57 protein-coding genes, 11 tRNA genes, 6 rRNA genes and 2 other annotated features (2 of these 76 only partly in view) are annotated in these 57,671 nt (G+C 39.4%); all 74 genes read right to left on the reverse strand.

Annotation, left to right across the window (positions count from 1 at the left end):
* Positions 1–256 carry the 5' portion of a 30S ribosomal protein S13 gene (rpsM, locus tag AB1282_RS05125; protein WP_056467478.1) on the reverse strand. The gene continues 110 nt to the left of window position 1, outside the view, so only the first 256 of its 366 coding nucleotides appear in the window; its start codon is at positions 254–256; the stop codon falls past the left edge of the window.
* A gap of 21 nt (positions 257–277) precedes the next feature.
* Positions 278–391, reverse strand: coding sequence for a 50S ribosomal protein L36 (gene rpmJ, locus AB1282_RS05130; RefSeq protein WP_000868344.1), 114 nt, complete (start codon positions 389–391; stop codon positions 278–280).
* A gap of 38 nt (positions 392–429) precedes the next feature.
* The gene (infA, locus tag AB1282_RS05135; protein WP_056467475.1) at positions 430–648 is read right to left on the reverse strand and encodes a translation initiation factor IF-1; all 219 of its coding nucleotides are present in this window, start codon (positions 646–648) and stop codon (positions 430–432) included.
* Between the two features lie 227 nt (positions 649–875).
* On the reverse strand, positions 876–1,526 hold the full coding sequence (locus AB1282_RS05140; RefSeq protein WP_056467472.1) for an adenylate kinase: 651 nt from the start codon (positions 1,524–1,526) through the stop codon (positions 876–878).
* A 49-nt stretch (positions 1,527–1,575) separates the two neighbouring features.
* Positions 1,576–2,880, reverse strand: coding sequence for a preprotein translocase subunit SecY (secY, locus tag AB1282_RS05145; protein WP_056467470.1), 1,305 nt, complete (start codon positions 2,878–2,880; stop codon positions 1,576–1,578).
* Between the two features lies 1 nt (position 2,881).
* A complete protein-coding gene (rplO, locus tag AB1282_RS05150; protein WP_056467467.1) occupies positions 2,882–3,322 on the reverse strand; it encodes a 50S ribosomal protein L15 in 441 nt (146 codons plus the stop codon).
* Positions 3,323–3,352: 30 nt separating this feature from the next.
* Positions 3,353–3,535 carry a 50S ribosomal protein L30 gene (gene rpmD / locus AB1282_RS05155; RefSeq protein ID WP_056467464.1) on the reverse strand — a complete coding sequence of 61 codons (183 nt, stop codon included), beginning with the start codon at positions 3,533–3,535 and terminating at the stop codon, positions 3,353–3,355.
* Between the two features lie 15 nt (positions 3,536–3,550).
* A complete protein-coding gene (rpsE, locus tag AB1282_RS05160) occupies positions 3,551–4,051 on the reverse strand; it encodes a 30S ribosomal protein S5 (RefSeq protein WP_056467462.1) in 501 nt (166 codons plus the stop codon).
* A gap of 20 nt (positions 4,052–4,071) precedes the next feature.
* A complete protein-coding gene (gene rplR, locus AB1282_RS05165) occupies positions 4,072–4,434 on the reverse strand; it encodes a 50S ribosomal protein L18 (RefSeq protein ID WP_056467459.1) in 363 nt (120 codons plus the stop codon).
* 33 nt (positions 4,435–4,467) lie between these two features.
* Positions 4,468–5,004 (reverse strand): 50S ribosomal protein L6, encoded by a 537-nt coding sequence (gene rplF / locus AB1282_RS05170; RefSeq protein WP_056467456.1) that lies wholly within the window; start codon positions 5,002–5,004, stop codon positions 4,468–4,470.
* A 30-nt stretch (positions 5,005–5,034) separates the two neighbouring features.
* Positions 5,035–5,433: a 30S ribosomal protein S8 gene (rpsH, locus tag AB1282_RS05175; RefSeq protein ID WP_056467453.1), complete on the reverse strand. Its 399-nt coding sequence runs from the start codon at positions 5,431–5,433 to the stop codon at positions 5,035–5,037.
* A 33-nt stretch (positions 5,434–5,466) separates the two neighbouring features.
* A complete protein-coding gene (locus AB1282_RS05180) occupies positions 5,467–5,652 on the reverse strand; it encodes a type Z 30S ribosomal protein S14 (RefSeq protein ID WP_056467450.1) in 186 nt (61 codons plus the stop codon).
* 34 nt (positions 5,653–5,686) lie between these two features.
* A complete protein-coding gene (gene rplE, locus AB1282_RS05185; RefSeq protein ID WP_056467447.1) occupies positions 5,687–6,226 on the reverse strand; it encodes a 50S ribosomal protein L5 in 540 nt (179 codons plus the stop codon).
* A 28-nt stretch (positions 6,227–6,254) separates the two neighbouring features.
* Positions 6,255–6,566 (reverse strand): 50S ribosomal protein L24, encoded by a 312-nt coding sequence (rplX, locus tag AB1282_RS05190; protein WP_056467443.1) that lies wholly within the window; start codon positions 6,564–6,566, stop codon positions 6,255–6,257.
* Between the two features lie 56 nt (positions 6,567–6,622).
* On the reverse strand, positions 6,623–6,991 hold the full coding sequence (gene rplN, locus AB1282_RS05195; RefSeq protein WP_056467440.1) for a 50S ribosomal protein L14: 369 nt from the start codon (positions 6,989–6,991) through the stop codon (positions 6,623–6,625).
* 46 nt (positions 6,992–7,037) lie between these two features.
* On the reverse strand, positions 7,038–7,301 hold the full coding sequence (rpsQ, locus tag AB1282_RS05200; RefSeq protein ID WP_056467437.1) for a 30S ribosomal protein S17: 264 nt from the start codon (positions 7,299–7,301) through the stop codon (positions 7,038–7,040).
* Positions 7,302–7,322: 21 nt separating this feature from the next.
* The gene (gene rpmC / locus AB1282_RS05205; protein ID WP_056467434.1) at positions 7,323–7,523 is read right to left on the reverse strand and encodes a 50S ribosomal protein L29; all 201 of its coding nucleotides are present in this window, start codon (positions 7,521–7,523) and stop codon (positions 7,323–7,325) included.
* Positions 7,513–7,947, reverse strand: a complete 435-nt coding sequence (gene rplP, locus AB1282_RS05210) for a 50S ribosomal protein L16 (RefSeq protein WP_056467431.1) — start codon at positions 7,945–7,947, stop codon at positions 7,513–7,515. Before rplP ends, rpmC begins: the two co-directional genes overlap by 11 nt.
* 2 nt (positions 7,948–7,949) lie before the next feature.
* On the reverse strand, positions 7,950–8,609 hold the full coding sequence (gene rpsC, locus AB1282_RS05215) for a 30S ribosomal protein S3 (RefSeq protein WP_056467428.1): 660 nt from the start codon (positions 8,607–8,609) through the stop codon (positions 7,950–7,952).
* 3 nt (positions 8,610–8,612) lie between these two features.
* Entirely contained in the window at positions 8,613–8,954 is a 342-nt protein-coding gene (gene rplV / locus AB1282_RS05220) for a 50S ribosomal protein L22 (protein ID WP_056467425.1), read from the reverse strand.
* A 17-nt stretch (positions 8,955–8,971) separates the two neighbouring features.
* Positions 8,972–9,250, reverse strand: coding sequence for a 30S ribosomal protein S19 (rpsS, locus tag AB1282_RS05225; protein WP_056467422.1), 279 nt, complete (start codon positions 9,248–9,250; stop codon positions 8,972–8,974).
* Between the two features lie 57 nt (positions 9,251–9,307).
* On the reverse strand, positions 9,308–10,138 hold the full coding sequence (rplB, locus tag AB1282_RS05230; RefSeq protein WP_056467419.1) for a 50S ribosomal protein L2: 831 nt from the start codon (positions 10,136–10,138) through the stop codon (positions 9,308–9,310).
* A gap of 31 nt (positions 10,139–10,169) precedes the next feature.
* Complete coding sequence (rplW, locus tag AB1282_RS05235) at positions 10,170–10,460, reverse strand: 50S ribosomal protein L23 (RefSeq protein WP_056467416.1); 291 nt, start codon at positions 10,458–10,460, stop codon at positions 10,170–10,172.
* Positions 10,460–11,083: a 50S ribosomal protein L4 gene (gene rplD, locus AB1282_RS05240; protein WP_056467413.1), complete on the reverse strand. Its 624-nt coding sequence runs from the start codon at positions 11,081–11,083 to the stop codon at positions 10,460–10,462. The genes rplW and rplD overlap by 1 nt, the downstream gene beginning before the upstream one ends.
* Before the next feature lie 27 nt (positions 11,084–11,110).
* A complete protein-coding gene (gene rplC, locus AB1282_RS05245) occupies positions 11,111–11,740 on the reverse strand; it encodes a 50S ribosomal protein L3 (RefSeq protein ID WP_056467410.1) in 630 nt (209 codons plus the stop codon).
* A gap of 34 nt (positions 11,741–11,774) precedes the next feature.
* The gene (rpsJ, locus tag AB1282_RS05250; protein ID WP_056467407.1) at positions 11,775–12,083 is read right to left on the reverse strand and encodes a 30S ribosomal protein S10; all 309 of its coding nucleotides are present in this window, start codon (positions 12,081–12,083) and stop codon (positions 11,775–11,777) included.
* A gap of 337 nt (positions 12,084–12,420) precedes the next feature.
* Positions 12,421–13,608 carry an elongation factor Tu gene (tuf, locus tag AB1282_RS05255; protein WP_056467401.1) on the reverse strand — a complete coding sequence of 396 codons (1,188 nt, stop codon included), beginning with the start codon at positions 13,606–13,608 and terminating at the stop codon, positions 12,421–12,423.
* Positions 13,609–13,739: 131 nt separating this feature from the next.
* On the reverse strand, positions 13,740–15,818 hold the full coding sequence (gene fusA, locus AB1282_RS05260) for an elongation factor G (protein ID WP_056467398.1): 2,079 nt from the start codon (positions 15,816–15,818) through the stop codon (positions 13,740–13,742).
* Between the two features lie 235 nt (positions 15,819–16,053).
* The gene (gene rpsG, locus AB1282_RS05265) at positions 16,054–16,524 is read right to left on the reverse strand and encodes a 30S ribosomal protein S7 (RefSeq protein WP_056467395.1); all 471 of its coding nucleotides are present in this window, start codon (positions 16,522–16,524) and stop codon (positions 16,054–16,056) included.
* Positions 16,525–16,556: 32 nt separating this feature from the next.
* A complete protein-coding gene (rpsL, locus tag AB1282_RS05270) occupies positions 16,557–16,979 on the reverse strand; it encodes a 30S ribosomal protein S12 (protein WP_056467392.1) in 423 nt (140 codons plus the stop codon).
* Positions 16,980–17,225: 246 nt separating this feature from the next.
* Complete coding sequence (rpoC, locus tag AB1282_RS05275) at positions 17,226–20,834, reverse strand: DNA-directed RNA polymerase subunit beta' (RefSeq protein WP_056467390.1); 3,609 nt, start codon at positions 20,832–20,834, stop codon at positions 17,226–17,228.
* A 46-nt stretch (positions 20,835–20,880) separates the two neighbouring features.
* Positions 20,881–24,411 (reverse strand): DNA-directed RNA polymerase subunit beta, encoded by a 3,531-nt coding sequence (rpoB, locus tag AB1282_RS05280; RefSeq protein ID WP_056467386.1) that lies wholly within the window; start codon positions 24,409–24,411, stop codon positions 20,881–20,883.
* Between the two features lie 245 nt (positions 24,412–24,656).
* Positions 24,657–25,256 carry a class I SAM-dependent methyltransferase gene (locus AB1282_RS05285; protein WP_390312680.1) on the reverse strand — a complete coding sequence of 200 codons (600 nt, stop codon included), beginning with the start codon at positions 25,254–25,256 and terminating at the stop codon, positions 24,657–24,659.
* A 107-nt stretch (positions 25,257–25,363) separates the two neighbouring features.
* Entirely contained in the window at positions 25,364–25,723 is a 360-nt protein-coding gene (gene rplL / locus AB1282_RS05290) for a 50S ribosomal protein L7/L12 (RefSeq protein WP_056467380.1), read from the reverse strand.
* A gap of 56 nt (positions 25,724–25,779) precedes the next feature.
* Entirely contained in the window at positions 25,780–26,280 is a 501-nt protein-coding gene (gene rplJ, locus AB1282_RS05295) for a 50S ribosomal protein L10 (RefSeq protein ID WP_056467377.1), read from the reverse strand.
* Positions 26,281–26,323: 43 nt separating this feature from the next.
* Positions 26,324–26,459, reverse strand: a sequence feature (ribosomal protein L10 leader region).
* A 54-nt stretch (positions 26,460–26,513) separates the two neighbouring features.
* On the reverse strand, positions 26,514–27,203 hold the full coding sequence (rplA, locus tag AB1282_RS05300; protein ID WP_056467376.1) for a 50S ribosomal protein L1: 690 nt from the start codon (positions 27,201–27,203) through the stop codon (positions 26,514–26,516).
* Positions 27,204–27,318: 115 nt separating this feature from the next.
* A complete protein-coding gene (rplK, locus tag AB1282_RS05305; protein WP_056467373.1) occupies positions 27,319–27,744 on the reverse strand; it encodes a 50S ribosomal protein L11 in 426 nt (141 codons plus the stop codon).
* A gap of 169 nt (positions 27,745–27,913) precedes the next feature.
* Complete coding sequence (gene nusG / locus AB1282_RS05310; RefSeq protein ID WP_056467370.1) at positions 27,914–28,447, reverse strand: transcription termination/antitermination protein NusG; 534 nt, start codon at positions 28,445–28,447, stop codon at positions 27,914–27,916.
* Between the two features lie 113 nt (positions 28,448–28,560).
* Positions 28,561–28,743, reverse strand: coding sequence for a preprotein translocase subunit SecE (gene secE, locus AB1282_RS05315; RefSeq protein ID WP_056467367.1), 183 nt, complete (start codon positions 28,741–28,743; stop codon positions 28,561–28,563).
* Positions 28,744–28,870: 127 nt separating this feature from the next.
* On the reverse strand, positions 28,871–29,017 hold the full coding sequence (gene rpmG / locus AB1282_RS05320) for a 50S ribosomal protein L33 (protein WP_082459366.1): 147 nt from the start codon (positions 29,015–29,017) through the stop codon (positions 28,871–28,873).
* A gap of 134 nt (positions 29,018–29,151) precedes the next feature.
* Positions 29,152–29,802, reverse strand: coding sequence for an RNA polymerase sporulation sigma factor SigH (gene sigH, locus AB1282_RS05325; protein ID WP_056467364.1), 651 nt, complete (start codon positions 29,800–29,802; stop codon positions 29,152–29,154).
* Between the two features lie 65 nt (positions 29,803–29,867).
* Positions 29,868–30,347: an NYN domain-containing protein gene (locus tag AB1282_RS05330; RefSeq protein ID WP_390312709.1), complete on the reverse strand. Its 480-nt coding sequence runs from the start codon at positions 30,345–30,347 to the stop codon at positions 29,868–29,870.
* Positions 30,348–30,381: 34 nt separating this feature from the next.
* The gene (rlmB, locus tag AB1282_RS05335; protein WP_056467358.1) at positions 30,382–31,125 is read right to left on the reverse strand and encodes a 23S rRNA (guanosine(2251)-2'-O)-methyltransferase RlmB; all 744 of its coding nucleotides are present in this window, start codon (positions 31,123–31,125) and stop codon (positions 30,382–30,384) included.
* Between the two features lies 1 nt (position 31,126).
* On the reverse strand, positions 31,127–31,543 hold the full coding sequence (locus AB1282_RS05340) for a Mini-ribonuclease 3 (protein WP_056467355.1): 417 nt from the start codon (positions 31,541–31,543) through the stop codon (positions 31,127–31,129).
* Positions 31,544–31,547: 4 nt separating this feature from the next.
* The gene (gene cysS / locus AB1282_RS05345) at positions 31,548–32,948 is read right to left on the reverse strand and encodes a cysteine--tRNA ligase (protein WP_056467352.1); all 1,401 of its coding nucleotides are present in this window, start codon (positions 32,946–32,948) and stop codon (positions 31,548–31,550) included.
* Between the two features lie 4 nt (positions 32,949–32,952).
* A complete protein-coding gene (cysE, locus tag AB1282_RS05350) occupies positions 32,953–33,591 on the reverse strand; it encodes a serine O-acetyltransferase (protein ID WP_056467349.1) in 639 nt (212 codons plus the stop codon).
* Positions 33,592–33,673: 82 nt separating this feature from the next.
* Positions 33,674–33,892 (reverse strand) — a binding site (T-box leader).
* Positions 33,893–33,934: 42 nt separating this feature from the next.
* Positions 33,935–35,395, reverse strand: a complete 1,461-nt coding sequence (gene gltX, locus AB1282_RS05355) for a glutamate--tRNA ligase (RefSeq protein WP_056467346.1) — start codon at positions 35,393–35,395, stop codon at positions 33,935–33,937.
* A 42-nt stretch (positions 35,396–35,437) separates the two neighbouring features.
* Positions 35,438–35,917: a 2-C-methyl-D-erythritol 2,4-cyclodiphosphate synthase gene (ispF, locus tag AB1282_RS05360; RefSeq protein WP_056467343.1), complete on the reverse strand. Its 480-nt coding sequence runs from the start codon at positions 35,915–35,917 to the stop codon at positions 35,438–35,440.
* A gap of 11 nt (positions 35,918–35,928) precedes the next feature.
* Complete coding sequence (gene ispD / locus AB1282_RS05365) at positions 35,929–36,615, reverse strand: 2-C-methyl-D-erythritol 4-phosphate cytidylyltransferase (RefSeq protein ID WP_056467339.1); 687 nt, start codon at positions 36,613–36,615, stop codon at positions 35,929–35,931.
* 20 nt (positions 36,616–36,635) lie between these two features.
* On the reverse strand, positions 36,636–37,706 hold the full coding sequence (locus tag AB1282_RS05370; RefSeq protein WP_056467336.1) for a PIN/TRAM domain-containing protein: 1,071 nt from the start codon (positions 37,704–37,706) through the stop codon (positions 36,636–36,638).
* A 50-nt stretch (positions 37,707–37,756) separates the two neighbouring features.
* Complete coding sequence (disA, locus tag AB1282_RS05375) at positions 37,757–38,830, reverse strand: DNA integrity scanning diadenylate cyclase DisA (protein WP_056467333.1); 1,074 nt, start codon at positions 38,828–38,830, stop codon at positions 37,757–37,759.
* Between the two features lie 2 nt (positions 38,831–38,832).
* Positions 38,833–40,212: a DNA repair protein RadA gene (radA, locus tag AB1282_RS05380; RefSeq protein WP_056467330.1), complete on the reverse strand. Its 1,380-nt coding sequence runs from the start codon at positions 40,210–40,212 to the stop codon at positions 38,833–38,835.
* 179 nt (positions 40,213–40,391) lie between these two features.
* A complete protein-coding gene (clpC, locus tag AB1282_RS05385) occupies positions 40,392–42,833 on the reverse strand; it encodes an ATP-dependent protease ATP-binding subunit ClpC (RefSeq protein ID WP_056467326.1) in 2,442 nt (813 codons plus the stop codon).
* Positions 42,834–42,853: 20 nt separating this feature from the next.
* Positions 42,854–43,921, reverse strand: a complete 1,068-nt coding sequence (locus AB1282_RS05390; RefSeq protein ID WP_056467323.1) for a protein arginine kinase — start codon at positions 43,919–43,921, stop codon at positions 42,854–42,856.
* Between the two features lie 5 nt (positions 43,922–43,926).
* The gene (locus tag AB1282_RS05395; protein WP_056467320.1) at positions 43,927–44,475 is read right to left on the reverse strand and encodes a UvrB/UvrC motif-containing protein; all 549 of its coding nucleotides are present in this window, start codon (positions 44,473–44,475) and stop codon (positions 43,927–43,929) included.
* 19 nt (positions 44,476–44,494) lie between these two features.
* Positions 44,495–44,956: a CtsR family transcriptional regulator gene (locus tag AB1282_RS05400; protein ID WP_056467317.1), complete on the reverse strand. Its 462-nt coding sequence runs from the start codon at positions 44,954–44,956 to the stop codon at positions 44,495–44,497.
* 399 nt (positions 44,957–45,355) lie between these two features.
* Positions 45,356–45,471 (reverse strand): 5S ribosomal RNA (rrf, locus tag AB1282_RS05405).
* 55 nt (positions 45,472–45,526) lie between these two features.
* A 23S ribosomal RNA gene (locus AB1282_RS05410) occupies positions 45,527–48,464 on the reverse strand.
* 77 nt (positions 48,465–48,541) lie between these two features.
* Positions 48,542–48,617: transfer RNA gene (locus AB1282_RS05415), tRNA-Ala, on the reverse strand.
* Between the two features lie 21 nt (positions 48,618–48,638).
* Positions 48,639–48,715: transfer RNA gene (locus tag AB1282_RS05420), tRNA-Ile, on the reverse strand.
* 92 nt (positions 48,716–48,807) lie between these two features.
* Positions 48,808–50,357, reverse strand: a 16S ribosomal RNA gene (locus AB1282_RS05425).
* Positions 50,358–50,439: 82 nt separating this feature from the next.
* Positions 50,440–50,515, reverse strand: a tRNA-Ala gene (locus tag AB1282_RS05430).
* 9 nt (positions 50,516–50,524) lie between these two features.
* Positions 50,525–50,601 (reverse strand) — tRNA-Pro (locus AB1282_RS05435).
* 5 nt (positions 50,602–50,606) lie between these two features.
* Positions 50,607–50,683 (reverse strand) — tRNA-Arg (locus tag AB1282_RS05440).
* A gap of 12 nt (positions 50,684–50,695) precedes the next feature.
* Positions 50,696–50,782 (reverse strand) — tRNA-Leu (locus AB1282_RS05445).
* Positions 50,783–50,790: 8 nt separating this feature from the next.
* Positions 50,791–50,865, reverse strand: a tRNA-Gly gene (locus AB1282_RS05450).
* Between the two features lie 22 nt (positions 50,866–50,887).
* Positions 50,888–50,970 (reverse strand) — tRNA-Leu (locus tag AB1282_RS05455).
* Positions 50,971–50,991: 21 nt separating this feature from the next.
* Positions 50,992–51,067, reverse strand: a tRNA-Lys gene (locus tag AB1282_RS05460).
* A gap of 8 nt (positions 51,068–51,075) precedes the next feature.
* Positions 51,076–51,148: transfer RNA gene (locus AB1282_RS05465), tRNA-Thr, on the reverse strand.
* Between the two features lie 3 nt (positions 51,149–51,151).
* A tRNA-Val gene (locus AB1282_RS05470) sits at positions 51,152–51,227 on the reverse strand.
* A 5-nt stretch (positions 51,228–51,232) separates the two neighbouring features.
* Positions 51,233–51,348 (reverse strand): 5S ribosomal RNA (gene rrf / locus AB1282_RS05475).
* Positions 51,349–51,470: 122 nt separating this feature from the next.
* Positions 51,471–54,408 (reverse strand): 23S ribosomal RNA (locus tag AB1282_RS05480).
* Positions 54,409–54,560: 152 nt separating this feature from the next.
* A 16S ribosomal RNA gene (locus AB1282_RS05485) occupies positions 54,561–56,111 on the reverse strand.
* Together the 16S, 23S and 5S rRNA genes with 11 tRNA genes alongside form the textbook arrangement of a ribosomal RNA operon.
* Positions 56,112–56,467: 356 nt before the next feature.
* Positions 56,468–57,671, reverse strand: the 3' portion of a protein-coding gene (lysS, locus tag AB1282_RS05490; RefSeq protein WP_056474397.1) for a lysine--tRNA ligase. 278 nt of this gene lie beyond the right edge of the window; only the last 1,204 of its 1,482 coding nucleotides appear in the window; the start codon falls outside the window, past its right edge — the gene reads right to left on this strand; the stop codon is at positions 56,468–56,470.

A 57,671-nucleotide genomic window follows, 5' to 3' on the forward strand; every position in this document is an offset into this window, starting at 1 on the left:
ATGAACCGATTTCGATTAGACGTTTAATGTTTAAAGAAACTTCACGACGAAGATCCCCTTCAACTTTCAACTTATCGATTAATTCACGAATTTTACCTAATTCTTCTTCTGTTAAATCACGTACACGAGTGTCTTCTGAAATACCAGCTTCAGCTAAGATTTTTTCAGAAGTTGCACGACCGATTCCGTATACATAAGTTAAAGAAACAACCACGCGTTTGTCGCGAGGAATATCTACACCAGCAATACGAGCCATTCTAGTGCACCTCCTTCTATATTAACCTTGTTTTTGTTTATGTTTTGGATTTTCACAAATTACCATTACTTTACCACGTCTGCGGATAACTTTACATTTTTCACAGATTGGTTTTACTGATGGTCTCACTTTCATGATTTCAACCTCCTTGTAGATTACGGAGTGCATATTTATTATTTAAAACGGTACGTAATACGGCCACGAGTTAAATCATATGGAGATAGTTCTACAGTAACCTTGTCACCTGGAAGAATACGAATGAAGTTCATACGAATTTTACCAGAAACGTGTGCAAGAACGACATGACCATTTTCCAATTCAACTTTGAACATCGCATTCGGAAGTGTTTCCGTAACGGTACCTTCAATTTCAATTACATCATCTTTCGCCATTAGGGCATTCTCCTTTCTTCAAATCAGTAGCTTGCTTGTAGGCAAACATACGCTTAGGAACATTAAGCCAAAGTGCTCTGATATGTTGGAGATATTTTGGCCTATTAAAGACCTATATTATATCAATCGTTCCAAGCAAAGCTATGTTTAAGCTTTAATAACAGTATCAGTTTTGACGAAACAACAATACGTCATACACAAGGAACGACGATCTTATCGTTCAATTATTAAACTAACTCTTTTAAAAGATTATCAATGTCATTGAAAACTTTGTTAATCTCTTGTTCACCTTCAATTGTTTTTACATAACCAAGATTATTGTAGAAATCAAGTAAAGGTTGAGTTTGTTTGATATTTACTTCAAGGCGATTTGCAACTGTTTCTTCATTATCATCCGCACGTTGATAAAGTTCTCCGCCACATTTTGGGCAAACACCCTCTTCAACAGGTGGATTGAAAATTAAATGATAAGTTGCTCCACACTCTTTGCAAATACGACGACCTGTTAAACGTTCAATTAAAAGTTGTTGGTCTACATGAATGTTTAACACGAAGTCAATTTTACGATTCATTACTTTCAGAGTCTCTTCTAGTGCTTCAGCCTGCGCAACTGTTCTAGGAAAACCATCCAATAAAAAACCGTTTTGGCAATCATCTTTAGCTAATCGTTCACGTACAATACCAATTGTTACCTCATCAGGAACAAGATGACCTTGATCCATAAACGATTTTGCTTGAAGACCTAGTTCAGTGCCGTCTTTAATCGCTGCACGGAACATATCGCCAGTAGATATATGAGGAATGCCGTATTTTTCGACAATTTTCTCAGCTTGTGTGCCTTTGCCTGCACCAGGAAGCCCCATAAGAATTAAATTCATGGTTAATCCTCCTCAATATTAGGTGAGCAATAGGGAATTATATATTTCCCTATGCTCGTTCTTTAATAAAGCCTTTGTAGTTTCTCTTAACAAGCTGACTTTCTAATTGTTTCATTGTTTCAAGCGCAACTCCGACTACGATTAGTAAACTTGTTCCTCCGATTTGAGCTGAAGGTGGTAAGTTCGCAAATTTACCAAATACAATTGGTAATAATGCGATGACAGCTAAGAAAATTGCTCCTACGAAAGTTAAACGATATAAGACTTTAATGATATATTCTTGAGTGCTCTTACCTGGGCGAATACCCGGGATGTAGCCACCTTGCTTCTGAAGATTTTCAGCCATTTGCTCTGGATTAGCCTGAACAAAAGTATAAAAATATGTGAAAGCAATGATCAAGACTAAATAAAATGCCATTCCCCATGGATTGTTATACGTAAAATGCGTTTTAATCCATTCAGTCACATTGTTACTTGGTAAGAACGATGCAATTGTTGAAGGAGTAATTAAAAATGAAACAGCGAAGATTACCGGAATAACCCCAGCGCCATTTACTTTTAATGGCAAGTGAGTAGATTGTCCTCCGACATAGCTATTATTACCATTGTTTCGTTTAGCATATTGAATTGGAATTTTACGATTAGCTTGTTGAATGTAAATTACAGCTACGATTACTAATAGTAAAATTAAAACAACTAGGCCAACTTTTACGATGTTTAAGAATAGCGCGTCACCAGCACCTTTAAATTGTTGCTGATAGACTTGGCTCATTGTATTAGGTATAGCAGCAACTATACCGCCAAAGATGATAACTGATATACCGTTCCCTACACCTTTAGCAGTAATCTGCTCACCTAACCACAATAAGAAAGATGTTCCAGCTGTTAGTACAATTGCTATATAAAGATAGGTTGACCAACCTGGATTTTCAATTAACATTCCGCCAGTAATATTGTTCATACTGATTGATAATCCAATTGCTTCTACAAAACCTAGAATAATTGTGATGTATCTAGTCAGTTGAGTCAATTTACGTCGACCAATCTCGCCTTGCTTCGACCATTCAGTTAACTTCGGAACAACGTCCATTTGAAGTAACTGAATAATAATTGAAGCAGTAATGTACGGCATTATACCCATTGCAAAAATCGAGAACTGTTTAAGAGCTCCTCCACCGAATGTGTTTAGAACACCAAAGATGCTTGAGCTATCTTGTGATGCTAATACATCGGCGTTGACGTTTGGAACAGGTATAAACGTTCCAATACGAAATACAATTAACATTAATAACGTAAAAAATATTTTTTTTCTAATATCTGCAATGCGCATAAAGTTGGAGATTGTCCGGAACATTTTAGATCACCTCAGCATTTCCACCAGCTGCTTCGATTGCCTCTACCGCAGAAGATGAGAACTTATGAGCTTTAACAGTAAGTTTAACTTCTAACTTACCTTTACCTAAAATCTTAATACCAGCTAATTCTTTACGAACGATACCAGTTTCGATCAGTAACTCAGGAGTTACTTCAGTTCCGTTTTCGAAGCGATTTAACGTTTCAACATTAACGATTGCGTAATCTTTACGGTTGATGTTAGTGAAACCACGTTTTGGTAAACGACGGAATAAAGGAGTTTGACCACCTTCAAATCCAAGACGAACACCGCCACCTGAACGAGCGTTTTGTCCTTTATGACCTTTACCTGCAGTTTTACCAGTACCTGAACCGATACCACGACCGATACGTTTAGATACTTTACGAGAACCTTCTGTAGGTTTTAATTCATGAAGTTTCATTAGGGCACCTCCTTACTTATTCATGTTCAATTAAATTTCTTTTACAGATACAAGGTGAGAAACTTTGTTAATCATCCCACGCATTGCAGCGTTATCTTGTTTAACAACAGTTTGGTTCGTTTTAGTAATACCTAAAGCACGAACTGTTGCGATTTGGTCTTGTTTACGACCAATTACACTGCGAGTAAGGGTAATTTCTAACTGTTTAGCCATCGTTATCCCTCCTTATTAACCTAGTAATTCTTCTACAGATTTACCACGTAATTTTGCAACTTCATCCGCACGTTTTAAGTTACTTAAACCTTCAATAGTAGCACGTACAATGTTTACTGGTGTGTTAGAACCAAGAGATTTAGATAAGATATCATGTACCCCAGCAAGTTCTAATACCGCACGAACAGGACCTCCTGCGATAACTCCAGTACCTTCAGAAGCAGGTTTTAAGAATACTTCACCAGCTCCAAAACGACCAGTAATTACGTGAGGAATTGTAGTTCCAACGATTGGTACGTTAATTAGATTTTTCTTAGCATCTTCAACAGCTTTACGAATAGCATCAGGTACTTCTTGAGCTTTACCAGTACCAAAACCTACATGACCGTTTTTGTCACCAACAACTACTAATGCTGCAAAGCGGAAACGACGTCCACCTTTTACAACTTTAGCAACACGGTTGATCGTAACTAAGCGTTCTTCAAGCTCTAATTTATTAGGATCAATGCGACGCATGTATGTCCCTCCTTCTTTTATTAAAATTGTAAACCAGCTTCACGAGCAGCTTCAGCTAAAGCTTTTACGCGACCATGATATAAGTAACCACCGCGGTCGAATACAACTTCAGTAACACCTTTTTCAGTAGCACGTTTTGCAACTAAGCTACCAACTAATGTTGCTGCATCGATATTACCAGTACCATTTAAAGTTAATTCTTTATCTAAAGTTGATGCACTTGCTAATGTTACGCCATTAACATCATCAATGATTTGAGCATAGATATGGTTGTTTGAACGATAAACGTTTAAACGTGGACGTTCTTGAGTACCAGATAATTTAGTACGAACACGAGCATGTCTTTTTTTACGTACTGCATTTTTATCAGCCTTAAAGATCATCTTGGTCACTCCTTTCTCTTATCTAGTTATAGATTACTTCGCAGTTTTACCTTCTTTACGACGAACCATTTCGCCTTCGTAACGAATACCTTTACCTTTATAAGGCTCTGGTGGACGTACTTGACGGATGTAAGCAGCAAGAGCGCCTACACGTTCTTTGTCGATACCTTTAATACTGATTTTAGTATTTGAAGGTACTTCGATTTCAACACCATTTTCAGGAGTGATCTCAACTGGGTGAGAATAACCAACAGCTAGAACAAGTTTGTCACCTGTTTTAGTCGCACGGTAACCTACCCCAACTAATTCAAGGTTACGAGTATAACCATTAGTTACACCTTCAACCATGTTACCTAAGATAGCACGAGTTGTACCATGAAGAGCACGGTGCTCTTTGTTATCAGTTGGACGTGCAACTGTTAATACGTTCTCGTTAACTTCGATTGTCATATCAGGGCTAAAAGTACGAGTTAACTCACCTTTAGGTCCTTTTACTGTAATAGTATTGTTGTTATTAGTAAGAGTAACTCCAGCAGGAATTACAAGTTCTTTTTTACCAACACGAGACATTCACTACACCTCCATTCTCTCTGTGTTTTATTACCAAACGTATGCTAAGATTTCGCCACCAGTTTTTGCTTGACGAGCTTCTTTATCTGTCATTACACCTTTAGATGTTGATACAATAGCAACACCTAAACCGTTAAGTACGCGAGGTACTTCGTCAGCTTTAGCGTATACGCGTAAGCCAGGCTTAGAAATTCTTTTTAATCCAGTGATAACACGTTCGTTGTTCACACCATATTTTAAGAAAATACGGATGATACCTTGTTTATCATCTTCAATGTACTCAACGTCACGGATGAAACCTTCACGTTTTAGAATTTCAGCAACTTCTTTCTTTAGGTTAGAACCTGGGAATTCTAATTTCTCGTGACGTACCATGTTCGCATTACGAATGCGAGTAAGCATATCTGCAATAGGATCTGTCATGACCATGTTCAGATAACCTCCTTCCTAATATCTATAGAATTACCAACTAGCTTTTTTAACGCCAGGGATTTGTCCTTTATAAGCAAGTTCACGGAAACAAATACGGCAAAGTTTAAATTTACGTAATACTGAGTGTGGACGTCCGCAACGTTCGCAACGTGTATACTCTTGTACTTTAAATTTCTGAGCACGTTTTTGTTTCGCAATCATTGATTTTTTAGCCACGTTTTCGCCTCCTCTTCTTTAGCGCTGGCTTTCATTATTTTTGAAAAGGCATTCCGAATAATGTTAGCATTTCACGAGCTTCTTCATCAGTATTTGCAGTAGTTACAATAACGATGTCCATACCACGTACTTTGTTTACTTTATCATAATCGATCTCTGGGAAGATTAATTGCTCTTTAACACCTAAAGTGTAGTTTCCACGGCCATCGAATGACTTTTTAGAGATTCCACGGAAGTCACGTACACGAGGTAATGTTACAGAAACTAATTTCTCAAAGAATTCGTACATACGCTCACCGCGTAATGTAACTTTAGCACCGATAGGCATTCCTTCACGAAGACGGAATTGAGCGATTGATTTTTTAGCTCTAGTTACAACAGGTTTTTGACCTGCGATTAAAGTTAATTCCTCAACAGCTGTATCTAATGCTTTTGAATTTGAAACAGCCTCACCAACACCCATGTTGATGACGATCTTTTCAATTTTTGGCACTTGCATAACTGATTTATAGTTAAACTTGCTCACTAGAGCAGGAGTGATTTCATTTTGATATTTCTCGACTAGGCGGTTCATTCAGTTGACCTCCTTTCATAAATTTCTATTATTTATCAAGTAATTCGCCTGATTTTTTTGCAATACGTACTTTTTTACCATCCACTAATTGGTAACCTACGCGTGTAGGTACTCCAGTTTTTGGATCTAATGCCATAACATTAGAAACATGGATTGGTGCTTCTTTCTCGATGATGCCACCTTGTGGGTTAGCTTGAGTAGGTTTTGAGTGTTTTTTAATGATGTTAACACCTTCAACTAGTACGCGGTTATTCTTTGGAAAAGCAGCAAGGATAACACCTTGTTTTCCTTTGTCTTTACCAGAGATAACTTGAACTTTATCACCTTTTTTTACATGCATCTTCTTCGTGCACCTCCTTAATAAGGCTTTCTGAAGTATTTATTAAAGTACATTAATTAAAGTACTTCTGGAGCTAATGATACGATTTTCATGAAGTTGCTATCACGTAATTCACGTGCAACTGGTCCGAAAATACGAGTACCACGTGGGCTCTTATCATCTTTAATGATAACAGCTGCGTTTTCATCAAATTTGATGTAAGTACCGTCTGGACGACGAACACCGCGTTTCGTACGAACGATAACAGCTTTAACTACATCACCTTTTTTAACAACGCCACCTGGTGTTGCTTGTTTTACTGTACATACGATGATATCACCGATGTTAGCAGTTTTACGGCCTGAACCACCTAATACTTTAATAGTAAGTAATTCACGTGCACCTGAATTGTCAGCAACTTTTAAACGAGTTTCTTGTTGGATCATGTCAAATTGACCTCCTTTCGGATTAAGAATGATATCCGATCATCTATTAGATAATAACAGCTTCTTCTACGATTTCAACTAAACGGAAACGTTTTGTAGCTGATAATGGACGAGTCTCCATGATTTTTACGATATCGCCAACTTTTGCAGTGTTTAGCTCATCGTGCGCTTTATATTTCTTAGAATATTTAACGCGTTTTCCGTATAGTTTATGTGTTTTGTAAGTTTCAACTACAACAGTAATTGTCTTATCCATCTTATCAGAAACTACACGTCCTGTGTAAACTTTACGTTGGTTACGTTCGCTCACTGTGCAAACCTCCCCTCATTATTAATTATTAGAGTTAATTTCTCTTTCACGAACTACAGTTTTCATACGAGCAATTGCTTTACGAACCTCGCGGATACGAGCAGTGTTCTCTAATTGTCCTGTAGCTAATTGGAAACGAAGATTGAATAACTCTTCCTTAAGAGATTTCACTTTTAATTCAATTTCAGCAGTGGTAAGATCGCGAATCTCATTAGTTTTCATTAGAATCACCACCATTGTCTTCACGTTTTACAAACTTACATTTAACTGGTAATTTGTGAGCTGCTAAGCGTAGTGCTTCACGAGCTACTTCTTCAGATACACCAGCGATTTCGAACATAATTTTTCCTGGTTTAACGACTGCTACCCAACCTTCTGGAGCACCTTTACCGCTACCCATACGAACCTCAAGAGGTTTAGCTGTGTAAGGCTTAGAAGGGAAGATTTTAATCCATACTTTACCGCCACGTTTCATGTAACGAGTCATAGCACGACGCGCTGCTTCAATTTGACGGTTAGTAATCCAAGAAGCTTCAGTAGATTGTAAACCGAATTCACCGAATGCAATTTCAGTACCACCTTTGGCACGTCCACGCATTTTTCCACGATGCTCTCTTCTATATTTAACACGTTTAGGCATTAACATAATTAATTTCCTCCTTCCTCAGAAGCTTTCTTTTTTGTAGGAAGAACTTCACCTTTGTAAATCCATACTTTTACGCCTAGTTTACCGTATGTTGTATCTGCTTCTGCAGTTGCATAATCGATATCAGCACGTAATGTATGAAGTGGCACTGTACCTTCACTATATGATTCTGAACGAGCAATATCTGCTCCGCCAAGACGACCAGAAACTTGTGTTTTAATACCTAATGCACCAGCACGCATAGCACGTTGAAGTACTTGCTTTTGAGCACGACGGAAAGAAACACGGTTTTCTAATTGACGAGCGATGTTTTCAGCTACTAATTTAGCATCAAGATCTGCTCTTTTAATTTCGATGATGTTGATATGAACACGTTTGCCAGTAAGGTTGTTTAAAGCTTTACGAAGAGCTTCAACTTCCGAACCACCTTTACCGATTACCATACCTGGTTTTGCAGTGTGAACTGTAATGTTTACACGGTTAGCAGCTCTTTCGATTTCTACTTTAGATACAGCAGAATCTTTTAAACGAGTGCTAATGTACTCACGAATTTTGATGTCTTCATGTAAAAGATCAGCGTAATCTTTTTCAGCGTACCATTTAGATTCCCAATCTTTAATAATACCAACACGAAGTCCGACTGGATTTACCTTTTGTCCCATCGATTATCCCTCCTTCTTCTCTGATACCACGATTGTAATGTGGCTTGTGCGTTTGTTGATTGCGCTAGCACGTCCTTGTGCACGAGGGCGGAAACGTTTTAAAGTAGCACCTTCATCAACGAATACTTTTTCGATGTATAAGTTATTAACATCCATATCATAGTTATGCTCTGCGTTAGCAATAGCAGATTTTAATAATTTTTCTACAACAGGAGAAGCAGTTTTTGGTGTGTGTCGAAGGATTGCGATCGCTTCGCCAACTTGTTTACCTCGGATTAAATCGACTACTAGACGAACTTTACGAGGAGCGATACGAACTGTTCTCAGTACAGCTTTAGCTTGCATTGGAGTGCCTCCTCTCATTATCTTCTAGTTTTCTTGTCATCCGCATCGTGACCTTTATAAGTACGAGTTGGAGCAAATTCACCAAGTTTGTGACCTACCATATCTTCCGATACATATACAGGTACGTGTTTACGACCATCGTATACTGCAATAGTATGTCCGATAAATTGTGGGAAAATAGTCGAACGACGTGACCAAGTTTTAACAACTTGCTTAGAGTCAGTCTCGTTTAATTTCTCAACTTTAGTTAATAAGTGATCATCAATAAATGGACCTTTTTTCAGGCTGCGTCCCATTGTGGTACCTCCCTTCGTGATTGACCTACGGTTCTAGTGAACCGTAGCACAATCGCGTTATTTTTTACGACGACGAACGATAAACTTGTCTGACGCTTTGTTTTTCTTACGAGTTTTGTAACCAAGAGTTGGTTTACCCCATGGAGACATTGGTGATTTACGTCCGATTGGAGAGCGTCCTTCACCACCACCGTGTGGGTGATCAACTGGGTTCATTACAGATCCACGTACAGTTGGGCGTTTACCCATCCAACGAGAACGACCTGCTTTACCGATGTTAATAAGTTCGTGATGTTCATTACCAACTTGACCTACTGTCGCGCGGCAAGTTGCTAAAATCATACGTACTTCACCAGAGTTTAAACGAACTAGTACATAACGATCTTCTTTACCTAATACTTGAGCAGAAGTACCAGCTGAACGTACTAATTGTCCTCCACGACCTGGTTTTAACTCGATGTTGTGGATTGTAGTACCTACTGGAATGTTTACAAGTGGTAAAGCGTTACCTACTTTAATATCTGCTTCAGGACCTGAAACGATTTCCATTCCTACTACTAAGTTTTTAGGAGCTAGGATGTAACGTTTTTCTCCATCAGCGTAGTTAATTAACGCAATGTTTGCAGAACGGTTTGGATCGTACTCGATTGTAGCAACGCGTCCTGGTATACCATCTTTATCTCGTTTGAAATCGATGATACGGTATTGACGTTTGTGTCCACCACCTTGGTGACGAACAGTAATTTTACCTTGGTTATTACGGCCAGCTTTTTTGCTAAGTGGAGCTAATAATGATTTTTCTGGTTTGTCAGTAGTGATCTCAGCAAAATCATTAGTAGTCATACCACGGCGACCGTTAGTGGTTGGTTTATACTTTTTGATTCCCATCGTAATTTCCCTCCTTTTCTAGTAGTTAGTATTAAACGCCTTCGAATAATGTAATTTCTTGGCTATCAGCAGTTAATTTAACGATTGCTTTTCTACGACGGTTTGTGTAACCAGCATGTTTACCCATACGTTTAAACTTACCTTTGTAGTTCATTACGTTAACTTTTTCTACTTTAACACCGAAGATTGCTTCAACAGCATCTTTAACTTCAGTTTTATTAGCTCTTACATCTACTTCAAAAGTGTATTTTTTTTCAGCGATTGCTTCCATAGAAGCTTCAGTGATAACTGGGCGTTTGATAATATCACGAGGATCCTTCATTACGCAAGCACCTCCTCTACTTTTTCCACCGCAGCTTTAGTCATGATTAATGTATCATGATGTAAAACGTCGATTACGTTTACTTCATTTGCTGCAAGAACTGTGATTCCAGGGATATTGCGAGCAGATAAAGCTACGTTTTCATTTAGGTCAGCTGTTACGATTAAAACTTTCTTAGCAACTGATAAGCCAGTTAAAACAGTAACCATATCTTTTGTTTTTGGTGCGTTTAACGCTAAATCTTCAAGAACTAGCATGCTTTGTTCTAATACTTTAGTAGATAAAGCAGATTTAATCGCTAAGCGACGTACCTTTTTAGGTAATTTATAAGAGTATGATCTTGGAGCTGGACCGAATACGATACCACCACCACGCCATTGTGGAGAACGGATTGAACCTTGACGAGCACGGCCAGTTCCTTTTTGTCTCCATGGTTTACGACCACCACCACGTACTTCAGAACGTGTTTTAACTTTGTGAGTACCTTGACGTAAAGATGCACGTTGCATCATTACAGCATCAAATAGAGCGTGTTCGTTTGGAGCGATTCCGAATACAGCATCAGCTAATTCAATTTCTCCTACTTGAGCACCTGTTTGATTAAACATAGTAACTTTAGGCATTTTATTTCCTCCTTTCTTCTAAATTAATTATTTAGATTTAACCGCAGTACGGATTGTTACGTAAGATTTTTTAGAACCTGGTACATTACCTTTTACTAAAAGTAAGTTACGTTCAACGTCAACTTTAACGATTTGTAGGTTTTGTACAGTTACTTTTTCTCCACCCATTTGACCAGGTAAAGCTTTGTTTTTGAATACACGGTTCGGAGCAACAGGACCCATTGAACCTGGACGACGGTGGTAACGAGAACCGTGAGACATTGGTCCACGAGATTGTCCGTGGCGCTTAATGCTACCTTGGAATCCTTTACCTTTTGAAGTTCCAGTTACATCAACGATGTCACCATTTGCAAAAATATCTACTTTGACTTCTTGACCAACTTCATAAGCTGATACGTCAGCGTTGCGAAGTTCACGAACGAAGCGCTTAGGTGCAGTGTTTGCTTTAGCAGAGTGCCCTTTTTCTGGTTTGTTAGCTAATTTTTCACGTTTGTCAGCGAAACCGATTTGGATAGCTTCGTAGCCATCAGTTTCAGTAGTTTTCTTTTGTAAAACCACGTTTGGAGTAGCTTCGATTACAGTTACTGGAATTAACTCGCCGTTTTCAGCAAATACTTGTGTCATACCGATCTTTTTCCCTAAGATTCCTTTAGTCATAAGTCACACCTCCTGAATTTATATATAATTTTTATTAAAGTTTGATTTCAATATCAACGCCAGATGGTAAATCTAGTCTCATTAATGAATCAACTGTTTGTGGAGTTGGATTCACGATATCGATTAAACGTTTGTGAGTGCGCATTTCGAATTGCTCACGAGAATCTTTGTATTTATGAACCGCACGAAGGATCGTGTAAACTGATTTCTCAGTTGGTAACGGAATCGGACCAGATACAGAAGCACCAGAACGTTTCGCTGTTTCAACGATTTTCTCTGCAGATTGATCTAAAATACGGTGATCATAAGCTTTTAAACGAATACGAATTTTTTCTTTTGCCATAATTTTCCCTCCTTTTTCGCCTATTTAAATAATAGACATACTCCGTGGAAATTTCCTTACACTCGCCATGGCAAAGCGGCCGGGTGTATCAGCAACCTTCCACTTCTACGCAGTCAAAGACCAACATCATCTATTATACATAAAAAATAATGCTATTGCAAGCATTTGTTATAAGTTTAGATAAATAATGTTCTCGTCGTCTTCAGTACTTAGTTATTATATTATCTTCGATTATTAAAATCAAGCAAGAATCGGTTATAATGCATATTTTAAATATTTCCAATTTACTTATAAAAAAAAGCTTAGAAGAAAAGATCTTCTAAGCTTTTAAGTTTAATTATTCAACGATTGTAGCAACTACGCCAGCGCCTACAGTACGTCCACCCTCACGGATAGAGAACTTAGTTCCTTCTTCAACAGCGATTGCGTTGATTAACTCAACAGTCATTTCGATGTTGTCGCCAGGCATAACCATTTCAACGCCTTCTGGTAATTGGATGATTCCAGTTACGTCAGTTGTACGGAAATAGAATTGTGGACGGTAGTTAGCGAAGAATGGAGTGTGACGTCCACCTTCTTCTTTAGATAAAACGTAAACTTCAGCTTTGAACTTAGTGTGTTGTTTAACTGAACCTGGTTTAGCTAAAACTTGACCACGTTGGATATCGTCACGAGCAACCCCACGAAGAAGTGCACCGATGTTATCTCCAGCTTCTGCTTGGTCAAGAAGTTTACGGAACATTTCAACACCTGTTACAGTAGTTGATTTTGGCTCTTCAACAAGACCGATGATTTCAACTACGTCACCAACTTTAACGATACCACGCTCAACACGACCAGTAGCAACTGTTCCACGACCAGTGATTGAGAATACATCCTCAACTGGCATTAAGAAAGGCTTGTCAGTTTCACGAGCTGGTGTTGGGATATAAGAATCAACTTCAGCCATTAATTCATGAATTTTAGCTTCCCACGCAGCATCTCCTTCAAGAGCTTTAAGCGCAGAACCTTTGATTACTGGAATGTCATCGCCAGGGAATTCGTATTCTGATAATAGATCACGGATTTCCATTTCAACTAATTCAAGTAACTCTTCATCGTCAACCATGTCACATTTGTTCATGAATACTACGATGTAAGGTACACCTACTTGACGAGATAAAAGAATGTGCTCACGAGTTTGAGGCATTGGACCATCAGCAGCAGATACTACTAAGATACCACCGTCCATTTGAGCAGCACCAGTGATCATGTTTTTAACATAGTCAGCGTGACCTGGGCAGTCAACGTGTGCATAGTGACGAGTTTCTGTTTCGTACTCAACGTGTGCAGTAGAGATTGTGATTCCACGTTCTCTTTCTTCTGGAGCTCCGTCGATTTGATCGTAAGCGCGAGCTTCAGCTCCACCTACTTTAGCTAATACAGTTGTAATAGCAGCAGTTAATGTAGTTTTACCATGGTCAACGTGTCCGATTGTACCAATGTTAACGTGTGGTTTTACACGTTCGAATTTAGCTTTACCCATTGTAAAAATCCTCCTTATAATTAAGAAAATTAATTTTTTAGTTTTATTATTATGCTATAAAGGGTAACTTGTACCCATTATAGCTAACATCTAACATAAATAGTTATACATGATGAGAACTAAATAATCAATTACTCACCTTTATATTTTTTGATAATTTCTTCAGAAATTGATTTTGGTACATCTTCGTAATGGTCAAATACCATTGAGAACGTTCCACGACCTTGAGTGTTAGAACGTAATGAAGTTGCATAACCAAACATTTCTGAAAGTGGTACCATAGCACGAACAACTTGAGCGTTACCACGTGCTTCCATACCTTCAACGCGTCCACGACGAGATGTAATATCACCCATGATATCTCCTAAGTATTCCTCAGGGATAACAACTTCTACTTTCATTAATGGTTCAAGTAGAACTGGGTTACATTTCTTAACAGCATTTTTAAGAGCTAATGAAGCAGCTACTTTAAACGCCATCTCATTCGAGTCAACATCATGGTAAGATCCATCGAATAATTTCGCTTTAATGTCGATTAGTGGGAATCCAGCTAATACACCATTTTTAAGAGAATCTTCAAGACCTGCAGCTACTGCTGGGATGTATTCACGAGGAACAACACCACCAACGATTGCATTTTCAAATTCGAAGCCTTTTCCTTCTTCGTTTGGTGAGAATTCAATCCAAACGTGTCCGAATTGTCCACGTCCACCTGATTGACGAACGAATTTACCTTCTACTTGTGCAGAAGAACGGAAAGTTTCACGGTATGCTACTTGAGGAGCACCAACGTTAGCTTCTACTTTGAATTCACGACGCATACGGTCAACGATGATATCAAGGTGAAGTTCACCCATACCAGCGATGATTACTTGACCAGTTTCTTGGTCAGTATGTGCACGGAAAGTTGGATCTTCTTCAGTTAATTTAACTAATGCTTGACCCATTTTATCTTGGTCAGCTTTAGATTTTGGTTCGATCGCAATTGAGATAACTGGATCAGGGAACTCCATAGACTCAAGAATTACTAAATTCTTTTCATCACATAAAGTATCACCAGTTGTAGTATCTTTAAGACCTACAGCAGCAGCGATATCTCCAGCGTATACTTTCGAAATCTCTTGACGAGAGTTAGCATGCATTTGTAGGATACGTCCTACACGCTCACGCTTACCTTTTGTAGAGTTTTGAACGTATGAACCAGATTCTAACGTACCTGAGTATACTCGGAAGAACGTTAATTTACCAACATAAGGATCAGTCATGATTTTGAATGCTAATGCAGCGAAAGGCTCTTCATCACTTGATGGAACGATTTTCTCTTCATCAGTATCAGGTAATGTTCCTTTGATAGCTGGTACATCTAATGGAGATGGTAGGTAATCAATTACTGCATCAAGCATTAATTGAACACCTTTGTTTTTGAAAGCAGAACCACATACTACTGGGTAGAATTGTACTGAACATGTAGCTGTACGAATAGCAGCTTTTAATTCAGCAAGTGTGATTTCTTCACCTTCAAGGTATTTCATCATTAATTCTTCATCTAGCTCAGCTACCGCTTCGATTAAACGACCACGGTACTCTTCAGCTAGTTCTTGATATTCTTCTGGAATTTCGATCGTTTCAATGTCAGTTCCTAAGTCATTATTGTACTTAATTGCTTTCATTTCAACTAGGTCAACGATTCCCCAAAAGTTATCTTCAGCACCCATCGCTAATTGGATTGGGTGTGCGTTAGCTTGTAAACGGTCATGTAACGTACCTACAGAGTATAAGAAATCCGCGCCGATTTTATCCATTTTGTTAACGAATACTACACGTGGAACTCCGTAAGTAGTTGCTTGGCGCCAAACTGTTTCAGTTTGAGGCTCAACACCTGATTGAGCATCAAGTACTGCTACTGCGCCATCAAGTACACGTAGTGAACGTTCAACTTCTACAGTGAAGTCTACGTGACCTGGAGTATCAATGATATTTACACGGTGGTTATTCCACTGAGCTGTTGTAGCAGCAGATGTGATAGTGATACCACGCTCTTGCTCTTGCTCCATCCAGTCCATTTGTGAAGCTCCTTCATGAGTTTCACCAATTTTGTGAATACGACCTGTGTAATAAAGGATACGCTCTGTTGTTGTTGTTTTACCAGCATCAATGTGAGCCATGATCCCGATATTACGAGTGTTATTTAAGGAGAACTCTCTAGTCATCAGGGTTCTTTCTCCCTTCCAGTATTAGTTAGGATTTTTTAGTACAAGAAAAAGTTATTCCTATACATACTTCATGTTATTAAGTTAAGCAAGCACTACAAGCAAGGAACTATTATGTCATCCTAAATTATGTAATCCGACGTTCACCTATTTAATCTAGCAAGCTAAATTAGAAATAGGTGAACGACTTAACCAACATTCATTATGTGCAGAAATAACTAAATTGCTTTTAATCTTACCAACGGTAGTGAGCAAACGCTTTGTTCGCTTCTGCCATTTTGTGTGTATCTTCACGTTTCTTAACTGCAGAACCTGAGTTGTTAGCTGCATCAAGAATTTCATTAGCTAAACGCTCTTCCATCGTTTTTTCTCCACGAAGACGAGCATAGTTAACTAACCAGCGAAGACCTAAAGTTGTACGGCGCTCAGGGCGAACCTCAACTGGTACTTGGTAGTTTGAACCACCAACACGACGAGCTCTAACTTCTAGAACTGGCATGATATTTTTAAGAGCTGCTTCGAATACTTCCATTGGTTCTTTACCAGAACGTTCTTGGATTAATTCAAATGCTCCGTATAAGATAGCTTGAGACTTTCCTCTTTTTCCGTCAATCATCATTTTGTTGATTAAACGAGAAACTAATTTTGAATTATAAAGTGGATCTGGCAATACATCTCTTTTTGCAACAGGACCTTTACGTGGCATGTTATTTCCTCCTTTCGGCTAGTTGTTATTTATTACTTCTTAGCTGCTTTTGGTCTCTTAGTTCCATATTTAGAACGACCTTGCATACGTTTGTCAACACCTGCAGTATCTAAAGCACCACGAACGATATGGTAACGTACCCCCGGTAAATCTTTTACACGTCCACCACGGATAAGAACAACACTGTGCTCTTGTAAGTTGTGTCCGATACCTGGGATATAAGCAGTTACCTCGATTTGGTTAGTTAAACGTACACGAGCATATTTACGTAATGCTGAGTTCGGTTTCTTCGGAGTCATTGTACCAACACGAGTACAAACACCACGTTTTTGTGGAGCTGATAAATCAGTTGATTTTTTCTTTAATGAGTTGAAACCTTTATTTAATGCTGGTGATTTTGATTTCCATACTTTAGAAGTACGTCCATTACGCACTAACTGGTTAATAGTAGGCATGAGTTTTCCTCCCTTCAAATATTTATAAGACCACACATCCAGGTGGTTCATAATAAGTTGAAAACAAAGTTTTTGCAAGAAGGAAGAAGTCCTCCTTCTCACAAAAACAGTTTTAACCTGTATATTCCTAAATTAGCCCCGGATCTAACCTGCTTAGATTAGCAGTGCTATTGTCTAGGAGCAACCTTGAATATAATATCATTTTTCATCAAATGATGTCAACTCAAGTTATAAAATATTTTAAGATTATTTTTCAACTAATACTTCTTCGTTCATTTCAACTGATTCAGTTAAATCCTTTACAAGATCTACTTTACGGTATCTGTTCATACCCGTACCAGCTGGAACCAACTTACCTATAATAACATTCTCTTTTAATCCTAGCAACTCATCACGTTTTCCTTTTATCGCAGCGTCTGTTAATACACGCGTTGTTTCTTGGAATGATGCAGCAGAAAGGAATGAGTCTGTTTCTAATGATGCTTTTGTAATACCTAGTAATAATGGGCGTGCAGTAGCTGGTTGTTTACCTGCAAATAAAGCTTCTTTATTCGCTTCAGTAAACTGGTGAAGTTCTAATAATGTACCAGGTAGTAAAGTAGTCTCACCTGCATCCATTACACGAACTTTCTTCAGCATTTGACGTACCATTACCTCTACGTGCTTATCACCAATTTCTACCCCTTGCATACGGTATACTTTTTGTACTTCGCGTAGTAAGTATTCTTGAACAGCATTTGTACCTTTTACTTTTAGAAGTTCTTTAGGATCAATTGAACCTTCTGTCATTACCTGACCGCGTTCAATAGATTCACCTTCTTGAACTTTTAGTCTAGCGCCATAAGGAACTGGGTAGTTTCTAGATTCTACTGAGCCTTGAACAATAATTTCTTGCTTATCTTTAGCGTCAGTAGAAATTGAAATAATACCATCAATTTCAGAAATAACCGCTTGACCTTTAGGATTACGTGCTTCAAATAGCTCTTGAATACGAGGTAAACCTTGAGTAATATCGTCTCCTGCTACCCCACCTGTATGGAATGTACGCATCGTTAACTGTGTACCTGGTTCACCAATTGATTGTGCAGCGATAATACCTACTGCTTCACCAACTTCAACCTCAGCACCTGTGGCTAAGTTACGACCATAACATTTTTTACATACTCCATGGTTAGTATTACATGTGAACGCAGAACGGATATTAACTTCTTCAATACCAGCATCGATAATTTCACGAGCTAAGTCTTCTGTAATTAAATCGTTCTCTTGACCAAGTAATACACCTGTTTCTGGGTGACGTATAGTTGAACGTAAATGACGACCAACTAAACGATCGTATAATCCTTCAATAATTTCGTTACCTTCTTTAATTGCCTTAACATGTAATCCACGGTCAGTACCACAATCATCTTGGCGAACGATTACATCTTGTGCAACGTCAACTAGACGACGAGTTAAGTAACCTGAATCGGCTGTTTTTAGTGCTGTATCGGCAAGACCTTTACGTGCACCGTGTGTAGAGATGAAGTATTCAAGTACCGTTAGACCTTCACGGAATGAAGATTTGATTGGTAACTCGATAATACGACCAGCCGGGTTGGCCATCAGACCACGCATACCTGCAAGCTGAGTAAAGTTTGATGCGTTACCACGGGCACCAGAGTCACTCATCATAAAGATAGGGTTACGTTTATTTAGAGAAGCCATCAGTTTTCCTTGAATAACATCCTTCGCATCACTCCAAATTGCGATTACACGATCGTAACGCTCATCTTCTGTGATTAAACCACGTCGGAATTGTTTTAGAACTTTATCTACTTTTTCTTGAGCTTCAGCAATAATTAATTGCTTTTCAGGTAATACGATGATATCAGATACACCAACTGTAATACCAGCTTTAGTAGAGTGTCTAAATCCAAGATCCTTCATGCGGTCTAGCATTTTTGACGTTTCAGTAATTTTGAAACGTTTAAATACTTCTGCAATGATATTTCCAAGTATTTTCTTTTTGAAAGGAGCAATTTCTTCTCTACTTTCAATGATTTCTTTAATATTTGAACCTTTAGCTACAAAATACATCTGAGGAGTTTCCTTCTCAAGGTTACTCTGAGTAGGTTCATTAATATATGGGAACGAAGTAGGTAAGATTTCATTGAAGATTAACTTACCAACTGTTGTGATTAGTAATGAATTTCTTTGTTCTTCAGTAAATGTTTCGTTATTTAAAGAATTTGCTGCAACAGCAACACGAGAATGTAAATGTACATAACCATTTTGGTATGCAATTAACGCTTCATTAATATCTTTAAATACCATACCTTCACCGACAGCGCCTGCACGCTCAAGAGTTAAGTAATAGTTACCTAATACCATATCTTGAGATGGTGTAACTACTGGTTTACCATCTTTCGGGTTCAGGATGTTTTGTGCTGCAAGCATTAGGATACGTGCTTCTGCTTGTGCTTCACTTGATAACGGTACGTGAACAGCCATTTGGTCACCATCAAAATCGGCATTGTATGCAGTACATACAAGTGGATGTAGACGGATTGCACGACCTTCTACTAATGTAGGTTCGAACGCTTGGATACCAAGTCTGTGCAGAGTTGGGGCACGGTTTAGTAACACCGGATGCTCACGAATAACCGATTCTAATACATCCCAAATCTCAGGGTGTAAACGCTCAATTTTACGTTTCGCAGACTTAATGTTATGTGCTAATCCACGCTCTACTAATTCTTTCATCACGAATGGCTTAAATAATTCAATTGCCATTTCTTTTGGTAATCCACATTGATACATTTGTAAGTTTGGTCCTACAACGATAACCGAACGACCAGAGTAGTCAACACGTTTACCAAGTAAGTTTTGACGGAAACGTCCTTGCTTACCTTTAAGCATGTGAGAAAGTGATTTTAATGGACGGTTACCTGGTCCAGTAACTGGACGGCCACGACGACCATTGTCAATTAACGCATCAACTGCTTCTTGAAGCATACGTTTTTCGTTTTGTACGATGATGCTTGGTGCACCAAGGTCTAATAAACGTTTTAAACGGTTGTTACGGTTAATTACACGACGATATAAATCGTTTAGATCTGAAGTTGCAAAACGTCCACCATCTAATTGAACCATAGGTCGTAATTCAGGTGGGATTACTGGTAGCACATCTAAGATCATCCAAGAAGGCTCATTACCAGAGTTACGGAATGCTTCTAAAACTTCTAAACGTTTAATTGCTCTTGTACGACGTTGACCTTGAGCAGTTTTTAACTCTTCTTTTAATGAATCAACATCTTTTTCAAGATTAATATCGCTTAATAGTTTTTTAATTGCTTCAGCACCCATAGATGCTTGGAAAGTTTGACCGTAACGCTCACGATAAGCACGGAACTCTTTCTCAGAAAGCAATTGTTTCTTTTCTAAAGGAGTATCTCCAGCTTCTGTTACTACGTATGAAGCAAAGTAGATTACTTCTTCCAGAGCACGAGGGGACATGTCTAAAACAAGTCCCATTCGGCTTGGAATACCTTTGAAATACCAAATATGTGATACTGGTGCAGCTAATTCGATGTGACCCATACGCTCACGACGTACTTTTGCACGAGTTACTTCAACTCCACAACGATCACAAACTACACCTTTATAACGTACACGTTTATATTTTCCGCAGTGACATTCCCAATCTTTCGTAGGACCGAAAATGCGTTCACAGAAAAGACCATCTTTTTCAGGTTTTAATGTACGGTAGTTAATTGTTTCAGGTTTTTTAATTTCCCCGTATGACCACGAGCGAATTTTGTCAGGCGATGCAAGTCCGATCTTCATATACTCGAAATTATTTACATCTATCAAGGGGCCTACCTCCCTTTCTGTCCTAAGGTTTTACCCTATATAATACTTATTCTTTTACGTATTCCATATCCATCGCTAAATGTTCTGAAGCTTGATCATCATCATCTTCAGTATCACGCATTTCGATTTCTTGATCTGTAGCAGACATCATTTTAACATCCATACCTAGAGATTGTAATTCCTTAATCAATACTTTGAATGATTCTGGAACACCTGGTTCTGGTACATTTTCACCTTTAACGATTGCTTCATATGTTTTCACACGGCCAACAACGTCATCAGATTTAACTGTTAAGATCTCTTGTAATGTATAAGCAGCACCGTATGCTTCAAGTGCCCAAACCTCCATCTCACCAAAACGCTGTCCACCAAATTGAGCTTTACCACCAAGTGGTTGTTGCGTAACAAGTGAGTATGGTCCTGTTGAACGAGCATGTAACTTATCGTCAACCATGTGTGCAAGTTTGATCATATACATGACACCTACAGAAACGCGGTTATCGAAAGGCTCACCACTACGTCCATCATAAAGTACAGTTTTTGCATCACGTGCCATACCAGCTTCTTCAATTGTTCCCCAAACATCTTCCTCACGTGCTCCGTCAAATACTGGAGAAGCAACATGAATGCCAAGATATCTTGCAGCCATACCTAAGTGTAGCTCTAATACTTGACCGATGTTCATACGAGAAGGTACCCCTAAAGGATTTAACATGATATCAACTGGCGTTCCATCAGGTAAGAATGGCATATCTTCTTCTGGTAAAATACGAGAGATAACCCCTTTATTACCATGTCGTCCAGCCATTTTATCCCCTTCAGAGATTTTACGTTTCTGAACGATATAAACACGAACAAGTTGGTTTACTCCTGGTGGTAATTCATCACCGTTTTCACGAGTGAATACTTTCACATCAAGAATAATCCCGCCACCACCGTGTGGAACACGTAAAGATGTATCACGAACTTCACGAGCTTTTTCACCGAAGATTGCATGTAGAAGACGTTCTTCAGCAGTTAATTCAGTTACACCTTTAGGCGTTACTTTACCAACTAATAAATCTCCATCTTTAACTTCTGCACCAATTCGGATAATTCCACGCTCATCAAGATTTTTAAGTGCATCTTCACCAACGTTTGGAATATCACGAGTGATTTCTTCAGGTCCTAATTTTGTATCACGAGCTTCTGATTCATATTCTTCAATATGAACTGAAGTGTAAACATCTTCTTTAACAAGACGACGACTCATAATGATCGCATCCTCGTAGTTGTAACCATCCCATGTCATGAATGCTACTAATACGTTACGTCCTAGTGCTAATTCACCTTTTTCCATTGAAGGTCCATCTGCAAGAATTTCGCCTCTTACTACTTCGTCACCAACACTTACGATTGGGCGTTGGTTATAACAAGTACCTTGGTTAGAACGCACGAATTTTAACATACGATATTTATCAAGGTCACCTTTAACTTTTTGTCCATCTACTTCTAAGTAGCGACGTACCCAAACCTCTTTTGCTTCAACACGTTCAACGATACCTGGGTGTTTACAAATTACTGCAGCACCAGAGTCTTTTGCTGAAACGTATTCCATACCCGTACCTACGATTGGAGATTCAGGGTTTAATAATGGCACTGCTTGACGTTGCATGTTCGCTCCCATTAGGGCACGGTTCGAGTCATCGTTCTCTAAGAAAGGAATACATGCTGTCGCAGCTGATACTACTTGTTTAGGAGATACATCCATGTAGTCAATACGCTCACGTTTAACAACAGTGTTGTCTCCACGGAAACGAGCAACTACATCTTCATCTAAGAAACTACCATCTTCACCTAAACGAGCATTCGCTTGGGCAACTACGTATAGATCCTCTTCATCAGCAGTTAAATAGTCAATTTTATCTGATAGACGACCTGTTTCAGGGTCTACACGACGATATGGAGTTTCAATGAAACCAAATTGATTTACTTTTGCATAAGAAGAAAGCGAGTTAATTAATCCGATGTTTGGTCCCTCAGGCGTTTCAATCGGACACATACGACCATAGTGAGAGTAATGAACGTCACGCACTTCAAATCCTGCGCGTTCACGTGTTAAACCACCTGGTCCTAGAGCTGATAGTCTTCTTTTATGAGTTAATTCAGCAAGAGGATTTGTTTGGTCCATGAATTGAGATAGCTGTGAACTACCAAAGAATTCTTTAATTGAAGCAATTACAGGGCGAATATTAATTAACGCCTGTGGAGTAACTGCGTTTGTATCTTGAATTGACATACGTTCACGTACTACACGTTCCATACGAGATAAACCGATACGGAATTGGTTTTGAAGTAATTCACCAACTGAACGTAAACGACGATTTCCTAAATGGTCAATATCGTCAGTGTCACCTACGTTATGTAGCAGGTTAAAGAAGTAAGATATTGAAGCGATGATGTCCGCAGGTGAAATGTTTTTCACACTTTTGCTCACATTCGCATTTCCAATAACTTGAATAACTTGTTCACCATCTTCTACAGGTGCGTAAATTTTAATAGATTGTAGAGTAATCTCATCTTCTAATACGCCAGCAGCAGGGTGAGCAACTTTTTCACCGATATTCTTTTCTAAGAATGGAATAATACGGTCTAACGTACGGCGATCAAGAGTTGTCCCTTTTTCTACAATAATTTCACCAGTTTCTGGATCCACTAATGTTTCTGCAATACGTTGGTTAAATAGTCTATTTTTAATGTGTAATTTTTTATTTATTTTGTAGCGTCCAACGCTAGCTAAGTCATAACGCTTCGGATCAAAGAAGCGAGTAATTAATAGGTTTTTAGCGTTTTCTACTGTAGGTGGTTCACCTGGACGTAATCTTTCATAGATTTCAAGAAGCGCCTTTTCAGTGCTATCTGTGTTATCTTTTTCAAGAGTATTACGTAGGTATTCATTTTCGCCTAATAAGTCTAGAATCTCTTGGTCTGTACCAAACCCAAGCGAACGTAGTAGTACCGTTACCGGTAATTTTCTTGTACGGTCAATACGTACATAAACTACATCCTTCGCGTCCGTTTCGTACTCTAACCAAGCACCGCGGTTCGGAATAACTGTAGCCGTATAACCTTTTTTACCATTTTTGTCAATCTTTCCACTATAGTACACACTTGGAGAACGTACTAATTGTGAAACGATTACACGTTCAGCACCATTAATAATGAATGTGCCTGTGTCCGTCATCAGTGGGAAATCCCCCATGAAAACGTCTTGCTCCTTAACTTCGCCAGTTTCCTTATTTAATAGGCGAACTTTCACTCGAAGTGGAGCAGCGTAGTTTACGTCACGCTCTTTCGATTCTTCTACAACATACTTCGGCTCACCTAAACTGTAATCAATGAATTCTAATGATAGATTACCTGTGAAATCCTCAATTGGTGAAATGTCTTGGAACATCTCTCTCAAACCTTCATCTAAGAACCATTGGTAAGATGCTGTTTGTATTTCAATTAAGTTAGGTAACTCTAAAACTTCACTGATACGAGCATAACTTCTGCGTTGGCGGTGTCGTCCATATTGAACTAGTTGACCTGTCAACATATTCACCCCTTAAATAAGAGTATTTAAAACAAAAAAATAGTAACAAATAAGCAGAAAATATCCCTTACTTGTTAAACAAAAAATAAAATGGTTTCAAAATGAAAACCATTTATTAAACTCAACGACAGTCATTTTACTATCATTTCCAAAGAATATAGAAATATACCCACTTTCAAAAAAATCATTTTTGAAAATAAATATATATTGGCATTTAATAATACTATCACAAGCAAAAATTACAGTCAATCTTTTTTACTTTTTATGATATAATATCCTTTATCTTTTTTTACTACCTCTACCTCGTTGAAAGTTTCTTTTAATAAATCAAGAGCAGATGGTGCACCTTGCTTCTTTTTTATAACTACCCAAAGCTCTCCACCAGGGAGTAATTTACCATGAGCACCTTTTAAAATTTCATGAACAACACTTTTTCCAGCACGAATTGGCGGATTTGTTAAAATAGCCGCATATACACCAGTTACATTTTCATAGATGCTACTTTCATAGATTTTCGCATTTTCTATTTTATTTACATTTGCATTTTCTTTCGCTAATTCAATTGCCCTTAAATTTACATCAACCATTTCCACCATTCGACTAGGATCATCTTTCGCGATTGATAATCCTATTGGACCGTACCCACAACCAACATCTAAAATATCCCCATCAACTTCTGGAAATGTGAACGCGTTAATTAAAACACGGGACCCAAAGTCAACTTCATTCCTAGAAAAAACACCTGAATCAGATTGGAACTTCAAATCATTACCTCTTAAAGAAAATGAAAATACCTTTTTATCAGTTTTACTATTCGGTTGATTTGTAAAATAATGATCTGCCATAAAAAATCCTTCTTCCATATATACTTATCAACAGTCTTCCCAAAAGTAATCCCATATGTACAAAAAAAGCTCGCATAAATGCGAGCTTTTCTAAAAACTTTTAGAAATTACTTAACTTCTACGTTAGCGCCAACTTCTTCAAGTTTAGCTTTCATTTCTTCAGCTTCTTCTTTGCTGATTCCTTCTTTAATTGCTTTAGGAGTGTTGTCAACTAATTCTTTAGCTTCTTTTAATCCTAAACCAGTTAATTCACGAACAACTTTGATTACTTTGATTTTTTGGTCGCCAGGGCTAGCTAATACTAAATCAAATTCAGTTTGCTCAGCAGCAGCTTCAGCACCTGGAGCCATCATAGCCATAGGAGCAGCAGCAGTTACGCCAAACTCTTCTTCGATTGCTTTTACTAAGTCATTTAATTCTAATACAGTCATGTTTTTAACTGCTTCAATGATTTGTTCTTTAGTCATTGTTAATTTCCTCCTTGTTTATACCTTTAAATTATATATTTTAAGCGATCTTGGCATTAAGCGCCTTGTTCTTCTTTTTGTTCTGCAACTGCTTTAGTTGCAAGAGCGAAGTTGCGGATTGGTGCTTGTAGCACGCTAAGCAACATAGAAAGTAAACCTTCGCGAGATGGAAGTTCAGCAAGAGCTTTTACTTCTTCAACAGTAGCAACATTTCCTTCGATTACACCAGCTTTAATTTCTAAAGCTTCATGTTTTTTAGCGAAGTCGTTGATTACTTTAGCAGGAGCAATTACATCCTCCGTACTAAACGCGATTGCGTTTGGACCAGTTAATGATTCATTTAAACCAGCTAAGCCAGCCTCTTCAGCAGCACGACGAGTTAAAGTGTTTTTGTAAACTTTGAACTCAACGCCAGCTTCACGTAATTGCTTACGTAATTCAGTTACTTCAGCAACATTTAAACCACGGTAGTCAACAACAACTGTTGATTTACTATCACGTAATTTAGCAGCTACTTCAGATACAACTTGTTTTTTAGCTTCTAATACTGCGCTCATTTATTACACCTCCTGTGGATTTTAGTGTGTATACCGCAAAAGTGTAACCATAGCAAAACCTCCACGAACTTTTTAAAAAAAGACATGGAGGTTGTATATGCACGAATTTATCAGTTATACACCTCGGTAGGATATTAAGCGTAAGCACCTACTGTCTACGGTAGTCTATTTAATTAGCAAGACAATCTCCATTATAGAGAGTTCTTGTCGAATTGTCAACTTTGTTTTTTATCTTAGAAACTAGCTGGATCTACTTTAATACCAGGGCCCATAGTTGAAGTGATTGCTACGTTCTTCATGTATGTTCCTTTAGCAGCAGCAGGTTTAACTTTTACCATAGTTTCAAAGATTGTAGTAAAGTTTTCTACTAACTTTTCGTTTTCGAAAGATACTTTACCGATTGGCACGTGAATGTTACCAGCTTTATCAACACGGTATTCAACTTTACCAGCTTTGATTTCGTTAACAGCTTTTGTTACGTCAAATGTAACTGTACCTGTTTTCGGGTTTGGCATTAAACCTTTAGGTCCTAATACACGTCCTAATTTACCAACTTCAGCCATCATGTCTGGAGTTGCTACTACTACATCAAAATCGAACCAACCTTGTTGGATTTTGTTAATCATGTCAGCATCGCCTACGAAATCAGCACCAGCAGCTTCAGCTTCTTTAGCTTTTTCACCTTTAGCGAATACTAATACACGTTGTACTTTACCAGTACCGTGTGGAAGAACTACTGCACCACGAATTTGTTGGTCAGCTTTCTTTGGATCTACTCCTAAACGGAATGCTACTTCAACTGTTGCATCAAAGTTAACAGTTGTAGTCTTTTTAACAAGTTCAACAGCTTCGTTTACTGCGTAAACAGCTGTACGATCTACTAATTTAATAGCTTCTTGGTATTTTTTACCTTTGTTAGCCATGTTTTATTCCTCCTAATGTGGTTTTAACGGATTTTCCTCCCACGAATAAAGGTTGCGATAAAACACATCAAATGATGTTCGCAACCTCCTCAATCACACCTTATTGAAGATGGGATTAGTCTTCAATAACGATACCCATACTACGTGCAGTACCTTCTACCATACGCATAGCAGCTTCAACAGAAGCAGCATTTAAGTCAGGCATTTTTTGTTCAGCAATCTCACGCACTTTATCGCGTTTAACTGTTGCTACTTTTTTACGATTTGGTTCACCTGAACCAGACTCGATACCAGCCGCTACTTTAAGAAGTACAGCAGCAGGAGGAGTTTTCGTAATAAATGTAAACGAACGATCTTCGAATACAGTGATTTCAACAGGAATAATTAGACCAGCTTGGTCAGCTGTACGAGCGTTGAACTCTTTACAGAATCCCATGATGTTAACACCTGCTTGTCCTAGTGCAGGACCAACTGGTGGTGCTGGGTTTGCTTTCCCTGCAGGAATTTGCAATTTTACCATTTTAATTACTTTTTTAGCCACGAGACACACCTCCTTAAGTCCGTGATGTGGTAACGGGTTTTTACACCCTCCCACTCATATCGTTTTGCATTTGCATGCATATTCTTATACAGAAGTTAATATCATCTTTTCGATGCATATTGACCTTTAAAAGTCTAACATTTTCAAATTAAAAATGCAAGGTCTTGTATTATAATTTTTCAACAAGATGTAAATCCAGTTCTACCGGCGTTTCTTTATTAAAGAATTCTACTAACACAGTCACTTTTTTCTTTTCGAAGTCAATTTCTTTAATTGATCCAGTATAATTCGCAAATGGACCTTCTTTTAATCGAACAACTTCATTTACATCTAAATCAATATCAATTGTTTGTTCATCTAGACCCATATGTTTTAGAATATGTGTAATTTCTTCTTCTAAAAGTGGGGTTGGTTTTGAACCAGATCCAGCTGAGCCAACGAAACCAGTTACTCCCGGTGTATTTCGAACTACATACCAAGAATCGTCAGTCATTACTAGTTCAACTAGCACATAACCAGGAAACACTTTACGTTTCGTTACTTTCTCTTTACCGTTCTTCATTTCTACTTCTGATTCTTCTGGAACTATTACACGGAAAATTTTATCCTGCATTCCCATTGTTTCTACACGTTTTTCTAAATTTGCTTTTACTTTATTCTCATATCCTGAGTAAGTATGAACTACATACCATCTTTTTTCCATGTTAGAGGACTACTGTCCTTCCCTCCCCGGTCAACTTTCTTTGCAAATTAAAAAACCCGTCACCGGGCTTTTTTTTAAACATTATCACTCATTATAGCACAATTAGTTTTAACTTATTCAAGAATAAGTCGAATTAGTTTAGAAAGTCCTGTGTCAATTACAGCGAAGAATACTACAAAGAATAAAACTGTAGCTAATACTGTAACTGTTGAATTAACTAATTCTTTACGTTTAGGCCATGAAACTTTTTTCATTTCACTTTTTACTTCGCGAAAAAACTTACCGATACGACCCACAGATGCAACCCCCATATATACTAGTTTAGAGATTTACGAAACGTCCGTCTTGTCCAAAAAATAGTGCATAATCTTTAGTTTATATAATGAATAAGGACATTCGCAATTATCATTTATCTTACTTCATTTATTTTGTTTCTTTATGTGTTGTATGCTCATTGCATGTTTTACAAAACTTTTTCATCTCCAAACGTTCTACAGAAGAGGAATTCTTCATCGTGGAGTAATTTCTATTATTGCAATTAGCGCACGACAGAACAACTTTTTTTCTCATGGTGACACCAACCTAATTCATCTATAATTATCCATTTAGAATGTACCATGCGAATTATAAACTGTCAAACTCATTTGTTTACCCTTGTACTTCTATACATTATCACGAACTACAAGGGAGCTTCTTTGATCTGATTAAACTGACAGTTCTCTTATTTCCATATATCTTTCAAGCTTTCTTTTCACTCTTTGTAAAGCATTATCAATCGATTTCACATGTCTATTTAACTCTTCTGATATTTCTTGGTATGATCGACCATCTAAATAGAGTGATAATACTTTTCTTTCTAAATCGCTTAATAATTCAGACATTTTAAGCTCTATGTCCACATTTTCTTCTTGATTGATAACAAGTTCCTCTGGATCCATGTTTTTTGTTTCTGTTAAAACATCCAGTAATGTACGATCAGATTCCTCATCATAAATAGGCTTGTCCAATGAAACATAAGAATTTAATGGGATGTGCTTTTGTCTAGTTGCTGTTTTAATTGCTGTAATAATTTGTCTTGTAATGCATAATTCTGCAAACGCCTTGAAAGACGAAAGTTTGTCTTCTTTGTAATCACGAATTGCTTTGTATAATCCAATCATACCTTCTTGAATGATGTCTTCACGGTCAGCTCCTATTAGGAAATAAGACCTAGATTTTGCTTTAACGAAATTTCGGTACTTTTGAATTAAAAATGTTAGTGCCTCTTGATCACCTTCTCGAACATATTCGAGAATTACCTCATCTTCTAAAGGGCCATACTCTATCATTAGCTTCAATTCCTGTTCAACGTTCAAAATTAGCACCTCCGACCAAACAATTTAATTAAATTATACAGCACAAAGAAGAAGGAAACAATAAGTCATCGTTCCCCTCTTCGCCATTTTTCTAAAATTTCTGTTTGTTTCGAATTTAAAGTCTTACTAATTGTCAGTCTTTGATCAGGTATTTCACTAATTCGACTACTTATCATTTTTTTATTTTGAGTAACCGATCGATATAGTTCCATTGCAGGTATACGAAGTGCACCTTGTCCAAATATTTGCCATTGCTCAGTAAAGTCAGAAGTCGCAACATAAATATGATGGTTAACATGACGAAGCTCAATTGCAAGTTTTTCAATTTTTTCATCAGCCGTCTGGTTTTTTCGAGTAAAGATCACTTCGACCTTTGAATTCTTGTCGACCTTTTCGATGCCATTTACAAAATGAGCATCAAATACAACAATTATAGACATCCCTGTGTATGCCTTATACTCAGCAAGCTGAGTAATTAGATAATCACGTGATTTATCAAAGTCAATTTCTCGAAGTTTTCTAAGATTCGGCCAAGCTCCAATCATGTTATAACCATCTACAATAAGAATCTCTTTCTTTTTATGATCCAAGCGGGTGTCTCTTACGATGTATTTCATACATTAATAAACTAGCCGCAACAGACGCATTTAACGATGTAACTTTACCGACCATTGGTAACTTAATTAGGAAATCACATTTTTCCTTTAAGATCCTGCTCATGCCTTTACCTTCGCTACCAATAATTAAACCAAGGGAAATTTGGCCATCCATGTTTCGATAGTCATCAGCACCTTTTGCATCTGTACCAAAAATCCAAACTCCTCTTTCTTTTAATTCATCTATAGTTCTTGCTAAGTTCGTTACTCGAGCTACTGGAATATATTCAATTGCTCCAGTAGAAGCTTTAGCAACCGCTGATGTTAACCCTACCGCTCTTCTCTTTGGAATAATGATTCCATGAGCACCAACTGCATCTGCAGTTCGCATAATTGAGCCTAAATTATGAGGGTCTTCAATTTCATCAAGAATTAAGAAAAACGGTTGTTCATCTCGACTACTAGCAACTTCAAATAAATCATCAAGTTCCACATATTCATATGCAGCTACTTGCGCTACTACACCTTGATGGTTTCCTTTAACCATTCCATCTAATTTCTTGTTTGGTGCTGTTTGAACAATCACTTTGTTTTGGTTAGCTAATTCTAAAAGTTTATGAATTTGACCTTTATTTGCCCCTTCGCTAACCCATATTTTATTTATATCACGACCTGAACGTATTGCTTCCATAACTGGATTACGTCCAATAATAAATTCCTCAGACATATTATGCTCCTTTATCATTCTCAATAAATTGAATCGCAAAACGTACAATTATATTGAGTCTATCTTCATTTTTTAATAAATAATGGTATCCAATTAACGCTTCCATTGCGGTTGCGTATCGATATGTTTGTACATCAGTATTTTTTGGCACGGTTCCTGATTTTGCATTACGGCCTCTTTTAACAACTGCAACTTCTTCATCTGACAATATCTCAGTAGAAAGCATTTCTCTAATTACTTTAGCTTGTCCTTTAGCAGAAACAAATCTTGTTGCTGCTCGGTGAAGTTGATTAGGTCTCACAGTTCCTTTTTCAAGGAGGTGATGACGTACATAAATTTCATATACAGCATCACCTATATAAGCAAGTGCTAAACTGTTTAGTTGTTTAACATCAATTTTTTGGTTACTTTCAATCATGAAGTTATCCTCTTTTCCAGCGAATACCTTGCGGAGTATCTTCAATGATTATATTCATTTCTTTTAATTGGTCACGAATTTGGTCCGCTAATGCAAAATCACGATTTTTACGTGCATCTGTACGTTTTTGAATTAATGCTTCGATTTCATCATCTAACAGTGCTTCTTCACTAACTAGTGTAATGCCTAGTACACTTGATAATTCATCAAAAGTTGCTACTAATTGATTTAATACATTCGTAGAAGTATGTGTCTCTAGTAAATATTGATTTGCCAATTTAGCTAATTGATATAAAACTGAAATCGCATTAGCCGTATTAAAGTCATCATCCATTACTTTTGTGAAGACGGCTTTTTCATCTGCTATTTCTTTTAACCACTTATTGTCATCTTCTGTTAAATTAGTACTACTTTCTATACGGTGATTACTATTTTGGTAAGCCGTTTTAATACGTTCAAAACCATTTTTAGCTTCTTGTAAAAGTTCCTCGCTATAGTTAATTGGGTGACGATAATGCACTGATAACATAAAGAAACGTAATAACATAGGATCAACGATCTTAATAATGTCATGTACTAAGACAAAGTTACCTAATGACTTAGACATTTTTTCGTTGTCGATATTGATATATCCATTATGCATCCAATAATTTGAAAAAGTTTTCCCGCTTAAGGCTTCTGACTGAGCGATCTCATTCTCATGGTGTGGGAATGATAAGTCTTGACCACCTGCATGAATATCAATTGTTTCGCCAAGATATTTCTTTGCCATTGCTGAGCACTCAATATGCCATCCTGGTCTACCTTTTCCCCATGGACTTTCCCAGAATATTTCACCTGGTTTAGCTGCTTTCCATAGAGCGAAGTCTAATGGATCTTCTTTCTTTTCACCAATTTCAATTCTTTCACCAATTCGAAGGTCTTCAATTGATTGGTGTGAAAGTTTACCGTAACCGTTAAATTCTTTTGTTTTGAAGTATACGTCACCTTCAGATTCATATGCATAGCCTTTTTTTACAAGCTCATCGATAAACTCAATAATAATATCCATATTATCCATTACACGAGGATGATTCGTAGCTGTTTTGCAACCGAGCGCTTGAACATCTTCAAAATATGCATTAATAAAACGATCTGCTATAGTTGGGACATCTGAACCTAATTCATTAGCTGCTTTAATTAACTTATCATCAACATCAGTGAAGTTTGAAACAAAGTTTACTTCATATCCACGATATTCAAAATAACGTCTTACTGTATCAAAAACAATAGCAGGTCTTGCATTACCAATGTGAATATAGTTATATACAGTAGGTCCACATACATACATTTTGACCTTACCTTCTTCTATAGGCTTAAAATCTTCTTTATTCCTTGTTAATGTATTATAAATTTGAATTGCCATAGTTTTACTTCCTTTCAGATATTCTCATTAAACCTCTTAGCTCTTCTAATTCCGCTTCTAGTTGCAGTAATCGATCTGCTACTGGGTCAGGTAGATCACAGTGGTCAAATTGATTATTTACTCTAATTCCATCTTGAACAACTATCTTACCAGGTATACCAACAACCGTAGTATTATTTGGAACATCCTTTAGTACAACTGAATTTGCACCGATTTTTGCATTTTCTCCGATTGTGATTGACCCTAGAACTTTTGCACCCGTAGCTACCAGTACCCCACTCAATAAGGTTGGATGACGCTTACCTTTTTCCTTCCCGGTTCCGCCTAATGTTACTCCTTGATAAATCGTAACATCATCGCCTATTTCACATGTTTCTCCAATTACAACTCCAGCTCCATGATCGATAAAAAATCGTCTACCAATTGTCGCCCCTGGGTGAATCTCGATTCCTGTTAAAAAACGAGCAAACTGTGAAATACTCCTTGCAATAAAGTGCCATTTTTTCCGATAGAAATAATGAGCAAATCGATAAAGCCATAATGCATGTAAACCAGCATACGTAAGAATAACTTCTAAATAGCTAGTAGCGGCTGGATCGCGTTCAAATATCGTCGCAACATCTTCCTTCATGTACTTTAGCATCTTCATTTCCCCTTAAAGAATTTATTAAGAATTTTATTTTTTCTCTCTAAAATATAAAAAGCGTCCCTGTGTACTTAAAATACACAGAGACGCTTTATGCGCGGTTCCACTCTGTTTAGATAAAATAAATTATCTCAACTCATGTAATGTAACGGTTTCCACCGCCCTAGCCTACTAAAAAGTGTTTTTCGGCTAAGGACTCAAGGGGGCACTTCCATGACTACTGTTAAAATCACTTTCACCAATGTGATTCTCTCTGGGTAACGAGTAACCATTTACTTTTCCCTATCAACATTTTACCTATATAAATATTACTTATATATATTACAAATTAATCAAAATGTTAACCAATAATTTGTTGTAAGCGAGCAATAACTTTTTCTTTTCCTAATAAAGTCATCGCTGCTGGTAATTCTGGACCATGACATTGACCAGTTGTTGCAACACGAATTGGCATAAATAATTTTTTGCCTTTTTGTCCAGTTGACTTTTGAACTGATTTCATTGAAGCTTTAATCGAATCAACTGTAAATTCTTCAGAAGCTTTAAGTTCTTCAACTAATGCTGAAAGTACTTCCTTCACTTGCTCTTCAGAAATAACAGCTTGCTCTTCTTCACCGAATGTTAACACGTCTTTAAAGAATAAGCCTGATAATTCTACAATTTCAGCACCAAAGCTCATTTGGTCTTGATATAAAGCTACTAGATTTGTAACCCATAGGTTTTCATCTGCAGTACGTTCCTCATTTACAAAACCAGCTTTAATTAGATGTGGTAATGAAATTTCCACCACTTTTTCTAATGGTTGCTCTTTAATATAACGATTGTTAATCCAAGTTAATTTTTGCTTATCAAACATAGCTGGAGCAGAACTTAAACGGCTTGGATCGAAAATTTTAATAAATTCATCCTTGCTGAAAATTTCTTCTTCACCAACTGGTGACCAACCAAGAAGAGCAATAAAGTTAAATAATGCTTCTGGTAAGTAACCAAGATTTTGATATTGTTCAATAAATTGTAATACAGATTCGTCACGTTTTGAAAGCTTTTTACGGTTTTCGTTCACAATTACTGCCATATGACCAAAATCTGGAGCATCCCAATTTAATGCACGATATACCATTAATTGTTTAGGCGTATTTGAAATATGCTCTTCTCCACGCAGTACGTGACTAATTTTCATTAATGCATCATCAACTACTACCGCGTAGTTATAAGTAGCGATTCCGTTCTTTTTAACAAGAACCCAGTCACCGATATCTTTTGATTCAAATTTAATATTACCACGAACGATATCTTCCCACTCATACGTATCGTTTGCTGGTACTGCAAAACGAATAGTGTGCTCTGCACCTGCTGCTTCTTTTACAGCTCTTTCTTCAGCTGTTAAATGACGGCATTTTCCGCTATAACGTGTAGTTGGATGACCAGCAGCTAATTGTGCTTCACGTTCCGCTGCAAGCTCTTCCTCTGTACAATAGCACTTGTATGCATGACCATTCTCAATTAATTCATTAGCATATTGTTTGTATAAGTCTAGTCTTTCTAGCTGACGATAAGGACCGTACTCGCCACCTTTATCCGGACCTTCATCCCAATCAATACCTAACCAGTGTAAAAATTTCGCTTGGCTTTCTTCGCCACCTTCAACATTACGTTCTATATCTGTATCTTCAATACGTAATACCATATCACCATTAAAATGCTTAGCAAATAAATATACGTATAATGCTGTACGTGCATTTCCAATATGTAAATGACCTGTCGGACTAGGTGCATAACGAACTCTTACTCTATTTGACATTTATAGACACTCTCCACTGAATAATTAATATACTTTATTAGTTTAAGCCTTCTTTTGTAACAATACAACCGCTTGCGATGCAATTCCTTCTTTTCTTCCTGTAAAACCTAATTTTTCAGTTGTTGTTGCTTTTACATTAATACAATCAGATGTCGTTTCAAGCAGTTCTGCAATTCTCTCTCTCATTAATTGGATATACGGTGCCATTTTAGGCGCTTGAGCAATAATCGTACAATCTGCATTAACTAACTCATAACCTTTATCCTTAACAATATGAAATACGTGCTGAAGTAGTTTGGCTGAATCAGCATCTTTAAAAGCTGGATCCGTATCTGGGAAATGTCTACCTATATCTCCTTCACCTATAGCCCCAAGCAATGCATCCGATATTGTATGAAGAAGAACATCGGCATCAGAATGACCTAATAAACCTAATTCGTATGGGATCTCAATTCCACCAATAATTAATGGGCGATTTTCTGCAAAAGCGTGAACATCAAACCCTTGTCCAATTCTAAACATGTAAACACCTTCTAACCTCTATATTGTTCATAGATTGTTTCAGCAAAAAACATATCTTCTTTCGTTGTTACTTTAATATTGTTATAATCTCCATTTACTACAAAAACTTTACTTCCGTTCCATTCAACTAAGCTTGCATCATCAGTTCCCAAATAACCATTTTCAATTGCTTTTTGATGCGCTTCTATTAAGCATTTGTATGTAAAAGCTTGGGGAGTCTGTACTCCCCAAAGTGTAGAACGATCGATTGTTTCAACGACTTCTTGATCAACAACTTTTTTTATTGTATCTTTCATTGGAACTGCACAGATGACTGCCTCATGTTCATTCATTTTTTCAAGAATCCGCTCAATCACTGCATTTGTTACAAAAGGTCTCGCCCCATCGTGTACCAAAATAAAACTTTCAGTATCCTTAATTGAAGCTAAACCATTATAGACACTTTCTTGCCTCTCTGCTCCACCTTTTACATAGGTTATTTTATTTTGTATACTGCTTGGCAAATTTAAAGTTTCAAAGAACTGTTTTTCAGATTCTTTAATCGGTAAGATAATCTCATTGCAACGCTGATCTTCGCCAAATACTTTTAAAGTTAATTCAATAATTGGCGAGCTAATTATTTTTAGAAATAATTTATTATAGCCTGCACCCATTCGTGAGCCAGAACCCGCTGCTGGGATGATGACCTTATATTGCATTTTACGTATACCTCTCTAACTTACTTTACTTTTGCAAAAATCATGCGACCTGCAGAAGTTTGTAGTACGCTCGTAACGACTGTATCCACTCGTTTACCAATTGATTCTTTACCGTCTTCTACAACGATCATTGTACCATCGTCTAAATATGCAACACCTTGTAATTTTTCTTTACCTTCTTTAACTACAAAAGCAGTTAATACTTCCCCTGGTAATACTACAGGTTTTATTGCATTTGCTAGATCGTTAATATTCCAAACTTTAATTTGCTGAAGTTCACTTACTTTGTTTAAATTAAAGTCATTTGTCACTAAAATACCATTTTTTAATTTAGTAAGCTTTACTAATTTTGCATCTACTTCGGGAACATCTTCAAAATCCCCTTCGTAGATTTCAACTTTCATAGCTAGCTCTTTTTGGATTCTATTAAGAATATCTAATCCTCTTCGTCCTCTATTTCGTTTTAACGTATCCGAGGAATCAGCTATATATTGTAATTCTGCTAATACAAATTGTGGAATCACAATTGTTCCTTCTATGAATCCAGTTTGACAAATATCAGCAATACGACCATCAATGATTACACTAGTATCTAAAATTTTAACTGGAATATCGAATGGTGTATCTTGCTCTTCAGCAGCCTTTTTCTTAGCCTTTGAAGATAAAGTAAATAAACTCAATAATTCTTCTCTCTTTTTAATCCCAACTTGAAAACCTAAATATCCTAATAAAATCGTAACTACTATTTGAATAATTGATGAAACATACTGTAATCTAATTGAGTCAATTGGCAATGAAATAAGAAATGCCAGAATAAGTCCAAAAACAAGTCCTAAACTACCAAACAAAATCATTGAAATAGGAGCTTTTAATAATTTCTCCTCAATATACTTGATAAACGTTACTGTTGGATCAACTAACCAAAGCGATAAAATAAAAAAGATCACTGCTCCACTCAAAGCTTGCACATAAGAATTATGCAATATATTAGGTAACTCTGTTTTCAACAGTTTATCTAATAGTGGAAAAAGTACTAAACCTAAAGTACTTCCGACAAAAATATAAATAACTTGAACGATCCTCTTTATCAATTCGCCACCTCCTTTAAATAAATAATTAACTCTATCTTAGACGAAATAACTTAGTTATGTCTATTGATATACAGTTGCTCCTGAATTCGTTTTAATCCTTCTTTGATTTTTTTCGCACGAATTTCACCGATTCCATCAACATCATCTAACTCAGCAAGAGTAGCTTTGTATATACCTTTAAGGTGCTTAAATCTTTGTGTTAAATTTTCAATAACTAACGGCGGTAGTCTAGAAATTTTCATCAACATACGATACCCTCTAGGCTCTACCATTTCTTCAAGATTAGTGTTATTCGGATAACCTAGCAATTTAATGATGGCATGATCCTCTAACAATTCTTCATTTGCTAGTTCTTGAAGTTTTTGCAAAATACTTTTAGGATCTTGTTCCTTATTATAATGATAATCCTTTATTAAAAGTAATGCCTCCTCCTCAAGGTCCGAAATGATCTCAATTAACTGTAATTCAATCAGTCTTCCTTCATCACCAAGCTCAATTACATAGTTATTAATTTCATTTTTAATTCGAAGAACCATTTCAACGCTATGTAAAACATTTACAACTTCAAATAATGTAACCAGCTCTTCAAATTCTAAAATACTAAGTGAAGTAATCCCTTGATTCCAAACAATTTTGTATTTTTCAAGAGTCTGAATCGCTTGATTAGCCTTTGTTAAAATTACGCCAATATCTCGCAGTGTATAGCGTAAATTACCTTTATATAAGGTAATTACATTACGTCTTTGTGATATAGCAATTACTAAGTTTCCTGTTTGTCTTGATACTCGTTCTGCTGTTCGGTGACGCATCCCAGTTTCTTTTGTAAAGATTGATTGATCTGGTATCAATTGTGCATTTGCCAACAGGATTTTTGAACCTGTTTCATTTAAAATGAGAGCTCCATCCATTTTTGCTAATTCATATAAGCTAGCTGGAGAGAAAGGGTCATTAATATGAAAACCACCATCGACCATTTCTTTTGTTTCATCATTAAAGCCAAGTACAATTAATCCACCAGTCTGTGCTCTAAGTACATTATCAATGCCATCACGCAATGGTGTACCTGGAGCGATCATTTCTAAAACTGGCAACATTGATTTAGCTTTTTGTTTTTGATCCTCCATCTCTACCCTCCTAACACGTATTTTAATGCTTCATGTACTGTATTAATACCTATTATTTCCATTCCTTCAGGAAAACTCCATCCTCCAATATTTTTTGATGGAATTATTGCTCTTTTAAATCCAAGTTTAGCTGCTTCTTGTACTCTTTGCTCTATTCTAGATACCCTACGAACTTCTCCTGTTAAACCGATCTCGCCAATTACTACATCTGTTGGATTAGTAGGTTTATCTTGAAAGCTTGATGCTATACTTACTGCAACAGCTAAGTCTACAGCTGGCTCATCTAACTTCAGTCCTCCGGCAACCTTTAAATAAGCATCTTGATTTTGTAATAAAAGGCCCATTCTCTTTTCTAATACAGCCATAATTAATGATACCCTATTGTGATCAATACCTGTTGCCATTCGCCTTGCATTTCCAAAGCTCGTTGGAGAGACAAGTGCTTGTAATTCAACAAGTACAGGTCTAGTACCTTCCATAGAAGCAACAACAGTTGAACCTGCTACTCCAAAAGGTCGCTCTTCTAAGAATATTTCTGATGGGTTCAGCACTTCCACTAATCCCAACTCTTTCATCTCAAAAATACCTGTTTCATTAGTAGATCCAAAACGATTTTTAACTGCCCTTAATATTCGATATGTATGATGTCTTTCACCCTCAAAATATAACACTGCATCTACCATATGTTCCAGTAAACGTGGGCCAGCAATTGATCCCTCTTTTGTTACATGCCCTACTATAAAGATTGGGATGCCTTTTGTCTTCGCGATTTTCATTAATTCTGAAGTACACTCTCGAACTTGAGAAACACTACCAGGAGCAGATGTTACTTCTTGTAAATAGATTGTTTGAATTGAATCAATTACAACAAAATCAGGAGACATCTCATCCATATACCGAGCAATATAAGACAAATCTGTCTCGGATAGAACATATAAGTTTTGTGTAGCGACACCTAGTCGTTCTGCTCTTAATTTTATTTGCTTTTGAGATTCTTCACCTGAAACATATAAAACTTTATGATCTTTTTTAGCCAATTGTGAGGAAACCTGTAAGAGCATCGTCGACTTACCTATCCCCGGGTCACCACCAATTAATACTAATGAACCTAAAACGATTCCGCCACCTAAAACCCGATTAAACTCATCGAAGGAAGTTTCGATACGAGTTTCAGTACCTATTTCCACTTCCATGATTGAAATTGGTTTCGTTCCTTCTGCTGAAGCATTTGTATTAAATGTTAGCCTTCTTGAACTAGCAGGCTGTTCTATGAACTCAACCATTGTATTCCACTCGTTACATGCAGGACACTTTCCAATCCACTTAACTGACTCATATCCACAAGATTGACAAACGAATTTAGTTTTACTTTTTTTAGCCATATGTATAGTACCTCTTTTGTTACTATGATTTTCTATATTAATAGAGTATGTATTCTAAGTCTATCCTAACGCTTTTTTGATATAAGAAAAAGGGCTTCACGCCCTTTTTCACAAATTAGATAACTTTACAATTAATTTGTTCAATTATCCTTCATAAAAGGTATGAACTTTGTAATTGTTTATTGATTTACAGTTTCAGCTGCCGGTATTATCAAATATTCATTATCCTTTACATCAAGAATAACTTTTCGGCCTTTTTCAACATTACCTTTTAATAATTCTTCGGATAAACGATCCTCTACTTGTTTTTGAATTGCTCTTCTTAATGGACGAGCACCATACTCAGCATCGAATCCTTCATCTGAAATTTTATCAATTGCTGCATCTGATAATTCTAGTTCAATTTCTTGTTCTTTTAAACGCTTAGTTAAGCTATTAACCATTAAGTGAACAATTTCTTTAATATGTTTCTTCTCTAATGAATGGAAAACGATTGTTTCATCGATACGGTTTAGGAATTCAGGACGGAATGCTTTTTTCAGTTCCTCTAATACTTTTCCTTTCATATCTTTGTAATCTTTTTCGCCATCGTTAATATTAAATCCAACATACTTATTTGTTTTTAAAGCACTTGCTCCAACGTTGGATGTCATGATAACAAGTGTGTTTCTAAAGTCAACTGTGCGGCCTTTTGAATCAGTTAATCGACCGTCTTCTAATACTTGAAGTAGGATATTAAATACATCTGGATGAGCTTTCTCAATTTCATCTAATAGAATTACTGAGTAAGGTTTACGTCTAACTTTCTCAGTTAATTGACCACCTTCATCATATCCTACATAACCTGGAGGTGCCCCTACTAAACGAGATGTTGCGTGTTTTTCCATATACTCTGACATATCAATACGAATCATCGCATCTTCATCGCCGAAAATTGTTTCAGCTAATGCTCGAGCTAACTCTGTTTTACCTACCCCTGTAGGACCTAAGAAAATAAATGAACCAATTGGGCGTTTTGGATCTTTTAATCCAGCTCTTGCACGTCGTACAGCTTTAGAAACTGCTACTACTGCTTCTTCTTGACCAATTACTCGTTTATGAAGAACACTTTCCATATTTAACAATTTATCTGCCTCTGTTTGAGCAAGTTTTGTAACTGGAATATTCGTCCATGATGATACAACATTCGCTATATCCTCTACAGTTACTTCAGAATTTTCTTTACCTTGTTTCTCTTTCCATTGGCGTTTCGTATCTTCTAATTGTTCACGTAATCTTTGTTCTGAGTCTCTTAATGATGCTGCTTTTTCAAATTCTTGACTTTGAACAGCTGCATCTTTCTCTTTACGAACTTCCTCTAATTTTAATTCTAATTCTTTTAAATTTGGCGGTGTAGTAAAGCTACGTAGTCGTACTTTAGAACCTGCCTCGTCAATAACATCAATTGCTTTATCCGGTAAGAAACGGTCTGTAATGTATCGATCAGATAGTTTTACAGCCTCAATAATTGACTGGTCAGAAATTGATACTCTATGATGTGCCTCATAACGGTCACGTAAGCCTTGAAGAATTTGAATTGACTCCTCTACACTCGGCTGATCAACTTGAATTGGTTGGAATCGACGCTCTAGCGCAGCATCTTTTTCGATATATTTACGGTATTCATCAATTGTTGTTGCACCGATACATTGTAGCTCACCACGTGCTAATGATGGCTTTAAGATGTTAGATGCATCAATTGCACCTTCCGCCCCACCTGCACCGATTAGTGTATGAAGTTCATCAATGAAAAGAATAATATTACCAGCTTGACGAATTTCGTCCATTACCTTTTTCAGACGATCTTCAAATTCACCACGGTACTTAGTTCCAGCTACAACAGTACCCATATCAAGTGTCATTACTCGTTTATCTCTTAAAATCTCTGGTACTTCATTATTAACAATTTGTTGAGCTAATCCTTCTGCAATAGCCGTTTTACCTACACCAGGCTCACCAATTAATACTGGATTATTCTTAGTTCGTCGGCTTAACACTTCAATTACTCGCTGAATTTCTTTACCACGTCCGATTACAGGATCTAAGCGACCCTCTCTAGCCGATACTGTTAAATCACGAGCTAAGCTGTCTAATGTCGGTGTGTTTGCTTGATTAGCAGAGCCATTTTGATGATTAGACGAGCTTTCATTGCTACCTAATAATTGGAGAACTTGTTGACGAGCTTTATTTAAGCTAACACCAAGATTATTTAATACTCTTGCTGCTACACCTTCACCTTCTCGAATTAGTCCTAAAAGGATGTGCTCTGTTCCTACATATGAATGCCCTAATTTGCGAGCCTCATCCATTGATAATTCAATCACTTTTTTAGCTCTAGGAGTGTAGTGTACAGTTTGAGCAACTCCTTGACCACGTCCTATTAATGTTTCCACTTCTTGTTGAACTTTCTCTGGGCTTAATCCAAGTGCAAGTAATGCCTTAGCAGCAATGCCTTCTCCCTCTCGAACAAGTCCTAGTAAAATATGTTCTGTACCTATATTTGAGTGTCCAATTCGGATTGCCTCTTCTTGAGAAAGAGCTAATACTTTTTGAGCACGTTCTGTAAATCGACCAAACATCATAATTGGTTCCTCCCATATAATTAGTTATTTTTGTTAGATAATCTTTCGCGTATTAGTGACGCTCTTTTAATATCCCTTTCTTCGGGAGTAAGCTGATCACCTACATGCTGTTGTAAAATACCTGGTTGAGTTAATATCATTAATTCATGTAAAAAGTTTTTAGATAAACCATCAATTAAACCTAAATCAATCCCTAATTGTACATCTGATAAACACTTAGCACTTTCCTTTGTTTCTATTATTCTTCCGTATTTCAATGTACCTAGAGAACGAAAAACTCGATCTTCTAAAAGAATTAAAGAAGTTCTTGCAAGTGCATCCCTTGCTGATTTCTCGTGTTTGATCAGTTGTTGTACAATTGTGGTTAAATCTTCTATAATTTCTTCTTCCGATTTCCCTAGTGTTATTTGATTCGAAATCTGAAAGATATTACCTAATGCTTCGCTACCTTCGCCATAAATTCCTCTTACTACTAAACCAAGTTGATTAATAGTAGGAATGAGGCGGTCAAATTGTTTCGTGATGACCAGTGCTGGAAGATGCATCATCACTGAGGCCCTTAATCCGGTACCAACATTAGTAGGACAGCTGGTTAAATAACCAATTGTTTCATCAAAAGCATATTCAAGCTGACTCTCTATATAATTATCAATATGATTCGCTTGAGTAAGTGCCTCTCTAAGTTGTAAACCTGGAAATAGAGCTTGAATTCTTAAATGGTCTTCTTCATTAATCATAATGCTAATTTGTTCGTCCTGAGATAATATACATGCACCATGTACCGACTCTTGAACTAAATTAGGACTTATTAAGTGTTTTTCAATTAATACTCTTTTCTCTACTGGTTCTAACTTATTAATTTCAATATATTCAAAAGGTCCGTTTGGTAAAGCTGTACTACCTTCAAAATAATGTTTAACTAAATGACAAATTTCTTTAGCCTTGTCTTGACTAAGTAAAGTTGGATACAAATATGCACTAAAATTTCTAGCGAGCCTAATACGACTACTTAAAACGATATCATCGTCCGGACCTTCTTGTTTCATCCAAGGACTGATGGCTTCATTTATAATTCGATTAATAGACATGTAACTTACTCCACCTCCTTTTGAAGGGCTTGTAAATCTTTTTCAATTTCACGAATTTCATCCCGAATTTTAATTGCTTGCTCAAAATCTTCCTTTTCAATAAAATTTTTCATTTGAGATTTCAAGTCTTGTAGCTTTCTTTTTAAGGAGATCTCACCATTAATCTTTTGAGGTATTTTCCCTGTATGAGATACATTACCGCTATGAATTCTTTTAACAATTGGTTTCATCTGATCCATAAATGTTTCATAACAAGTTGAACAACCTAAACGACCAATTTTAGTAAACTTTTGAAAAGTCATCTTACATCTAGGACATTCAATATGGGAATCTTGATGAAATTTATTTTTCTTCATTTCATAAATACCAGTATTACCTTTAAACAATCCAGCTAACAAATCATTTACAGAATAACCACCTATTTCAGAAAAAATATATTTATTGTTCGATTCATTTGCGCATTTCTCACATAAGTGAATATCTGTTTTCTCACCATTAATAATTTTAGAATAGTGTAATGTTGCCGGACGCTCTTGACATTCTTGACAAATCATAATGGGCAACCTCCATATTCTATTTATACTTTAAACTTCTTAGCATTGCCTTGAACATTCTTGCTCTTAACTCGTCTCGATAAGGTAAATTAACCATTATTACTGAACGATCTAATACACTTAACATCATTTTTGCTTCTCGCCCTGTAATTACACTCTTTTCAAGTAGTAGACGAATATAGTCCTCCGAGCTAGACTGTGCAATATTATTAGTAAAGCTACTTAATATTTGATCAATTACGCTCGCTTTATCATGAAATTGCACTTTAATAATTCGAATATACCCTCCACCGCCGCGTTTACTTTCTACTACATATCCTCTTTCTAGTGTAAATCTAGTATTTATTACATAATTTATTTGAGAAGGTACACAATCAAATTTATTTGCTATTTCACTTCTTTTTATCTCGACATAATCTTTATCGGATATGTCAAAGTAGTGCATTAGATATTGTTCAATAATATCTGATATATTCTTCATCTATTTACCACCTTTACTGACTTTGACTATCTTTGACTATTATTATATTCCTTTCATGAAAAATTTCAACTATTATCTCTTTACCATTTTTTCCAAACGATACAGCTCTTAATCTTTTTTTGTACATTAAGAAAGTATAAATTGGTAGCCTAGGAGAAAAATTGACATATTTTCCAGTTTTGGGTATTAAGTATAAGTGCTATCTTTGCCTAAAGGCTCGTCAATTGGCGATTTTTCTTTATCAGTATATAAATATATATGTTATACAATTCTTTTAAGAAGCTTTTTTTCCTTTATACTTTTATTAAAAAAATTATTAACTTGAACTATTTCGTTTGATCCTTTAAGCATTTTAAGATAACAAAAAAAACATCAGCCTAAAAGCTGATGTTTTCGGTTACCAGGCGACGTTCTACTCTCACAGGGGGAAACCCCCAACTACCATCGACGCAAAAGAGCTTAACTGCCGTGTTCGGTATGGGAACGGGTGTGACCTCTTTGCCATAATCACCTGATTTATAGAGTTGTACTTCGTACCCTCAAAACTAGATAATGTCATTATCAAACTAGTTAGTTAAGTCCTCGACCGATTAGTATCAGTCAGCTCCACGTGTCACCACGCTTCCACCTCTGACCTATCAACCTGATCGTCTCTCAGGGGTCTTACTAGCTTAACGCTATGGGAAATCTCATCTTGAGGGGGGCTTCATGCTTAGATGCTTTCAGCACTTATCCCTTCCACACATAGCTACCCAGCCATGCTCTTGGCAGAACAACTGGTACACCAGCGGTGTGTCCATCCCGGTCCTCTCGTACTAAGGACAGCTCCTCTCAAATTTCCTGCGCCCACGACGGATAGGGACCGAACTGTCTCACGACGTTCTGAACCCAGCTCGCGTACCGCTTTAATGGGCGAACAGCCCAACCCTTGGGACCGACTACAGCCCCAGGATGCGATGAGCCGACATCGAGGTGCCAAACCTCCCCGTCGATGTGGACTCTTGGGGGAGATAAGCCTGTTATCCCCGGGGTAGCTTTTATCCGTTGAGCGATGGCCCTTCCATGCGGAACCACCGGATCACTAAGCCCGACTTTCGTCCCTGCTCGACTTGTAGGTCTCGCAGTCAAGCTCCCTTATGCCTTTACACTCTTCGAATGATTTCCAACCATTCTGAGGGAACCTTTGGGCGCCTCCGTTACTCTTTAGGAGGCGACCGCCCCAGTCAAACTGCCCACCTGACACTGTCTCCGAGCCGGATAACGGCTCTAGGTTAGAATTTCAATACAGCCAGGGTAGTATCCCACCGACGCCTCCACCGAAGCTAGCGCTCCGGCTTCTCAGGCTCCTACCTATCCTGTACAAGCTGTACCAAAATTCAATATCAAGCTGCAGTAAAGCTCCACGGGGTCTTTCCGTCCTGTCGCGGGTAACCTGCATCTTCACAGGTACTATAATTTCACCGAGTCTATGGTTGAGACAGTGCCCAAATCGTTACGCCTTTCGTGCGGGTCGGAACTTACCCGACAAGGAATTTCGCTACCTTAGGACCGTTATAGTTACGGCCGCCGTTTACTGGGGCTTCAATTCAGAGCTTCTCCCGTAAGGGATAACCCCTCCTCTTAACCTTCCAGCACCGGGCAGGCGTCAGCCCCTATACTTCGCCTTGCGGCTTCGCAGAGACCTGTGTTTTTGCTAAACAGTCGCTTGGGCCTTTTCACTGCGGCTCTCCCGGGCATACACCCAAAAGAGCACCCCTTCTCCCGAAGTTACGGGGTCATTTTGCCGAGTTCCTTAACCATAGTTCTCTCGCTCACCTTAGGATTCTCTCCTCGCCTACCTGTGTCGGTTTGCGGTACAGGCACCTATTTCCTCGCTAGAAGCTTTTCTTGGCAGCGTAGAATCAGGAACTTCGGTACTATATTTCCCTCGCCATCACAACTCAGCCTTATGATGTGCGGATTTGCCTACACATCAGCCTAATTGCTTGGACGCGCATATCCAGCAGCGCGCTTACCCTATCTTTCTGCGTCCCTCCATTGCTCAAACGGAAATGAGGTGGTACAGGAATATCAACCTGTTGTCCATCGCCTACGCCTTTCGGCCTCGGCTTAGGTCCTGACTAACCCTGGGAGGACGAGCCTTCCCCAGGAAACCTTAGGCATACGGTGGACGGGATTCTCACCCGTCTTTCGCTACTCATACCGGCATTCTCACTTCTAAGCGCTCCACCAGTCCTTACGATCTAGCTTCAACGCCCTTAGAACGCTCCCCTACCACTGATACCATACGGTATCAATCCGCAGCTTCGGTGATACGTTTAGCCCCGTTACATTTTCGGCGCAGAGTCACTCGACCAGTGAGCTATTACGCACTCTTTAAATGGTGGCTGCTTCTAAGCCAACATCCTGGTTGTCTAAGCAACTCCACATCCTTTTCCACTTAACGTATACTTTGGGACCTTAGCTGGCGGTCTGGGCTGTTTCCCTCTTGACCACGGATCTTATCACTCGTAGTCTGACTCCTATGGATAAGTCATTGGCATTCGGAGTTTGACTGAATTCGGTAACCCGTTGGGGGCCCCTAGTCCAATCAGTGCTCTACCTCCAAGACTCTAACACATAAGGCTAGCCCTAAAGCTATTTCGGGGAGAACCAGCTATCTCCGAGTTCGATTGGAATTTCTCCGCTACCCACACCTCATCCCCGCACTTTTCAACGTGCGTGGGTTCGGACCTCCATTCAGTGTTACCTGAACTTCATCCTGGACATGGGTAGATCACTCGGTTTCGGGTCTACGACCACGTACTATATCGCCCTATTCAGACTCGCTTTCGCTGCGGCTCCGTCTCTTCAACTTAACCTTGCACGGGATCGTAACTCGCCGGTTCATTCTACAAAAGGCACGCCATCACTCGTTAACGAGCTCTGACTATTTGTAAGCACACGGTTTCAGGTTCTCTTTCACTCCCCTTCCGGGGTGCTTTTCACCTTTCCCTCACGGTACTGGTTCACTATCGGTCACTAGGTAGTATTTAGCCTTGGGAGATGGTCCTCCCAGATTCCGACGGAATTTCACGTGTTCCGCCGTACTCAGGATCCACTCAAGAGGGAACGAGGTTTCAACTACAGGGTTTTTACCTTCTTTGACGGACCTTTCCAGGTCGCTTCATTTACCCCGTTCCTTTGTAACTCCGTATAGAGTGTCCTACAACCCCAAGAGGCAAGCCTCTTGGTTTGGGCTATCTTCCGTTTCGCTCGCCGCTACTCAGGAAATCGCTATTGCTTTCTATTCCTCCAGGTACTTAGATGTTTCAGTTCCCTGGGTCTGTCCTCAGTACCCTATGTATTCAGGTAAAGATACTACTCCATTACGAGTAGTGGGTTCCCCCATTCGGAAATCTCCGGATCAAAGCTTACTTACAGCTCCCCGAAGCATATCGGTGTTAGTCCCGTCCTTCATCGACTCCTAGTGCCAAGGCATCCACCGTGCGCCCTTTCTAACTTAACTAATTTTAAAACTAATTGAATTAAACTTACGCAGTTTAATGAATGACATTATCTAGTTTTCAAGGTACAAAATAAAAATGGTGGAGCCTAGCGGGATCGAACCGCTGACCTCCTGCGTGCAAGGCAGGCGCTCTCCCAGCTGAGCTAAGGCCCCGAACATAAAAAAAGAAAGATATGGTGGGCCTAAATGGACTCGAACCATCGACCTCACGCTTATCAGGCGTGCGCTCTAACCAGCTGAGCTATAGGCCCATATCTACAATAGAAGGATAATCCTTCAAAACTAAACAAAACAATGAAGAAACATTTCATACATGAACCATCGGTTCATGATGTCTCCATAGAAAGGAGGTGATCCAGCCGCACCTTCCGATACGGCTACCTTGTTACGACTTCACCCCAATCATCTGTCCCACCTTAGGCGGCTGGCCCCTAAAAGGTTACCCCACCGACTTCGGGTGTTACAAACTCTCGTGGTGTGACGGGCGGTGTGTACAAGGCCCGGGAACGTATTCACCGCGGCATGCTGATCCGCGATTACTAGTGATTCCGGCTTCATGTAGGCGAGTTGCAGCCTACAATCCGAACTGAGAATAGTTTTATGGGATTAGCTCCACCTCGCGGTCTTGCAACCCTTTGTACTATCCATTGTAGCACGTGTGTAGCCCAGGTCATAAGGGGCATGATGATTTGACGTCATCCCCACCTTCCTCCGGTTTGTCACCGGCAGTCACCTTAGAGTGCCCAACTAAATGCTGGCAACTAAGATCAAGGGTTGCGCTCGTTGCGGGACTTAACCCAACATCTCACGACACGAGCTGACGACAACCATGCACCACCTGTCACTCTGTCCCCGAAGGGAAAGCCCTATCTCTAGGGTTGTCAGAGGATGTCAAGACCTGGTAAGGTTCTTCGCGTTGCTTCGAATTAAACCACATGCTCCACCACTTGTGCGGGCCCCCGTCAATTCCTTTGAGTTTCAGTCTTGCGACCGTACTCCCCAGGCGGAGTGCTTAATGCGTTAACTTCAGCACTAAAGGGCGGAAACCCTCTAACACTTAGCACTCATCGTTTACAGCGTGGACTACCAGGGTATCTAATCCTGTTTGCTCCCCACGCTTTCGCGCCTCAGCGTCAGTTACAGACCAGAAAGTCGCCTTCGCCACTGGTGTTCCTCCAAATCTCTACGCATTTCACCGCTACACTTGGAATTCCACTTTCCTCTTCTGCACTCAAGTTTCCCAGTTTCCAATGACCCTCCCCGGTTGAGCCGGGGGCTTTCACATCAGACTTAAGAAACCGCCTGCGCGCGCTTTACGCCCAATAATTCCGGACAACGCTTGCCACCTACGTATTACCGCGGCTGCTGGCACGTAGTTAGCCGTGGCTTTCTGGTTAGGTACCGTCAAGGTGCCAGCTTATTCAACTAGCACTTATTCTTCCCTAACAACAGAGCTTTACGACCCGAAGGCCTTCATCGCTCACGCGGCGTTGCTCCGTCAGACTTTCGTCCATTGCGGAAGATTCCCTACTGCTGCCTCCCGTAGGAGTCTGGGCCGTGTCTCAGTCCCAGTGTGGCCGATCACCCTCTCAGGTCGGCTACGCATCGTCGCCTTGGTGAGCCGTTACCTCACCAACTAGCTAATGCGCCGCGGGCCCATCTATAAGTGATAGCCGAAGCCATCTTTCAATAAAGGAACAGGAGTTCCTTTATGTCATCCGGTATTAGCTCCGGTTTCCCGAAGTTATCCCAGTCTTACAGGTAGGTTGCCCACGTGTTACTCACCCGTCCGCCGCTAACTAACGGGAGCAAGCTCCCATTAGTCCGCTCGACTTGCATGTATTAGGCACGCCGCCAGCGTTCGTCCTGAGCCAGGATCAAACTCTCCATAAAAGTTAAGTTTAAATCTTGTATTGCTCAAAAAACTAATAATTGACGTTTACTTCATGTTTTGTTTAGTTTTCAAAGATCATCTTGGTGGAGCCTAGCGGGATCGAACCGCTGACCTCCTGCGTGCAAGGCAGGCGCTCTCCCAGCTGAGCTAAGGCCCCTTATTGAAATGGTCGGGAAGACAGGATTTGAACCTGCGACCCCCTGGTCCCAAACCAGGTGCTCTACCAAGCTGAGCCACTTCCCGTAATATGGCGCGCCCGAAAGGACTCGAACCCATAACCTTTTGATCCGTAGTCAAACGCTCTATCCAATTGAGCTACGGGCGCATATTATAAAAATGGTACCGAGGGCCGGACTCGAACCGGCACGGGGTCAACCCCCGCAGGATTTTAAGTCCTGTGTGTCTGCCATTCCACCACCCCGGCAGTATATATGGAGCGGAAGACGGGGTTCGAACCCGCGACCCCAACCTTGGCAAGGTTGTATTCTACCACTGAACTACTTCCGCATATACTGATTAACAAGATAAATGGTGCGGGTGAAGGGACTCGAACCCCCACACCGAAGTACTAGATCCTAAGTCTAGCGCGTCTGCCAATTCCGCCACACCCGCAAATATTTTCTTTTTAGAAAATGGTGAGCCATGAAGGATTCGAACCTTCGACCCTCTGATTAAAAGTCAGATGCTCTACCTACTGAGCTAATGGCTCATAAAGAGTGCCGACTAGAGGACTTGAACCCCCAACCTACTGATTACAAGTCAGTTGCTCTACCAATTGAGCTAAGTCGGCATATGGTGGAGGATGACGGGCTCGAACCGCCGACCCCCTGCTTGTAAGGCAGGTGCTCTCCCAGCTGAGCTAATCCTCCATCAAACCAAGCGACGTTCTACTCTCACAGGGGGAAACCCCCAACTACCATCGACGCTGAAGAGCTTAACTGCCGTGTTCGGTATGGGAACGGGTGTGACCTCTTCGCTATCATCACTTGATTCATTTTCTTTAGGACATTAATTATTATATCAAAATATCTACTAAAGTCAATAACTTTTTTGAAGTTTTTTTATAATAATTTTTGTACCTTCAAAACTAGATAATGTCATTATCAAACTTGTTAGTTAAGTCCTCGACCGATTAGTATCAGTCAGCTCCACGTGTCACCACGCTTCCACCTCTGACCTATCAACCTGATCGTCTCTCAGGGGTCTTACTAGCTTAACGCTATGGGAAATCTCATCTTGAGGGGGGCTTCATGCTTAGATGCTTTCAGCACTTATCCCTTCCACACATAGCTACCCAGCCATGCTCTTGGCAGAACAACTGGTACACCAGCGGTGTGTCCATCCCGGTCCTCTCGTACTAAGGACAGCTCCTCTCAAATTTCCTGCGCCCACGACGGATAGGGACCGAACTGTCTCACGACGTTCTGAACCCAGCTCGCGTACCGCTTTAATGGGCGAACAGCCCAACCCTTGGGACCGACTACAGCCCCAGGATGCGATGAGCCGACATCGAGGTGCCAAACCTCCCCGTCGATGTGGACTCTTGGGGGAGATAAGCCTGTTATCCCCGGGGTAGCTTTTATCCGTTGAGCGATGGCCCTTCCATGCGGAACCACCGGATCACTAAGCCCGACTTTCGTCCCTGCTCGACTTGTAGGTCTCGCAGTCAAGCTCCCTTATGCCTTTACACTCTTCGAATGATTTCCAACCATTCTGAGGGAACCTTTGGGCGCCTCCGTTACTCTTTAGGAGGCGACCGCCCCAGTCAAACTGCCCACCTGACACTGTCTCCGAGCCGGATAACGGCTCTAGGTTAGAATTTCAATACAGCCAGGGTAGTATCCCACCGACGCCTCCACCGAAGCTAGCGCTCCGGCTTCTCAGGCTCCTACCTATCCTGTACAAGCTGTACCAAAATTCAATATCAAGCTGCAGTAAAGCTCCACGGGGTCTTTCCGTCCTGTCGCGGGTAACCTGCATCTTCACAGGTACTATAATTTCACCGAGTCTATGGTTGAGACAGTGCCCAAATCGTTACGCCTTTCGTGCGGGTCGGAACTTACCCGACAAGGAATTTCGCTACCTTAGGACCGTTATAGTTACGGCCGCCGTTTACTGGGGCTTCAATTCAGAGCTTCTCCCGTAAGGGATAACCCCTCCTCTTAACCTTCCAGCACCGGGCAGGCGTCAGCCCCTATACTTCGCCTTGCGGCTTCGCAGAGACCTGTGTTTTTGCTAAACAGTCGCTTGGGCCTTTTCACTGCGGCTCTCCCGGGCATACACCCAAAAGAGCACCCCTTCTCCCGAAGTTACGGGGTCATTTTGCCGAGTTCCTTAACCATAGTTCTCTCGCTCACCTTAGGATTCTCTCCTCGCCTACCTGTGTCGGTTTGCGGTACAGGCACCTATTTCCTCGCTAGAAGCTTTTCTTGGCAGCGTAGAATCAGGAACTTCGGTACTATATTTCCCTCGCCATCACAACTCAGCCTTATGATGTGCGGATTTGCCTACACATCAGCCTAATTGCTTGGACGCGCATATCCAGCAGCGCGCTTACCCTATCTTTCTGCGTCCCTCCATTGCTCAAACGGAAATGAGGTGGTACAGGAATATCAACCTGTTGTCCATCGCCTACGCCTTTCGGCCTCGGCTTAGGTCCTGACTAACCCTGGGAGGACGAGCCTTCCCCAGGAAACCTTAGGCATACGGTGGACGGGATTCTCACCCGTCTTTCGCTACTCATACCGGCATTCTCACTTCTAAGCGCTCCACCAGTCCTTACGATCTAGCTTCAACGCCCTTAGAACGCTCCCCTACCACTGATACCATACGGTATCAATCCGCAGCTTCGGTGATACGTTTAGCCCCGTTACATTTTCGGCGCAGAGTCACTCGACCAGTGAGCTATTACGCACTCTTTAAATGGTGGCTGCTTCTAAGCCAACATCCTGGTTGTCTAAGCAACTCCACATCCTTTTCCACTTAACGTATACTTTGGGACCTTAGCTGGCGGTCTGGGCTGTTTCCCTCTTGACCACGGATCTTATCACTCGTAGTCTGACTCCTATGGATAAGTCATTGGCATTCGGAGTTTGACTGAATTCGGTAACCCGTTGGGGGCCCCTAGTCCAATCAGTGCTCTACCTCCAAGACTCTAACACATAAGGCTAGCCCTAAAGCTATTTCGGGGAGAACCAGCTATCTCCGAGTTCGATTGGAATTTCTCCGCTACCCACACCTCATCCCCGCACTTTTCAACGTGCGTGGGTTCGGACCTCCATTCAGTGTTACCTGAACTTCATCCTGGACATGGGTAGATCACTCGGTTTCGGGTCTACGACCACGTACTATATCGCCCTATTCAGACTCGCTTTCGCTGCGGCTCCGTCTCTTCAACTTAACCTTGCACGGGATCGTAACTCGCCGGTTCATTCTACAAAAGGCACGCCATCACTCGTTAACGAGCTCTGACTATTTGTAAGCACACGGTTTCAGGTTCTCTTTCACTCCCCTTCCGGGGTGCTTTTCACCTTTCCCTCACGGTACTGGTTCACTATCGGTCACTAGGTAGTATTTAGCCTTGGGAGATGGTCCTCCCAGATTCCGACGGAATTTCACGTGTTCCGCCGTACTCAGGATCCACTCAAGAGGGAACGAGGTTTCAACTACAGGGTTTTTACCTTCTTTGACGGACCTTTCCAGGTCGCTTCATTTACCCCGTTCCTTTGTAACTCCGTATAGAGTGTCCTACAACCCCAAGAGGCAAGCCTCTTGGTTTGGGCTATCTTCCGTTTCGCTCGCCGCTACTCAGGAAATCGCTATTGCTTTCTATTCCTCCAGGTACTTAGATGTTTCAGTTCCCTGGGTCTGTCCTCAGTACCCTATGTATTCAGGTAAAGATACTACTCCATTACGAGTAGTGGGTTCCCCCATTCGGAAATCTCCGGATCAAAGCTTACTTACAGCTCCCCGAAGCATATCGGTGTTAGTCCCGTCCTTCATCGACTCCTAGTGCCAAGGCATCCACCGTGCGCCCTTTCTAACTTAACTAATTTTAAAACTAATTGAATTAAACTTACGCAGTTTAATGAATGACATTATCTAGTTTTCAAGGTACAAAGTTGAGAGTGAACTCTCAAAACTAAACAAAACAATGAAGAAACATTTCATACATGAACCATCGGTTCATGATGTCTCCATAGAAAGGAGGTGATCCAGCCGCACCTTCCGATACGGCTACCTTGTTACGACTTCACCCCAATCATCTGTCCCACCTTAGGCGGCTGGCCCCTAAAAGGTTACCCCACCGACTTCGGGTGTTACAAACTCTCGTGGTGTGACGGGCGGTGTGTACAAGGCCCGGGAACGTATTCACCGCGGCATGCTGATCCGCGATTACTAGTGATTCCGGCTTCATGTAGGCGAGTTGCAGCCTACAATCCGAACTGAGAATAGTTTTATGGGATTAGCTCCACCTCGCGGTCTTGCAACCCTTTGTACTATCCATTGTAGCACGTGTGTAGCCCAGGTCATAAGGGGCATGATGATTTGACGTCATCCCCACCTTCCTCCGGTTTGTCACCGGCAGTCACCTTAGAGTGCCCAACTGAATGCTGGCAACTAAGATCAAGGGTTGCGCTCGTTGCGGGACTTAACCCAACATCTCACGACACGAGCTGACGACAACCATGCACCACCTGTCACTCTGTCCCCGAAGGGAAAGCCCTATCTCTAGGGTTGTCAGAGGATGTCAAGACCTGGTAAGGTTCTTCGCGTTGCTTCGAATTAAACCACATGCTCCACCACTTGTGCGGGCCCCCGTCAATTCCTTTGAGTTTCAGTCTTGCGACCGTACTCCCCAGGCGGAGTGCTTAATGCGTTAACTTCAGCACTAAAGGGCGGAAACCCTCTAACACTTAGCACTCATCGTTTACAGCGTGGACTACCAGGGTATCTAATCCTGTTTGCTCCCCACGCTTTCGCGCCTCAGCGTCAGTTACAGACCAGAAAGTCGCCTTCGCCACTGGTGTTCCTCCAAATCTCTACGCATTTCACCGCTACACTTGGAATTCCACTTTCCTCTTCTGCACTCAAGTTTCCCAGTTTCCAATGACCCTCCCCGGTTGAGCCGGGGGCTTTCACATCAGACTTAAGAAACCGCCTGCGCGCGCTTTACGCCCAATAATTCCGGACAACGCTTGCCACCTACGTATTACCGCGGCTGCTGGCACGTAGTTAGCCGTGGCTTTCTGGTTAGGTACCGTCAAGGTGCCAGCTTATTCAACTAGCACTTATTCTTCCCTAACAACAGAGCTTTACGACCCGAAGGCCTTCATCGCTCACGCGGCGTTGCTCCGTCAGACTTTCGTCCATTGCGGAAGATTCCCTACTGCTGCCTCCCGTAGGAGTCTGGGCCGTGTCTCAGTCCCAGTGTGGCCGATCACCCTCTCAGGTCGGCTACGCATCGTCGCCTTGGTGAGCCGTTACCTCACCAACTAGCTAATGCGCCGCGGGCCCATCTGTAAGTGATAGCTAAAAGCCATCTTTCAATAAAGGAACAGGAGTTCCTTTATGTCATCCGGTATTAGCTCCGGTTTCCCGAAGTTATCCCAGTCTTACAGGTAGGTTGCCCACGTGTTACTCACCCGTCCGCCGCTAACTAACGGGAGCAAGCTCCCATTAGTCCGCTCGACTTGCATGTATTAGGCACGCCGCCAGCGTTCGTCCTGAGCCAGGATCAAACTCTCCATAAAAGTTAAGTTTAAATCTTGTATTGCTCAAAAAACTAATAATTGACGTTTACTTCATGTTTTGTTTAGTTTTCAAAGTTCACTTCATCGCTCTGAGGCGACTTAAACATCTTAACATTTTCTTTCGAATGTTGTCAATGTTTTTTTAAAAGTTTTTTTGTTGTTGTTTCGAATTAACGTGACAACGTTTAATAATATAACACCTATAAAAACAAAATACAATACCTAAATTTAAATTCTTTTTATTCAGATAGTTTATACCAGATTCCAATAAATAAATGATGTCCTTATTCCTTTAAAAAGATACATCCAATCTTAAAAAAAACTGGCTAAAAGTACCCTTTTAGCCAGTTAGTTTCTTACTTATGTCTCATTAACGGGAACAATAGAACGTCACGGATTGAAGGAGAATTAGTTAACAACATAACTAATCGATCAATACCGATTCCTAGACCACCAGTTGGTGGCATACCGTGCTCTAATGCTTCGATGTAATCATCATCCATCATATGTGCTTCGTCATTACCAAGCTCACGTTCTTTAAGCTGTGCTTCAAAACGCTCTTTTTGGTCAATTGGGTCATTTAACTCTGTGAATGCATTAGCATGTTCACGCGCCACAATAAATAACTCAAAACGATCAGTAAAACGTGGATCGTCAGCATTCTTTTTCGCTAGCGGTGAAATTTCAACAGGGTGACCATAAATAAATGTAGGTTGAATTAACGTTTCCTCAACTTTTTGTTCAAAGAATTCGTTAATAATATGGCCAACGGACATATTCGCATTAACTTCAACATTATGTTCTTTAGCATATTCTCTTGCTTGCTCAACTGACATCTCTGGCCAGAAATCTACTCCACAAGCTTCTTTAATCGCATCTACCATATGAAGTCTAGTCCATTTTGGCTCTAGGTTTACCGTGTACTCACCATAAGGAATAGTAGTAGTTCCTAAAACTTCTTTAGCGATATGAGCAATTAGATTCTCAGTAAGTTCCATAATATCAGCATAATCAGCATAAGCTTCATATAATTCAATCATCGTAAACTCTGGATTATGACGAGTAGAAATACCTTCATTACGGAATACGCGACCAATTTCATAAACCTTTTCAAGTCCACCTACAATTAGTCGTTTTAAGTGTAGCTCAATTGCAATACGCATATATAATTCCATATCAAGCGCGTTATGATGAGTGATAAATGGTCTTGCAGAAGCTCCACCTGCAATTGCATGTAGCATAGGAGTTTCAACCTCTAAATAACCTTGGCTATCTAAATAACGTCTCATAGATTGGATAATTTTACTGCGAGCAATAAATGTTTGTCGGCTATCCATATTCATTAAATCTAAATATCTTTGACGGTAACGTTGTTCAACATCTTGTAAACCATGGAATTTATCAGGAAGTGGTAATAACGCTTTTGAAAGGAATGTATATTCTTTAACTTTAATAGATAATTCCCCTACATTCGTTTTAAATACCACACCAGAAACACCTACAATATCACCTAAATCAGTAATATCAAAGATTTCATATTGTTCTTCGCCTACAGCATCT

Origin of the sequence: Gottfriedia sp. S16(2024) (assembly GCF_050473765.1) — a bacterium.
Taxonomy (GTDB): domain Bacteria; phylum Bacillota; class Bacilli; order Bacillales; family Bacillaceae_G; genus Gottfriedia.

What these genes read in the sequence shown, in the direction of transcription:
- rpmJ (WP_000868344.1), bottom strand. Translation starts at nt 391, where the DNA reads ATGAAAGTGAGACCATCAGTAAAACCAATCTGTGAAAAATGTAAAGTT.
- infA (WP_056467475.1), bottom strand. Translation starts at nt 648, where the DNA reads ATGGCGAAAGATGATGTAATTGAAATTGAAGGTACCGTTACGGAAACA.
- AB1282_RS05140 (WP_056467472.1), bottom strand. Translation starts at nt 1,526, where the DNA reads ATGAATTTAATTCTTATGGGGCTTCCTGGTGCAGGCAAAGGCACACAA.
- secY (WP_056467470.1), bottom strand. Translation starts at nt 2,880, where the DNA reads ATGTTCCGGACAATCTCCAACTTTATGCGCATTGCAGATATTAGAAAA.
- rplO (WP_056467467.1), bottom strand. Translation starts at nt 3,322, where the DNA reads ATGAAACTTCATGAATTAAAACCTACAGAAGGTTCTCGTAAAGTATCT.
- rpmD (WP_056467464.1), bottom strand. Translation starts at nt 3,535, where the DNA reads ATGGCTAAACAGTTAGAAATTACCCTTACTCGCAGTGTAATTGGTCGT.
- rpsE (WP_056467462.1), bottom strand. Translation starts at nt 4,051, where the DNA reads ATGCGTCGCATTGATCCTAATAAATTAGAGCTTGAAGAACGCTTAGTT.
- rplR (WP_056467459.1), bottom strand. Translation starts at nt 4,434, where the DNA reads ATGATCTTTAAGGCTGATAAAAATGCAGTACGTAAAAAAAGACATGCT.
- rplF (WP_056467456.1), bottom strand. Translation starts at nt 5,004, where the DNA reads ATGTCTCGTGTTGGTAAAAAAGAACTTGTAATTCCTGCTGGAGTTACT.
- rpsH (WP_056467453.1), bottom strand. Translation starts at nt 5,433, where the DNA reads ATGGTCATGACAGATCCTATTGCAGATATGCTTACTCGCATTCGTAAT.
- rplE (WP_056467447.1), bottom strand. Translation starts at nt 6,226, where the DNA reads ATGAACCGCCTAGTCGAGAAATATCAAAATGAAATCACTCCTGCTCTA.
- rplX (WP_056467443.1), bottom strand. Translation starts at nt 6,566, where the DNA reads ATGCATGTAAAAAAAGGTGATAAAGTTCAAGTTATCTCTGGTAAAGAC.
- rplN (WP_056467440.1), bottom strand. Translation starts at nt 6,991, where the DNA reads ATGATCCAACAAGAAACTCGTTTAAAAGTTGCTGACAATTCAGGTGCA.
- rpmC (WP_056467434.1), bottom strand. Translation starts at nt 7,523, where the DNA reads ATGAAAACTAATGAGATTCGCGATCTTACCACTGCTGAAATTGAATTA.
- rplP (WP_056467431.1), bottom strand. Translation starts at nt 7,947, where the DNA reads ATGTTAATGCCTAAACGTGTTAAATATAGAAGAGAGCATCGTGGAAAA.
- rpsC (WP_056467428.1), bottom strand. Translation starts at nt 8,609, where the DNA reads ATGGGACAAAAGGTAAATCCAGTCGGACTTCGTGTTGGTATTATTAAA.
- rplV (WP_056467425.1), bottom strand. Translation starts at nt 8,954, where the DNA reads ATGCAAGCTAAAGCTGTACTGAGAACAGTTCGTATCGCTCCTCGTAAA.
- rpsS (WP_056467422.1), bottom strand. Translation starts at nt 9,250, where the DNA reads ATGGGACGCAGCCTGAAAAAAGGTCCATTTATTGATGATCACTTATTA.
- rplB (WP_056467419.1), bottom strand. Translation starts at nt 10,138, where the DNA reads ATGGGAATCAAAAAGTATAAACCAACCACTAACGGTCGCCGTGGTATG.
- rplW (WP_056467416.1), bottom strand. Translation starts at nt 10,460, where the DNA reads ATGAAGGATCCTCGTGATATTATCAAACGCCCAGTTATCACTGAAGCT.
- rplD (WP_056467413.1), bottom strand. Translation starts at nt 11,083, where the DNA reads ATGCCTAAAGTTACTATGTTTAATCAAACAGGTGCTCAAGTAGGAGAA.
- rplC (WP_056467410.1), bottom strand. Translation starts at nt 11,740, where the DNA reads ATGACTAAAGGAATCTTAGGGAAAAAGATCGGTATGACACAAGTATTT.
- rpsJ (WP_056467407.1), bottom strand. Translation starts at nt 12,083, where the DNA reads ATGGCAAAAGAAAAAATTCGTATTCGTTTAAAAGCTTATGATCACCGT.
- tuf (WP_056467401.1), bottom strand. Translation starts at nt 13,608, where the DNA reads ATGGGTAAAGCTAAATTCGAACGTGTAAAACCACACGTTAACATTGGT.
- fusA (WP_056467398.1), bottom strand. Translation starts at nt 15,818, where the DNA reads ATGACTAGAGAGTTCTCCTTAAATAACACTCGTAATATCGGGATCATG.
- rpsG (WP_056467395.1), bottom strand. Translation starts at nt 16,524, where the DNA reads ATGCCACGTAAAGGTCCTGTTGCAAAAAGAGATGTATTGCCAGATCCA.
- rpsL (WP_056467392.1), bottom strand. Translation starts at nt 16,979, where the DNA reads ATGCCTACTATTAACCAGTTAGTGCGTAATGGACGTACTTCTAAAGTA.
- AB1282_RS05285 (WP_390312680.1), bottom strand. Translation starts at nt 25,256, where the DNA reads ATGGCAGATCATTATTTTACAAATCAACCGAATAGTAAAACTGATAAA.
- rplL (WP_056467380.1), bottom strand. Translation starts at nt 25,723, where the DNA reads ATGACTAAAGAACAAATCATTGAAGCAGTTAAAAACATGACTGTATTA.
- rplJ (WP_056467377.1), bottom strand. Translation starts at nt 26,280, where the DNA reads ATGAGCGCAGTATTAGAAGCTAAAAAACAAGTTGTATCTGAAGTAGCT.
- rplA (WP_056467376.1), bottom strand. Translation starts at nt 27,203, where the DNA reads ATGGCTAACAAAGGTAAAAAATACCAAGAAGCTATTAAATTAGTAGAT.
- nusG (WP_056467370.1), bottom strand. Translation starts at nt 28,447, where the DNA reads ATGGAAAAAAGATGGTATGTAGTTCATACTTACTCAGGATATGAGAAT.
- rpmG (WP_082459366.1), bottom strand. Translation starts at nt 29,017, where the DNA reads ATGAGAAAAAAAGTTGTTCTGTCGTGCGCTAATTGCAATAATAGAAAT.
- AB1282_RS05330 (WP_390312709.1), bottom strand. Translation starts at nt 30,347, where the DNA reads ATGATTGGAGCTTGGCCGAATCTTAGAAAACTTCGAGAAATTGACTTT.
- rlmB (WP_056467358.1), bottom strand. Translation starts at nt 31,125, where the DNA reads ATGTCTGAGGAATTTATTATTGGACGTAATCCAGTTATGGAAGCAATA.
- AB1282_RS05340 (WP_056467355.1), bottom strand. Translation starts at nt 31,543, where the DNA reads ATGATTGAAAGTAACCAAAAAATTGATGTTAAACAACTAAACAGTTTA.
- cysS (WP_056467352.1), bottom strand. Translation starts at nt 32,948, where the DNA reads ATGGCAATTCAAATTTATAATACATTAACAAGGAATAAAGAAGATTTT.
- cysE (WP_056467349.1), bottom strand. Translation starts at nt 33,591, where the DNA reads ATGCTAAAGTACATGAAGGAAGATGTTGCGACGATATTTGAACGCGAT.
- gltX (WP_056467346.1), bottom strand. Translation starts at nt 35,395, where the DNA reads ATGTCAAATAGAGTAAGAGTTCGTTATGCACCTAGTCCGACAGGTCAT.
- ispF (WP_056467343.1), bottom strand. Translation starts at nt 35,917, where the DNA reads ATGTTTAGAATTGGACAAGGGTTTGATGTTCACGCTTTTGCAGAAAAT.
- ispD (WP_056467339.1), bottom strand. Translation starts at nt 36,615, where the DNA reads ATGCAATATAAGGTCATCATCCCAGCAGCGGGTTCTGGCTCACGAATG.
- disA (WP_056467333.1), bottom strand. Translation starts at nt 38,830, where the DNA reads ATGGAGGATCAAAAACAAAAAGCTAAATCAATGTTGCCAGTTTTAGAA.
- radA (WP_056467330.1), bottom strand. Translation starts at nt 40,212, where the DNA reads ATGGCTAAAAAAAGTAAAACTAAATTCGTTTGTCAATCTTGTGGATAT.
- clpC (WP_056467326.1), bottom strand. Translation starts at nt 42,833, where the DNA reads ATGATGTTTGGTCGATTTACAGAACGTGCTCAAAAAGTATTAGCTCTT.
- AB1282_RS05390 (WP_056467323.1), bottom strand. Translation starts at nt 43,921, where the DNA reads ATGTCTATTAATCGAATTATAAATGAAGCCATCAGTCCTTGGATGAAA.
- AB1282_RS05395 (WP_056467320.1), bottom strand. Translation starts at nt 44,475, where the DNA reads ATGATTTGTCAAGAATGTCAAGAGCGTCCGGCAACATTACACTATTCT.
- AB1282_RS05400 (WP_056467317.1), bottom strand. Translation starts at nt 44,956, where the DNA reads ATGAAGAATATATCAGATATTATTGAACAATATCTAATGCACTACTTT.